The organism is Alteromonas sp. CH_MED4-4, assembly GCF_037029575.1.
GTDB lineage: Bacteria > Pseudomonadota > Gammaproteobacteria > Enterobacterales > Alteromonadaceae > Alteromonas > Alteromonas macleodii.
The window spans coordinates 1-57,671 of the sequence record NZ_JAYMEU010000017.1 but is presented as its reverse complement, the minus strand read 5'-3'; the positions used below and the strand labels follow the sequence as shown (position 1 = coordinate 57,671).

The window sequence follows — 57,671 nt, the reverse complement described above, 5'->3', positions numbered from 1 at the left end:
CTCAGAGAAAGCGATTTTGTTAATTGGCTCACAGGCATACCCTTGAAGGACGAACCCGTCTTTCGATTGCTCTAACCACACCGCTTTTATTTGACGCGTGCCTATATCTAAGCCCACAATGGGCGGCAGCTTTTTCTTAAACAGCGATTTCATGTGCAAGTGTCCAGTTTCAAAGGTAGTTGCTCTAAAGTACAATGTTACTCTAATAGTCTTATGCGTATGGTTCTAGAGATAACACATACGTATAAAATATACGTCATTTCAACAAAATGTCTTGGTATCCGTTACAGTGAAGTACATCAAACCACTTATTTTATTTAGTTTTCTATCAGGCCTTCTTGGTTTTGCAGCACTGGTAGGTATTTACTTTTATATCAAACCTGACCTACCAAGTGTTACTGTACTTAAGGATGTACGCCTGCAAACACCCATGCAGATATACACCAAAGACGGAAAACTTATTTCACAGTATGGAGTTAAACGGCGGATCCCCGTAAAACTTGAGGAAGTCCCGCAAGAATTAATTAACGCCATACTCGCTACCGAAGACAGTCGCTTCTACGAACACCACGGTATTGACCCCATTGGTATAATGCGTGCTGCAGTAAGTTTAGTCCTTACTGGCGAAAAGCGTCAGGGAGCAAGTACGTTAACCATGCAGCTAGCACGAGGGTTTTTCCTTAGTCGGGAGAAAACCTATATCAGAAAGATCAAAGAGATCTTTATAGCACTGCACATGGAGCAAGAGCTTTCTAAGCAGGAAATTCTTGAGCTGTACCTCAACAAAATCGAATTGGGCCATAGAGCGTTTGGTTTTGGGGCGGCCGCCCAAGTGTACTATGGCAAACCGCTTAACGAACTCTCTTTAGCTCAAATTGCTACTATTGCAGGTCTTCCCAAGGCGCCATCAGTGCTTAACCCTATCAGCGGGCCGCAACGTTCTGTCGAACGCAGACGCGTGGTCTTACTTCGTATGCTTGACGAAGAGTACATCACTAAAGCGCAGTTCGATGAAGCTGCGAATGCGCCAGTTTCAGCGAAGAAGCACGGTGCTGAAATTGAAGTGGATGCGCCTTATTTGGCCGACACCATTTATAACGAAATGGTAGAGATTTATGGAAAAGAAGAGGCAGAAACCGGCGGATACCAAGTTTTTGCGACTGCAACGTCAGATCTTCAATTAGCTGCTCAGCGTGCGGTGGTTCGAAATCTTCATGACTATGATGAGCGTCATGGCTATAAAGGCGCCCTTGGCTACTTATGGAATATTCCTAAGCCAGAAGGAAAGGATGACGCGATTCCACAACTTTCATTGAGCTATGACATAAGTGATAAGACAACACGAGAAGAGTGGGATAACGAATCAATCATGCGCGTGCTTGAAGAGATTCCTCACATTAAACCTCTTTTGCCATCGGTTGTTACGAAAGTAAATGAGCAGTCGATAGAAGTGTTGTCTGTAGATGGCAAAGCAATAACGGTAGAGTGGGATGGACTAGATTGGGCCCGACGCTACATTACAGACTTTAGGCAGGGTAGTGACCCCAAAAGCGCTTCAGATGTGACTCAAGAAGGGGCGGTCATTTATATCAGACAGCAAGAAGGGCAGTGGCGCATTTCGCAAATCCCTGAGGTGAGCGGAGCGTTTATCGCACTTAATCCGAAAAACGGTGCGGTTGAAGCGGTTGTTGGTGGCTACAGCTTTTATCAAAGCCAGTTTAACCGAGCGACACAGGCCAAGCGCCAAGTGGGCTCGAACATCAAGCCTTTCGTTTATTCTGCTGCATTAGACAGTGGCTATACCCTTGCATCCATCATCAATGACGCTCCCATTAACCAATGGAATGCGGCGACGGGTGTAGCTTGGCGACCGCAAAACTCGCCAGCTGAGTACGACGGCCCAATTAGAATGCGTAAAGCCCTTGGTAAATCGAAAAACGTGGTATCGGTTCGACTATTGCGTGGTGTTGGTCTTAGAGAAACGGCCGATTACTTAACACGCTTTGGTTTTAATAAAGACGATATCCCACTTGATGAAACCGTATCCCTTGGGTCGAGTTCACATACGCCGCTTGAAGTAGTAAGAGGTATGTCGGTCATTGCGAACGGTGGCTACTTAGTAAACCCTCATTTTATCAGCAAAGTGCTTGATGAAAACGGCGATGAGCTTTGGAAAGCAAACCCAGTTTGGGCGTGCAATCGTTGTGAAAATCAAAGCGATCCAGAAATACTACCTGAAGACGAAGAAGCCGATATTGAAGCCTTACTTGCCGCTGAACTAAATCAAGATATTTTACTTGGCGACGTCGATGATGACGAAGCTGCAGAAAAAGTGATTGCGCCTCAGGTTATTACTGCTCAAAACGCTTTCTTAGTGGCAGAAATGATGCGAACGGCTGTGAGAGCAAACGGAAATTGGAGCAAGAAAACCTATTGGTTAGGCACCGGCTGGCGTGCTCGTAATATTCTTCAGCGTACTGACATAGCTGGGAAAACGGGTACAACGAATGACTCGCGAGACACGTGGTTCAGTGGTTTCCACAAAGATTTGGTGGCCACCACATGGGTAGGCTTCGACAACATGGGGCGTCAGTTAGGGCGAGCTACGCGAAACCAAAACCTTATTAATAAGAATGCTGAGAAATTCAACTGGATAGGCAACGCCATGATCGGCATTGAAGATGGAGCTAAAGCTGCTGAGCCAGCGTGGATCAGATTTATGCAACATGCTCTAGAAAATAAACCACATACGCCAATGCCCGTACCAGAAAATATAGTGCGCGTTCGCATTGATCGTACCAGTGGAAAGTTGACCAGACGAACAGACCATACGACACTATTCGAATATTTCCTGCAGGGAACCGAGCCAACGACTTATGTTCGCGATGACGAAGTGTTGGATCCGGCCACGCAGGATACGACTACTGCGCCTGAGCCAGAAGAAATATTCTAATTACTAAGAGGCACGTTGCACGCGTGCCGCTTCAGGCTTAGGTGATGTATTTGCCTGAACACATTATCGGAAAACCAATGTCAGAAGATTCACAGCGATATCTTTATATTCCTCATGCCGGCCCTTCATTGCTGGAAACCCCCCTACTGAATAAAGGCAGTGCCTTCACTGCACGGGAACGTGCGGCGTTTAACCTGACGGGTCTAGTGCCACCAAGGTATGAAACCATCGAAGAGCAGGTTGAACGTGCTTACATGCAATACAGCAGCTTTGACGAAGCACTAAACAAGCATATTTATCTGCGCGCAATTCAAGACAATAACGAAACCTTGTTTTACCGCCTAATTCAAAAGCACATCGATGAGATGATGCCCATCATCTACACCCCTACTGTAGGTGATGCATGTGAGCAGTTTTCAGATATCTATCGCAGTTCGCGTGGCTTGTTTGTGTCGTATGAAGAACGTCACCAGCTTGATGATATTGTTCGCAATGCAACGAAGCGCAAAGTGAAAGTGATTGTAGTGACTGACGGTGAACGCATCTTAGGCTTGGGAGACCAGGGTATTGGTGGAATGGGCATTCCTATCGGTAAACTATCGCTTTACACAGCGTGTGGTGGAATTAGCCCAGCATACACATTGCCCGTAATGTTAGATGTAGGTACTAACAACGAAAAGCTGCTAAACGACCCAATGTATATGGGGGCGCGCCATCCGCGTATTGGACAGGAAGAATACGACGAATTCGTTGATATGTTCATTAATGCTGTGAAGCGACGCTGGCCTGATGTAATGATTCAGTTTGAAGATTTTGCGCAGCCAAATGCTATGCCGTTATTAAACCGCTATCGCAACGACGTGTGTTGTTTTAACGACGATATACAAGGCACTGCTGCCGTTACCCTTGGTACTATTTTGGCGGCATGTAAAACCAAGCAGCAAAAGCTACGCGACATGAAGGTGGTGTTCGTGGGCGCGGGTTCGGCAGGCTGTGGTATTGCTGAAATGCTCATTCAACAAATGGTATTTGAAGGCCTGACTGATGAACAAGCACGTAAGCAAGTGTTCATGATTGACCGTTTTGGTTTGGTAACCGAAGGCATGGAAGGTCTACGCGACTTCCAACAAAAGCTTCAGCAGAAAAATGCTGACTTGGCTGATTGGACGTTCAGTGGAGATTATGCGTCACTACTTGATGTTATGCACTGCGCGCAGCCAGACGTACTTATTGGTGTTTCAGGCCAGCCTGGCTTGTTCACTGAACAAGTTATCCGTGCCATGAAGCAAGGTTGTGAACTGCCAATCATCTTCCCGTTAAGTAACCCCTCACGACAAGTTGAAGCGCGTCCTGAGCAAGTGATTGAATGGACAGAAGGTGACGTGATTATTGCTACAGGTAGTCCGTTCAAGCCTGTAGAGTACGATGGCAAAATATTCCCTATCGCTCAATGCAACAACTCTTACATCTTCCCGGGCATTGGCCTTGGTGTTGTTGCATCTAAAGCGAAGCTTATTAGTGACGAAATGCTGATGGCTGCAAGTAACGCACTTGCTTCAGCGTCGCCATTAGTCAACACGGGTCAGGGTTCACTATTGCCACCCCTTGCTGCCATTGCAGAAATTAGCAGAGAGATTGCTTTTGAGGTGGGTAGAGTAGCGATGGAGCAGGGGCTTGCTCTTGAAATGTCTGATGACGCATTGCGCGCCAGCATTGAGCGTAACTTCTGGAAAGCAGAGTACCGCCCTTACAAGCGGGTAAGCATCTAGTATCCTATAATGTTATATAAAAGCAGGCTTAGCCTGCTTTTTTTGTACTTGTGAACAACGCTTTCACCATGACTTACAACTCAAAAGCTGAAGTAAGCCACCGTCTCACTGCTCGAACTTCATCCATTTCGCGGCCGAACTCCAACCAAATGTAATATGGTGTTGCCTATGCGCAACATTTCCTATGTGTTGCTCATATGTATTCTCGTTAATAAGCTCCTAACCTACTGTTATTAATAGTTTATTTTTTGTTGGCACAATGATTGATACACCTCTTTATAGTTACAACAAGGAGCAAGGGGTGTTATTGATGACCACGTTAAAAAACAAGGTAAGTCCTTTCTACGCGCGAATTATTAGGCGCTCATTCTCTACGTCATTAGTTATGGCCGCTCTTGCAACACTCTCAGCTTGCGACGCACCTAATGTTGATGTTGCAGCACAAGATGAAAAGGCTGCTAAAACGGCTGCTAGTACAGTTTCAGAAAGCCCAGTAGATGAGCAAAGTGAAATGTTTGCTTATCTGGATGAGTCCGACTTAATTGATGCCTACTACGAGGTTAAGTAATTCGCGGCTAATCCTTCTTACACACTATCGATTCTGCCACGGTTATCGCTGGCAAAAGCTTATGGCAACTATCGATAGTACCAGTTTGCGGGCAACGGACTGCTCGCCTTTTATTTATAAAGCCGCGCTCTGGATAAAGCTAAAGCGCGGCTTTTTTATGTCAATAAACGTATATCGCCGTTTATTAGTCGACACCGTTGAGCTATAAGTCTTTAAAAGCTGTTCTTAGTAGCTATGTATTGCACTAACCTTAACGATAAAGTCATTTAAAGGAATTGCTATGTCGACAGAAAGTAACTACACACCACCAGAAGTTTGGACTCAGGCTGAGGATGATGGCAACAAGTGGGCCAGCATCAATCGTCCTGTGTCCGGCGCTACCCATGAGAAGGCTCGTCCTAATGGTGAACATGGTTTGCAGCTATACTCGTTAGCTACGCCTAATGGCCAGAAAGTTACCATCATGCTTGAAGAGTTGTTGGCAGCTGGCGTGAGCGAAGCAGAATACGACGCTTGGCTGATTAACATTGGTGAGGGCGATCAGTTTTCTTCTGGGTTTGTTGACGTCAATCCGAATAGTAAAATTCCTGCTATGGTCGACACGACAACGTCACCAGAAACCAAGCTATTCGAGTCTGGGTCAATCTTAGTTTACTTGGCGGAAAAATTCGGTAAGTTCATTCCGCAAGACGCCCATGCAAAGGCGGAATGTTTCAACTGGCTGTTCTGGCAGGTGGGGTCAGCGCCTTACTTAGGCGGTGGTTTCGGGCACTTCTACAGCTATGCGCCATATCCAATGGAATATCCTATCAACCGCTTTACCATGGAAACTAAGCGTCAGTTAGATGTGCTAGACAAGCACTTAGCAAACAATGAGTTCATGGCAGGTAGCGAGTACAGTATCGCTGACATGGCTATATGGCCGTGGTACGGTAATTTAGTGCTCGGAAATCTGTACGATGCAGCCACTTTCCTTCAAGTGCACGAGTACACCAATTTAGTCCGCTGGGCTAAGCAACTAGAGCAGCGAGAAGGCGTTAAACGTGGCCGTATTGTCAATAAGACCTGGGGTGACGATGGTCAGTTAGAAAACCGCCACAGCGCAAAAGATATCGACGACGCACTCACCAAAGCCTAAATAATGGGGTCAGAGTACATTTAATTTGGGGTCAGAGTACATTACTTTGGTTAATCGCCTTTTTAGCATCAGAATGGCTAACGAAAGGCATCAACATAAAACGGGGTCAGAACCTACTCTGGCCCGGTAGCTTAAAAAAGTACTCTGACCCCAATTTTCAGATGAGCTCTGCAACACTCTTTAGATAGGCTTTTTGAAGTGGTGTGAAATCCCACTCATTCAAAGCTTCATTAAATTCAAAATTGCCCACACGACCTCGCCAGCGTTCAGTGGGTACTGCCGGCCAATTTTTTATGTACACCAGCTTTCCATGAAGGCAGTGCAACACTTCAATTTGTGGTGATTTGGTATCGGCGTAAGTTACTTTCTCATAGACAATAGCGCCTTCTTCACAATCTTGGCCGAAAAACACAAAGCCGCGATAGCTGCCGCTTTCTGTAATAGTAATGAGCGAAGCATATTCTTTGCTCTTAGATACTTTTCTCAGCGCAGGCAAATAGCCATCGACTCGTTTTATTTGAAGCCCCTGTGATTTGTTGTGCCACTGCCATCCTGAGCTGCCCATAAAAGAAAGCTCGTTATTTTTATCGTTGAAATGGCTTAATGCTTCAAAGGTTTTCCAAGACGCAAAAGTGATAATGCACAGCATTAAAAAACCAGTAATGAATATGAGTGGCTTTGCCATGTCTCAAGCCCTTAGCATTAGACAAACGTTTGTCTCTTTAGTTACGGACAAAGGTCAAAGCTAGACTTTCATTGCAAAAAAGTAATACGCAGAGAGACAAATGTGCTGTGGCCTTAAAGCGTTCTGGTGCTGGCTTAATAACAGGAGAGACGCCGCTTAACGCTTACCTGACATTAAATACAGCGACATAAAAAGCCTCGCGTATTCGTTGTCTCGATAACACCACATCAATGCATCCTAAGAATGAAACTAATTTCGGACAATGATTCAGTAATTACGATTACAACTATCTATTTTGTTCGTTTTAATTGTTTTATTAAATCAGTGATTATTTGTTTAAACGAAAAGCGTGATTAACACCATTTCTTTAATCACACACTGACACCCAATTTTAGTAAGACTAAAAAATCGGTGAGAAATAAACAGAAGGAATTCGCAATGAGTAAGTGTCCATTTTCAGGTGCAGCTATAAAACCTACTACGCTAACGTCTAGCAATGGTGCGCCCGTTGCCAATGATAATCAGAGCCGAACAGCGGGGCCACGCGGGCCGGTTACGTTCGACAACCATTATTTGTTTGAGAAGCTTGCGCACTTCAACCGCGAGCGAATTCCAGAGCGTGTAGTTCACGCAAGGGGCAGTGCTGCATATGGCACCTTTACGCTAACTAAGAGCTTATCTGACTACACTATTGCAGACTTTCTGCAAAAAGAGGGGCAAAAAACCGACGTGTTTTTGCGCTTTTCTACCGTAGGTGGTGGTCAGGATTCAAGTGACTATGCCCGTGATCCTCGTGGTTTCTCAGTGAAGTTTTATACCGAACAGGGAAACCGGGACATGGTAGGAAATAATACTCCGGTATTCTTCTTACGAGATGGCATCAAGTTTCCTGACTTCATTCACAGTCAAAAGAAAAACCCGCGTACGAATTTGCCGGATCCGCAGGCCGTGTATGAGTTTTGGGCGAACAACCCTCAGTCATTACACCAATCGACAATCTTGATGTCTGATCGCGGTATTCCACTTTCATATCGCCATGTGAATGGCTATAGCTCTCATACGTTGAGTTTCTGGAATAACGCAGGCCAACGCTATTGGGTGAAATGGCACTTTAAAACTAACCAAGGTATTAAAACGCTAACTAGCGAAGAAGCGGCAAAGATGCCTGCTTATGGCGCTCAGCAAGACTTGGTCGAAAGCATTGATAACGGAGAATTTCCATCGTGGACCGTGAATGTGCAGATTATGACTGAAGAGGAAGCGCGTAATTACCACATTAACCCGTTTGATCTAACGAAGGTGTGGCCTCACAGCGACTTTCCATTAATTGAAGTAGGGCAGTTGGAGTTAAACCGTAATGTTGATAACTACTTTGCAGAAACTGAGCAAGCAGCGTTCGCGCCGAACAATTTGGTACCGGGTATTGGTGCGTCGCCAGACAGGATGCTTCAAGCGCGACTAATTGGATATCAAGATGCGCACAGATACCGCATTGGTGCAAACTACAACCAAATACCGGTAAACGCGCCGCGTTGCCCAGTGCACAATTATCAACGAGATGGAGCCTTTGCGGGAATTAACCCAGCACTTGCAGGAAGTGGAGCCAACTTCTATCCAAACAATCGCGCGCGAGTTGGTGAGCCGGCTGAAGCACCAGAGGTTCAAGAGCCGCCTATGCCGCTTGAGCAAGACGCATGGTTAGATATTTACGATAACCGTGACGAAGATAACTACTCACAGGCCGGTGACCTTTTCCGCATTATGAGTGAAGATCAAAAACAGCAGCTGGTTAACAACATTGCTGACGGCTTAAGCCAGGCAACGAAGGACGTTCAAGAAGCCATGTTTGTGCAATACGATTTAGCCGACAGCGATTATGGTACTCGCGTGAGAAAGGCGGTAGCCAGCAAATAGAGTAAATGGGGTCAGAGTACTTTATTAAAATGTACTCTGACCCCTTTTTTACTGGGTAGCGACTAGGGCGTAAACGTGCAAGCGAATGGCCTGAAGTGCGCGTTCTTTCCAATTGTTCCAAGTAATACGGTTGCTAATTTCGTGCTGATTCAACGTAATATAACCATGATTTAGTGCCCATACTTGCATAGCTACATCTTGCTTTTCTTCAACAGACAGATCTTTTTTAATTAACGCAGCGGTAAGCTTAGTTAGCGTGATAAAGGCTTTTTCACCTGCCTCGATAGCTTCATCTGATGGCGTATAGTCTTTCAAATTAGAAGCAAAAATTAGTCGATAATGGGCCGCATGAGTTTCTGAAAACGTTAAAATACGCTCGCAGCCATTAATCACTTTTTCTGCCGCAGTATTGCCATCGGCTGCCAACATTTCACGCTCAACTAATTCGAAACCTTCGATGTAGAGCGCATCTAAAATACCCTGCTTACCTTTGAAATGGCTATAGATGCCAATCGTTGACATACCCGCACCGTCAGCAATGGCACGCACGCTAAGTGCATTCGTTCCGCCTTTCAAAAACAGTGCTGAGGCAGCGTCTAAGATCGTTTGTCGCGTATCTTTTTTCATTTACACATCATTTACATGTTGCGCAATATAACACCGTTATGTAAAGTGGTTTTATAACGCCGTTATATCTCTTGGTTTAACACTTAACCTGCCTGCCCGCAGGTTGTTCATAAGGACACTATATATGAAAACTGAGCAATTAACCTGCGATTATTTAATTGTTGGTGCTGGCGCGGTAGGGATGGCTTTTGCTGACGTACTACTTCACGAAACTAACGCTAACATTTTGATTATAGATAAAAATGCGAAGCCCGGAGGGCATTGGAACTATGCTTATCCCTTTGTCACTCTTCACCAGCCTTCTGCTTTTTACGGCGTGTGTTCAAAAGAGTTAAATCGTGGCGTTATTGATAAAACAGGATTGAATGAAGGCCTAATGGGATTAGCTTCAGGCCAAGAAGTGAGTGCGTATTTCGATGCGGTAATGAACGAAACCTTTTTGCCTTCAAACCGAGTGCAGTATTACCCGCTTTGCGAATACAAGGGCAATAACCAGTTTGTTTCTATGTTAAATAGCAAGCACTATAACGTTACGGTTAACAAGAAAATTGTTGATGCCACTTATCTAAACACTAATATTCCGCTTACTCATACACCTAGCTTTACCCGCGACGACGACGTTGCATTTACGCCGGTTAATACCGTGGTTCAAATGATTGAAGGCTTTAACAACTATGTGGTTGTTGGTGGGGGTAAAACGGGTATTGATACCTGCCTATGGCTGCTTGAAAATCACGTCGCCCCGCATAATATCCACTGGGTAGTATCGCGAGATGCATGGTTACTGAACCGGAAAAATACCCAGCCCTTAGATGACTTCTTCTTTCATTCTATTGGGGCACAAGCAAACCAAATGGAAGCTATCGCTGCGTCAAGTTCCATCGAGGATATGTTCGACAAACTAGAAGAGCGGGGCGTTTTACTGCGTATTGATAAGAAAGTAAGACCCAGTATGTTTCACGGCGCAACGGTGAGCGAATTAGAGCTTAAAGCCTTACAAACTCTACCATCTGTCGTTAGACAAGGTCGGGTTAAACATATCAGCCGCGATAAGCTCAGATTTGAAGATACAACGTGGAGTATGCCAGATAACGCGTTGGTTATTGACTGCTCAGCTTCTGCACTTACTAATTTAGAAATGAAAGCGGTGTTTGATGGCGACACCATCACCCCTCAAACAGTGCGTGCCTATCAACCTGTTTTTAGTGCGGCGCTTATTGCTCACGTTGAGGCGGCCTACAGCGATGAACAACAAAAGCAGATGCTGACACAAGTGGTTCCGCTGCCTAATCGCGACATCGATTGGTTACCAATGACTGCAGCAATGTTACGAAACATGCAAATTTGGGGTGAAGACCCAGCGCTTAAAGCGTGGATCTACCATTGTCGACTAGATGGCTTTTCAAAAATAGTACACGGCGTGGCAAAAGACGATATGCAAAAAATGCAGGTGTTAGGGCGATTGAAGCAAGCAGCGGCACCGGCCATGCAAAAGCTGATGACTTACATACACAGCTTAAAAGCGAGCGGACAGCTTTAAAAGGTTATAAATATCGATGAAACAGTTTCAAATAGACAAAACGAACCCAAATCGCTTTCGGATAATGCAAACAGTTGATAGCCCTGATAACGCGCAGACAGAGGGTGCTGGAAAGGCAAAAAACGTAGTAATCAAAATTGAAAGGTTCGCGTTTACTGCCAATAACTTGACCTATTATATGGTGGGTGACAAGCTTGGTTATTGGCAGTTTTTTCCACCCATTAATACAAGTAGTAACGAAAACTGGGGTGTTATTCCGGTATGGGGCGTGGGTCAAGTAATTAGCTCTAACAACGATGCGGTAGAAGTAGGAAGTCGTTTCCTTGGTTATTTCCCGCCCGCTGAATATTTGGTTATGGCTAACACTACGGTGACAAACAACAATTTAATAGACTGTAGCCCTCATCGTTTGAAGTTGCCCCAAGGGTATAATGTCTACCGACCACTTCCTTCACTAACGGCCCACGCTAACGCTGAAATAAGCACTAAGCAGCACGAGCAAGAAAACTTTCAGATGTTGCTGTGGCCGCTTTACGCAACGTCCTTTTGTTTATCAGAAGTGGTCGATGCTATACCTGGGGCACAAAGAGAGCAGTTATTAGTATTAAGTGCTTCAAGCAAAACCAGTTTAGGGCTTGCTTTTGCGTTTAAAGAAGCCGGTATTAACGCAATAGGTGTAACCTCTGAAAAGCGTGTTGCATCACTAGAAGCATTGGGTGTATACAGCGCCGTTATTGGTTATGAACAGTTGGACATGTTGCAACTGAAAAGCACTGTTGTGGTCGACATGTCAGGTAGTGCTCAGGTCAAAGCATCCATCAAACATAAACTTGGTGAACACCTAACAAGATACATCAGCGTAGGGCTTACTCACTGGCAGGACATTAAGCCGTCAAGCGATGAGGAGTTCTTCTTTGCTCCAGCTCATATACAGCAGCGTATGTCTGAGATTGGGGTTGCTGAGTACCAGAAGTTAAGTAGCGGGTTTGTATCAAAAGCCATTGTGTGGAGCGCCGGTTGGTTAAACGTTAAAAAGCGTGAAGGGTTGAGCGCGCTACAAGATGACTTTAGCGAACATCAGCAAGGCCTCATTCCTTCAAATGAAGGAAGAATATACACACTTGCTTAGCGCGTAACCAGAGCGCCCATATTGAGTTCGAGCGCTTTGATAAAAAGCGCTCGCTCGAGGGTAATATCACACGTACTGATTAAAATAATTGGTAACCTTAGGCCATAAATGCTGACACTTCCGCGAGAAAAACTTCATGTGACCTATTTCCTTTACGTTGTAGGCCTGAGGGTCTAGCTCCTCCACTTCTGCTTCCATATTGGGGAAAATGCTAATCATATCGTGAACATTGTGAATATTAGCAATGTCGTCGTCGTTGGCGAGTAACCACTTAGAAGGTATTTGAATGGTGTCGTAATGATGCTGGTTAATATCACTGCCAAAGCCTGTTTTTACGTAGCCTTTACCGTTACACCATTTTTGCCACTGGCGCGCCACCTTTTTAGGTAGTGGTTCTCCCATGCCTACCCATTGAGATTTGGTATGACCGAACAGCAAATTACTTACGGGAATATAGAAATTCATAAAGAAATGGGCTTTTAGCAAATAGCTTTTACGCATGTTTCTTAGACTGCCCGAAGAGCTACCAAAATTACAAAAGGCAGTAAGGTCGTGCACATTGTGCATCAACCCCAGCAGCTGACCACCAGCACTATGACCAACAAGAAAATAGGGCACATTAGGGAATTGAACTTTCAATGTCTCTAATACCGCGGGCATATCTTGTTCGCCCCATGTCACTAGCGACGCATCACTTTGTTTAACGCTGCCTTTTACCGAACCGCCAATGCCTCTGTTATCGAAGGTAATAACGCCATACCCTTGTTCACATAAATAAGTGGCAAAAGCGCTGTAGAATTGCCGTTTTATACCCGTTGCAGGGCCAATCATGACAGCTGCTTTGGCTGGTGATGGAGGCGTGTAGAGTAAAGCGGTCAGATGCATACCATCTTCACAGGTCACTTGAATGTCCTTTATCATCGTCTTGCTCACAGGGAGTACCTTAGTGTTTATCAGGCTTCTGGTCATACCAGTAAAGCGCCGGTGGTTAAGATTTGCAATAGTATGACTATTTCAATTTCTGATGATTACGTATGCAGAACGCTTAGAGCGATTGGGATGTGTTTATGCGCGAGCTTTTGAGGTCTTAACCCAATGCTCAACAGGAGCCGGCTTACCAAACAAATAGCCTTGGAAAATATTGAAACCCATGTCTTTAAGTACACGCAGCTGAGCCTGTGTTTCCACCCCTTCGGCAATGGTCTGCATATCTAGACTCTTAGCAAGGTCCAGGGTCATCTTAACAATTTTGCGATGTCGTTCAGACGTTTCCACTCTTTCTACAAACTCTCTATCTACCTTTATGATGCTGGCAGACATATCTATAAGCTGCGAAAGCGATGCGTGGCCGGTTCCGAAGTCGTCAATAATAATGGTTGCTCCCACATTGGCTAATGACGTCAAGCGGCGCTTAGTCTCATTATGGCTGGCTAATACAGATGTTTCTGTCAACTCTAACTTGAGGCGCTCACCCAGTTCTGGGGTCTCTGAGAAGCGACGCAGCAGCTTTTCATAAAAGAGGTCGCTGAGTAACTCTGGGCCTGATAAGTTAATCGCCAACGGGACCTTTGGTAAGTTGCTAGGCCAATTGTCTAACAGTGCCAAGGTGCCATCGATAATTTTTTGCGTAAATAGCACTTCCCATTTGTTTTCCTCAACCAGTGGGAGAAACTGAAATGGTTGAAGAATTGTCCCGGATTTTGGCTCTTTCAATCTAGCCAGCACTTCGTAGCCTACAGTAGTGCCGTGAATCGATACCTGTGGCTGCAGGTACAAGGCAAGGCATCCGTTATCAAGAAGGGCTTTTACTTTGTCTTTTTGTTGTGTGTTTTCTCGAATAGTTTTCACTGTATTGATGCTAAACGAGATAAAAGGAGCGAAATCCTCGCTTTGGCTAAGGGCTATTGCGCAGCATTCAGCGGCAGCATCTAAACTAATTTCACGACTGGCATGATAATGCCCCGCACGCCATTTCAGCGGATGTTCTACACTACCTCGCGCTGAATTGATAACCATGCTGGTGGGCAATCGACGTTCTAGGTAATGTTCTATAGTTTGTGTTGAAAGGTGTTTGCCGTGCACGGTAAATAAAAATTTAGCGCCAGGGAATTGATAAACCGCGACATCATTAGCGAATTCGCTTTGTAATAGCGACGCTACGCTTAAAAGCAACTGGTCACCCTGACTGTAACCGTATTGCAAATTCACTTCTCTGAGGTTAGCTAGTTTCAACAAAACAATATGTCGATTTAAAATGCTCTCGCTCGATTCCGCTTTTTTCCAAAAGTGATGGTTTTTAAGCCCTGTTAGTTCATTAAAATAGTGCTTCTCATACTGCTGCTTCTTAAACGCATCGAACTCCATTAGGCTTTTCTTATTGGCTGATATGTCGTGGCAATGGATAAGTTGCTTCTTGTGATGTTCAAGGCTAGCAGGTTGAAGTCTAAATTCTCGTTCGGGAGCGTCAAAAATGGAAGCGTGCTGGTTTACACCCTTTGTGATGGGATGAGACAAAGAGAAAAGATCTTGAATATATTCACTCTCTGGCCGGTACTTTTTGACTAGCGCTCTCGCAGCTTTGTTTGCCTGAATTATGCGTCCTTGTTCATCACAAAAGAAAGACGGAGTGCCACCGTTGTTGAATATTTCCTGATATCGGCTAACGAGCTTATTAAGCTTTTTGCTCTGTAATAAATTGTGCTCAGACTGCCTTTCTAAAGACGACATTACTCGTAACACCGCCATTGGAATACAAAAATTGAAAAACAGGAAAATTAATGACGACAGATAGGTATGGGTGTCGGGCAGTGTAATGTCAATGCCAAATAAAGGGGCTACTTGCGTATTATTAAGCAAGAAATAATACGGAATGAGGTTGAGCAGCATAGTCGCAATAGATGCTTTCACGCCGTATAGAACACGGACAATAATCGGCAACGTGAACAACAAAAGTAGGCCATAACGCGTTGAATCTAAATCAACAGTGAAAAACAATATGCACAGTGAGGCTCCAACAACAGCCAGTACAAGGCATGCAGAAGCAACCTTTATATGTTTCATGCCTATTGAAAGTGTGGCAAAGAGAAAGGCAGTGAAGCCTAGCGTTAGGTACATAACATAATAAAGTTCCTGTACATACGCAGTATATGAAGAGTGCGCCACAATGGCCGAGGTAAGGACAACACCAATTAGTAGAATGGTGCGCAGCACACTTAGACGCCACACGTCAGCATCGGTGGTTCTTAGGTTATCTTCATTAAGTAAAAGATAGTTTTTTATTATTTTGATTGTTCGAGAAATCACTAGTAAACCGCTGACGTTCAAATAAGTTCAATACTAGAGTGTTGTAAATAGCTCACCGAGGTGAGTGATTTAATATAACCCTTTACTAATGTTAGTGATAGTAATAAACGCAGCAATAACACTAATATTTTCAATATGATATAAAAATAAGAGAGAAGTTTCCTTATTAATTAACGATAAAGAAACTTCTTAATTGATTAACGTTGGCTAGAGAGCCTTTACACCGTTAAGGTAAAAACTTTAGAGTTACGCTGGAAGTTATACAGCTCTTTCTTCACGGCAGGTAGCGCACTTATGTCAGCAGGTTCAAACCCTTGCTCTAAAAACCAGTGTGCGGTAACTGTGGTCAGTACAAAAATGCTGTTAATACCGGCTTCTTTAGCACGGGCGCGCACTTCATCTAGAATCCGTTCGCCACGGTTTTTGCCTCGATAGTCTTGATGGGTTGCCACGCAGGCTAACTCGGCACAGCCGTCTTCAGGGTATAAATACAAGGCTGCACAGGCGATGATCATGCCGTCGCGCACTATCACTATAAACTGGTTAATTTCGTTCTCTAGACGCTCACGAGAACGCTTTACTAATACGCCGCTTTCTTCTAGTGGTTTTATCAGCTTTAAGATACCGCCCACATCTTCGATGGTCGCTGCACGCAGTTGTTCATAATGATGTTCCATTACTAACGAGCCCGTACCGTCGCGAGTGAACAGCTCTTGAAGCAAGGCACCGTCCTTTTCAAAGCTGATGCAGTGAGCGCGAGGCACGCCGGCAGCAACGCTGGTGGTCAGGGCACTTAACACCGTATCTTCGGTGGTAATGTCGCCTGCCATGATTAGCTGTTCTAATTGAGGGCGTTCAATGGTGCGAAGTAAACGACCTTCGCGGTTGTATACACCATCAAAATTCGAAAATACGATCAGCTTGTCAGCTTTAAGGGCTATAGCCGCCTGCGTAGCTACATCTTCGTGAGATAAGTTAAACACTTCTCCTGTTGATGAATAGCCCATAGGCGATAGCAGCACAATTGAGCCATCGTTTAAATGATCGTTAATGCCGGTGGTATCAATACGGCGCACTAAACCAGTGTTTTCAAAATCAACGCCGCCTCGTACGCCCATTGGCTTGGCAACGACTAAGTTGCCCGAGCACACGCGTATTTGCGAGCCATGCATAGGCGAGTTTGGAAGCCCCATAGTCAATAAGGCTTCTACCTGAGAGCGTACCGAGCCGGCGGCATCTTTAACGCACTCAAGGGTTTGTTTGTCCGTAATGCGTACACCGCTTTCAAAGCGACCTTCGATGTTGCGAAGGGCTACTCGCTGATCAATCTGTGGGCGGGCACCGTGCACTACGACCACGCGCACGCCTAAGCTGTTAAGTAGGGCAATATCGTGAATAATATTAGGGAAATTAGGATGTTCGATGGCTTCGCCACCGAACATCAAAACGAAGGTCTTTCCCTGGTGAGCATTAATATAGGGCAGTGAACTGCGAAACAGTTTTATGCCGTCATGATGCGCTAATACCATCTAAGCAGTTCCTTGTCGCTACCCTTGCTTATCCAAGTCTTCCAGCTCTTGATACAGTGCTTTCGTCACGGTTTCTTTGCTGGTGCCGCCCAAAATATTGCGTTGATTCACGCCGTACTCTAGCTGTAGTACCGGGTATACGTCGTCTTCAATTTTGTCGCAAATATCCTGCATGTCGCTTAGTGGTAAATCTTCAATGGCGCACCCTTTGTCGATGGCCTGAAGCACAACGCGTCCTGCAATATCGTGGCCTGTTCTAAACGGCACACCTTTACCTACCAGATAATCGGCTAGCTCAGTGGCGTTAGAGAACCCTTGGGTCGCTGCAACGCGACAGCGCTCTTCGTTTAGCTGTAGTGAGTCAAGCACTTCGCTGGCAATGCATAAACAAATATGCCACTGATTAACCGTATCGATAGCGCCTTCTTTGTCTTCTTGCATATCTTTATTGTAGGCAAGAGGAAGGCCTTTCATGGTAACTAGCAGGGCCTGCAATGAGCCAAACACACGGCCACATTTGCCGCGCATTAGTTCTAGCGCGTCTGGGTTTTTCTTCTGCGGCATAAGCGATGAACCTGACGTTACGCTATCGCCTAACTGTAAGAAACCGGCTTCGCCAGAGTTATAGAAAATCATGTCTTCGGCAAGACGTGACAAGTGCATCATGCTGGTGCTGGCCACAAATAAAAGCTCTAGAACAAAGTCTCTGTCCGACACAGCGTCTAGGCTGTTTAGGCATGGAGAGTCAAAGCCCAGTTCTTCAGCAATGGCATGACGGTCTACAGGGAAAGTAGTGCCTGCCAATGCGCCAGAGCCTAAGGGGCACTGATTCATGCGTACTTTCAAGTCGTCTAAACGGCTTAAGTCACGCTTTAGCATTTCAACGTAAGCCAAGCACCAGTGTGCAAAGTGAATAGGCTGTGCACGCTGTAAGTGGGTGTAACCTGGGATGATCGCTTCTTGATGACGGCTAGCGGCATTAAGAAGCGACTTTATTACACCTAAAACATCAGCGCGAAGTGAGGCAATATGTTTTCGTACCCACAAGCGAAAGTCAGTAGCCACTTGGTCGTTTCGGCTACGACCTGTGTGTAGTTTACGACCAATATCGCCAAGCTTTTCAATAAGCGCAGCTTCTACAAAACTGTGAATGTCTTCTTCGCTAGATGCGTTAAAGTCTAATTCACCTGCATCAGCTTTCGCTTTTAACTCGCTCAATGCAGACTCAAGTTGGGCTTGTTCATCAACGGTCAATACGCCTGCTTTTTGCAGTGCACGCGACCAACTGATAGAGCCTTGAATATCTTGGCTTGCCATAACTTGGTCAAACGGCAGCGAGTCGTTAACCTGTTTAAACATACTACTTGCACCGGATTCAAACCGGCCACCCCACAACGCCATGTGATGCTCCTTAAATGCTGTTTGTTGCCTTTGCTACCTGCGCGTAGCTGCTAAAAGCTACGCGCGGTACACAATTAACCTTGATTTTTTAGTGCTTCAATTCGACTTGAAAGACTGAATAGGCGGATAAAGCCCTCAGCGTGCTTCTGGTCGTAAACATCGTCTGCACCAAAGGTAGCAAAGTCTTCAGAGTAAAGGCTGTTTGGCGATTTACGCTGGGTAACCGTAGCTTGGCCTTTATAAAGCTTAACAACGATATCGCCTGTTACTTTCTTCGCAAAAGAAGCAGCACCAGCTAATAGCGCATCGTTAAGTGCGGTGAACCAACGGCCGTCGTACATCACGTGTGAGAACTCAAGACCAATCTGCTCACGGTATTTAAGCGCAGCTTTATCTAGCACCATAGTTTCTAGGGCTTTATACGCTTTAAGCAGTACGGTGCCTCCTGGCGTTTCATAACAGCCACGAGACTTCATACCTACAAGGCGGTTTTCTACAATGTCGATACGCCCAACACCGTGTGCCGCAGCTACAGTATTAAGTTTAACTAGCGCTTGATAAGGCGAGAGTGCCTCACCATCAACATGAGTCAGTTTACCTTCGTCAAAAGACAGGGTTACGCGCTCAGGCGTATCAGGGGCATCTTCAGGATCAACTGTCATGGTCCACACTTGCTTGGTAGGCTCTTGCCATGGATCTTCAAGCTCGCCGCCCTCGTGTGAGATGTGCCATGCGTTTGCATCACGGCTGTAAATTTTGGTTGCTGACGCTGTGGTTGGAATATTGCGCTCTGCTAGATAAGCCAATAGGTCTTCACGGCTTACCATATCCCACTCACGCCATGGCGCAATAACCGTAAGATCAGGGGCTAGAGCAGCAAAGGTGCTTTCAAAGCGCACCTGGTCGTTGCCTTTACCGGTACAGCCGTGGCATAGCGCGTCGGCACCTACTTTACGTGCAATCTCAACTTGCGCTTTGGCGATAACCGGGCGTGCCATTGACGTACCCAACAGGTATTCACCTTCGTAAACCGCACCTGTAGTGATAGTAGGGAAGATATATTCGCTTACGAACTCTTCTTTCAAATCAACAATGTGGCATTCGCTTGCGCCAGATGCGATAGCTTTTTCATGAAGACCTTCTAGTTCTTCATCACCTTGACCCACATCAGCTGCAAACGCGACAACTTCACAGCCATAGTTTTCTTTAAGCCATGGAATGATGGCTGATGTATCAAGCCCGCCTGAATAGGCCAGCACGATTTTTTTAACGTTTTGCATCTAAATAATCCTTCTAAGCGTCTTTTAGGCGTCTTTTTAAGCGTTAAGTAATTGAGTAAGGATGGCGTTTTGGCCATGCATTCTATTTTCGGCTTGCTGCATTAATAGCGATTTATCGCTATCAATCAACGAGCCTGTAATTTCTAAATCGCGATGGGCAGGTTGGCAGTGCATAACGTAGCTAGCACCGGTTGCTTCCATCAACGCTTCGTTCACCTGATAAGGCATGAACTTTTCTTTGATCACTTCAAGTGGCGTCTCGTCACCCATTGAAAGCCATGTATCTGCATAGATAACGTCTGCACCGTTAGCGGCACTAAGGTCGGTGCTTTCAACAATCGATACACCCGTTTTCTCGGCAATCGCTTTGGCTTGCGCCACAATTTCAGGTGCGGCTTCGTGGCCCTCTGGCGTGACTACAACTTGGTTGCATCCTAAAAGCGCACCAACAATTAATAGTGAGTGAGTTACATTGTTGCCGTCGCCTACATAAGCCATGGTAAGACCTTCGGTTTTGCCGAAGCGTTCAAACATTGTGAGGTAGTCGGCAAGGCCTTGGCATGGGTGGTACTTATCGCACAGCGCATTGATAACCGGCACGTTTGCAGCCTTAGAGAAGGTTTCCAGCGTGCTGTGAGAAAATACGCGAGCGACAATGGCGTCAGCCCAGCACGCAAGGTTAGCGGCGGTGTCTACTGCGTCTTCACGGCCGGCTAATTTGCCCGACTGCACATCTAAATACACCATGTGGCCGCCAAGCTTGTTAATACCAATATCGAAGCTAACGCGGGTTCGCAAAGACGGCTTTTCAAACAGGGCAACAATTGATTTCCCCGCTAGCACGTTGCTGTAACTTGCTGGGGCTTGTTTAATTTCTACAGCCAATTGCAGCAAGTTTTTCATTGCGTCGGGTGTCCAGTCTGCAAAGGTTAGTAGGTCCTGTTTCATTGTACTTCTCCGGCATTGCCTTTTGTAAAGTCGGTGTGGGGTAAATCAGCGTTTTTTGACGGTGTATTTGTCAGGGCTGAGGGCAGTATTTGCGTGCCCGTTTTTTTATTTAAAATGTCGTTGATGTCGGCGGCCCAACTCGCGATGTAAACCGCGCGGCCTAAATTCTCTGCAGACGCGAGTGCCGCATCCACTTTTACCTTCATCCCGTCGGTAATAACGCCTTCATCTGCGTACTTCGATATGCTTGCAGCGCTAAGTTCGCTAATTAGCAATTTGTCACCGTCTAACACACCGTCAACATTGGAAAGAAGTAAAAGCTCAGCGTTAAGAAGCTCGGCAATAACCGTTGCGGCTTGATCGGCATTTACATTTAGCAATCTACCTTGTGGGCTTGAACCAATAGAACTGATTACCGGTAGTGTTGACTGGGCTAATACGCTTTTTAGAAATGATGCGTCTGCTGTCGACGGCACGCCCACGGCACCATACTGGTCAGCTAGAGGCTCACACACCACCATATTACCGTCTAACAACGACAAACCAACAGGGGTTAAGCCTGAAGCCAAAGCCGCTGCGCACAGTTGCTTATTGGCAGAGCCTGCAAGCGCTCCGCAGATATAAGGCATATGTTCATCGGGCGTAACCCGAAGGCCATCAATTTTTGTGCTTTGAAGACCAAGACTCGCCATAAGCGTCTCCACTAATGGTCCGCCTCCGTGAACCACTACAACGGGGCGTGTGGCCTGCACGTCTTTTACGCTTAGAAATAAACGCGTCATTGCGGCGGTATCGTCAAGTAATGCACCGCCAACTTTAATTACAATTGGTGAAACACTCATAGTACTAACCCTGTCTCTACTGGTTGTTTCGTCATTATGTTAAGGCACTGTATTGCCTGAGAGGCAGCACCTTTCATTACGTTGTCGATTGCAGCGGTAATCACTGCGTATCCAGATGCTTCATCTAACTTCCAATGAAGATCAACAAATGGGGTATGAGCAACGTCGTCAATTTTTGGAAAACTCTTGCGCAAACGCACAATGGGTTCATCAGCATAGGCGTCAGTGTACGCTTGTTCAAGTTGTGCGCTGGTGGTACCAGCTTTAACCTTAACGGTCACGGTCGCCAAGATCCCCCGTTTAAAATTACCCAAGTGCGGCGTAAAGATAACAGGGGTACCCAAGTAAGCTTCAATTTCTGGGGTGTGACGATGGCCTAGCACGCCGTATGCCTGCAGGCTCACTTCAAAAAAGCTGGTGGTTAGGCTGGCTTTCCTTCCTGCACCCGATACGCCTGAAACAGCGTTAATTACAGGGCGTACGCTTTCATCCAGTAAATTATTATGTGCAAGAGGTTTAAGCGCACTAAGACTCGCAGTGGGGTAGCACCCCGGCACAGCGATAACGTCGGCAGAGGCAATTTGCGCTTCATTCCACTCGGCAAGGCCGTAAACAGCTTGAGCCAAGCTTTGCTCTTGCGTATGTGGAAAGCCGTAGAACTGTTCGAAGACATTGGTGTCTTTTAGCCTGAATGCACCCGACAAATCGAGCACTTTGGCTTTGCCTGAAGATAAGACAGGCATCCAGTCGTGGCTCGCCTCGTGCGGTGTGGCAAGAAAGATAAAATCGACACCGTCAGCCATTTCTTTTAATGCCGCATCCGAAATAGGCGTCAGTGTGGCATTAACGTGAGCCAAGTTGCCGTGAAGCTCTGCAATATTTTTACTCGCATCGCTACTATTCTCAGATACGTAAGTGCCCGCCAATACTAGTTTTGGGTGTTGAATAACCAACTGAACGAGTTGTGCCCCTGTGTAACCACTGGCACCAATAATTGAAACGTTGTACATAATCAAAAATTCAATAAAAGGAGAAAAAAATCACTTTTTACCTTTGTAAACTGGTTGGGCGTTATTCGTTGCCTAACCGCGACCACATCACAAAGGTAAAAAGTGTGCTACCGCAAAAGCATAGAAAGGCGCACGCATCGTCGTACGCTATGCATCGTGTAGCCAGCCAGGGGAGAGGTAAACTCTTTATCGTTGCCAGTGGTTGAACCAACAACGCGAGTTGGTTGTGTCATCATCAATTCCTATCAAGTCGCAACTCAAAATTGTGAGTTGGATGCTTTAACCGTCGACTAGTGTATCTAATTTGAATGTTTATGCAATAAAAATGTATAAATATTTTACGTCGGTGGTGTGGCGTCTACGCAATAAAAAATATAGCTAATAATATATTTATTGTTGTTACAGTAAGTTGACAAGCTGCCCGTTAGAACTGAATATTTATACTCACTTCGACATACGGTGCATTAACAGTCTTCGTTATCGATGAACATTGCTTTTAATAATGCGCGGGGAAAGCGCTGGCAGTAGCTTTTAACAGAACTCAGATGGGACGTTAATGGCTGTCGTCAGTGGGCTTAAGCATTGGTTGTTGGGATTAACTCGGAAAATAAAATGGGCAAACTTACCTTGGCGCTTGTTGCGCACGATCATAAAAAGCCTGAGCTACTAGCTTGGGTTAAGCAGCACATAGAGGTGCTTAAACAATGTAATTTAGTGGGCACAGGCACCACAGGCGGCTTGGTTGCCAAAGAAACTGGACTGGAAGTTACACGCTATAAAAGCGGTCCTCTAGGGGGAGATCAGCAAATAGGGGCGCTCATCGCCGAAAATAAGCTAGATGCACTTTTCTTTTTCTGGGACCCGCTGAATCCAGCGCCCCACGATCCTGACGTTAAAGCGCTGTTACGTCTATGTTCGGTATGGAATGTACCAGTCGCCTGCACACCCGCCACAGCTGACCTAGTAATAACGTCGCCGCTTTTTTTGTCACCCGACTACAAGCCAGTTAAACCGAATTTTTAAGATTGGTTAAGTCAACGGCCTTGTAGTTTGGTGGGCAGAAGCTGGTCTTTAGGTTAATTGAAACCTCGTTGAACGAACTGGTAGGCAGCATCTGCTGCCTTGTTGGTTATTCCGGCGGTTATATCATCAGTCTGAATAGATGCGGTGGCACCACTCGCCTGCGTTTGTGGCGCACCTGAAATATTAGCACTTACCTTACTGTCGATGATTGGATTGCTAAAAACTGACGCGAGTAAAGACTGCCCCATCGACCACATATTGTTTGAGATGCTTTGTCCTGTCACATTCTCTACGGTCAAATCGATAGCGTTATACATTAATCCGCCAATTCCGCCATATAAAAAGCTTCCCGCTAAGCTTGCTGCCGCGGCCGTGTGATTTGACGTGGTTGCTTCATAAATATCTGAAACTATGGGTAGGTGATTTGCAATGTTTAACACATCAAACCCGTCTTTAAGATCAAGCCCATCGTCACCGAAAGCGCCGGAATACAAATTATCGAAGAGTGTTGGAGTAGTATCACTTTGATTATTGGCAGCCGTGTTGCTATCACCATTTCCCAGAACGCTAGTAGTAGCATTTACGGACGTATCATTGTTGGTAACTAGCGATTGAAAAACATTGTTTTGCAATGCATTTAACAGCGTACCTTGCATGGTGGCAATTGCATCATCCGATAAAACCCCATTGACGCTACTCGTACCAGAAAGCAAAGATAATGCGCCTTGAACATCGCTGGCTGTGCCGGCAAGTATATTAGATTGTGTTGAGAGATTAGCTTCGCCTGATATTTTGCTGTCGATTGCATCAGCTTCATTCGGTTGATTCTCTATTGCGAGTAACGATGCGAACAAAGACGGCAAAGACTGGCCGCTGGTTGCCGCTTCATTGGCTACTTCTGTTGAATTTGCCGATTTATTTTCAATGTCAGCAGTATGTAAACCAAATTTTGAAAGTAGTGCGCTGAGGCCATTTTCAGCAGTGTTAGTTGTTGTGTTTTCTAAGGCCATAACATCCCCTTACCCGCAGGCATATATTTGATTTGTAAAGGTTTTGCAAATAAGTCAAGTGAACGAGATTTCTTTTAATTTGTTCGTTTACACTTGCTCTTGTTAGGTCATGGATGGCACTTAATTTACACACTGCATAAAAACTAATACTGAGCAATGTCATGAAAGTTCGATGCCATATACACACACTAATCGCAATCTTTACACTTGGTGGTTGTGCCCAAACACTCACTGACGAAGAACAGGTTGTTCAAAGTAGCCCTACCAACCCAAATGTGTCGCAACGAGCTGTAAAGCCTGTTGAGGAAGAGCCGTCTCCCGGTGATCCACGCTACTCACCACCTAGGATGGAACCAACGTCGACCTTGCATGTACCCACGGGGTCGCTATTTAATCCTGAGCACTCTGTAGGGCTTTATGAACGCCACGCAAGCTTCAAAGTGGGGGATATGATTCTAGTTAAGCTTGAAGAACAGACGCAGTCGGAGAAGTCGCTCGATTTTAATACAGACAAAAACACATCTTTTGATTTGTCTCCCGTCACACTAAAAGTGGGGGGAATTCGAATTGACGAAGATGACGTTGAGGTGGAGCACGAACAGGACAGTGAGTTCGCCAGCTCTGCTAAAACTAAGCAGTCAAATTCGATGAGTGGCAGCATTACCGTGTATGTTACGGGAATAACGCCGGCAGGGAATTTACTGGTAACGGGTGAAAAGTGGATAACGATGAACAGAGGAAAAGAGTACATTCGCTTTTCAGGAGAGGTCAGAAAAAAAGATGTGGATGAAAGTAATACCGTATTGTCTTCAAAAGTCGGCAACGCGTTAATTGAGTATAGCGGTACGGGTGAGCTGCAAGATAATCAGCAGAGAACAGTGATTGGCAAGCTGTTTTCAATATTTGGATAAGCGCGATGAAAGGCACTATTTTGCCAAGCTTACGCATCAGCCTTTCTGCTTTGCTGGTACTACTTCCTTCTCTGGTTACTCAGCACGCATGGGCTCAATGGGTACAGGGTGAAGCTACGATGGCACTCGCTGGCGCAGAACTTAGCGACGTGAGAACCAGCGCCATACAAAATGCTATTGCTGACGCGGCTTTTCGCAGTGGCAGTACCATTTCCGCGCAGGATATCACGGTAGACGGGCTACTCCTTTCCAGCAAGGCCGAAATTCGTTCTCAGGGCAGAGTTCAAAGAGTAGAGATCATAAGCGAAACACTCAAAGACGACGCGCTTACAGTGGTGGTGAATGTAAACATTACGCCTCTGTTCAATTGCACTAACAACGGACTTGCCCATCGCATTTTAGTGACCGAATTTCCTTTAACATCACCCCAACAGGCCGCGACTGGCATGCTCTATTCATTTGGCAGCCACGTGTCTCAACGAATTGCTCAGCAACTCAACGGTCTTTATCAAAGTGGAGATGTAAGCCAGATTCCTGTTTCTCTTATTAACGCTAACACCTGGTTAACCTCCAGTTTGTCAGACATTGATTTAACGGCTATGTCGACCTTTCTGCGAAGTGAATATGGGCAGCAATTTGTGGTATTCGGGTTTGTAAAGGACATTTCTCTTTTCGAACAGGTGTCGCAGGCTACCTCGGTATTTGAAACTGATGGTGTCGCGCTTCGCCGGAATTTTACCGTTCAGGTTTACGTGCTCGACACTTTCAAAGCCAAGGTGATTTTTAATGATAGCTATCATAGCGAGGCCGATTGGCCCTTTTCTCAACATTATTCAGTGGATATGAGCAACAGCTTGTTGTGGCGCAGTGATTTTGGCCGCATGGTCCTCAATACGGTACACGCTGCTATTACTGACATTCACGCGGCACTTCAGTGCGAAACGACTTATGCGCAGGTCATTGATATCTCGCCTGACTACATTGCTATAGATCTGGGTAAAAATAGTGGGTTAGCTGTGGGCGATGAGTTTTCATTGGTTAAGCAACGGGTGCTGCCTGCATTGGGCTTATCAAGAAAGCCGGGACTGTTTTCAACGAAGACTTTGACTTTGCAGGTGTACGAAGTTTCTGATGACGTCAGTTTACTCAAAGCGGAGTCAGGTAGTGATAGCGTACATATTGGTGATTTTGTCACGCCGTTAACTCTCACGGCGAAACGTAGTTTTAAAGAAAGTCAGCAGGTTGAAAGCCAGCCATAAAAAAGGCTGGCCAGGGCCAGCACTTTTTACGGTGGGTTAGGGTATTACTGAATACTAAGAACGCAGTAAGTCACGTAGCTTTCGACCTTCTTCGCGCTGCGCTTTTAACTCAGCTTGCTGTTCAGGCGTTAGTACTGCAAACATGGCCTGGCGCTGTTTGGCCTTTTCAACACCAGCACTGACAAGGTCGTCTTTGTACTGGGCAACAAGCGCGTTCCAAGAGTCTTGTGAGAAAGACGAGCTTCTAATCAGGTCGCGCTGGGCATCCTTGAAGCTTCGCAGTGTTTCTCTGTTCGCATTGGATGTGTCCTTGAATGATTCACGAAGCTCAGCAAGATTTGCCAGCTGATCATCGGTCAGGTCAATGCCTTTAAACGGCGTGCCATTACGCTGGTGATTTCTGTCGCCTCTTTCACCTTTACCGTGACCGCGGAATTTTTTGCCTTTGCCTTCATCATCCATACGTTTTGCAAATTGTGACTTTTGCTCGTCAGACGCGTTGCGTAGCTTATCGCCTCTCGCCGCTCTTTTTTGATCTCTACTTTCTTCGCGTGCCAAGACTTTCGCTTGCTGCTCTTCACTTAGCACGTTAAAAATATTATGGCGTAGTTGCGCAAGCGCAAAATGTTTCGACTCTCGCTCTTCAAACTGAGTTTCTATAAAAGCACTGATTTGTGCCTCAGAAGCAGTTTCAAAATCGAAACTTGGCTTTTCACTATCGTGATTTTCAGGCCGAGGGTTAGCGTCTTTAAATGCGCTTATGAGTGTTTTTATCTCTTCGCGTTTTGCGTCACTTAAGCTTAAACCGCGAAGCTCTTGAACAATTTCTTTAACCGGTTCGTGGTGACGCATACCAGAGCCTGCTGGCTGAGCCAACGCAAGTCCACCTAAGCTAATCGCCGCTACAGTTGTACTAGCAATTAATAACTTTTTCATTGTCGTCTCCTTTTTGTTCGGACACGTTAATCCTAGCGTGATAAATACAAAAAGCAGTCAACACACTGTAAAGCTTCTGTAAAGGTGATGCCGTTTTGTAATTGTAAAGGTCTGAAAAGATATAGTATGCGTTTGTCAGTGTTTTTCGTTTAATTGAGACAAGACTCACCACAAGCGTAGGTTGAAGTTTATAAAAATTACAGGCACTTTCATGAATCAAAGGTCAGCAGTTCCAACCGTTAAAGAGTTTAATACCATGAGTTCAGATTTTCATTTGCAGTCTATCCTTGTTATTGATGATGACCTTGAGCTAACTGAAATGCTCTTCACGTACCTGTCGAGTATGGGATATCAAGTGCAAGTGCGTAACGACGGCGAAGAAGGGTTATCTGAAGCTGTGTCTGGACGACATTACGATCTTATTTTATTGGATGTGATGATGCCAAAGATGGATGGCTTCGATGTGTTGAAAAAACTTCGTGTCAGCCATAGCACGCCTGTACTTATGTTGACAGCAAGAGGCGATGATTACGACCGCATTTTAGGTCTGGAAATGGGCGCCGATGATTATTTACCGAAACCGTTTAACCATCGTGAGCTAGTGGCGCGAATAAAAGCGATTGTGCGTCGTCATAATCTTTCCTCAACGGGAGGAGCGGTTGAACAAGATTTATTTGTGAATGGCATCTTTTTAAGCCCAAGTAGCCAGCTCGCTAAAGTAGACGATGTGGAATTAACGCTAACCACAACTGAGTTTTTTATTTTGCGCTTACTAATGCTAAATGCCGCTCAGCGGGTAACGAAAGAAGAAATAAGCTTAAAGATACTCGGCAAGCCACTGCAAGCTTTTGACAGAAGCATTGATATGCATGTTAGCAACCTGCGAAAGAAAATCAGTGCGGTAGCCGTAGATGAAAAAATCAAAACCATCCGCGGAGTAGGGTACATGTTAATTGTTGGAAGCCATTAATGGTAAAACTGTTACGCAGCATCAGCCCAACGCGGGCCATCATGGGCCGCTTGTTTCTGTGGTTTTGGGCAACGTTCATTGTTACATCGCTTTTGGCCATTTGGGGAAGTCGCCTCTTTTTTGAAGACCTTCAAGTTGTGCAAATAAAGCCTCGCGAAGTAGAAGATTTAAATCAAGCCATTGAGCGGATGCAGCGTGGCCGCTTTCAGGACCTACCGTTACATGAGACGCTAGATCGCAATTCACGTGGCGTGAGAGGTCGACTGGTTGCGGTAGATATTCGCGACAACCGCCTTATTTCAGGTGGAGGCCCTCCGCTTCGTGACAACGATAAAGAAGATTTACTGCGTTTGGTAAATCAAACCTCCCCGATTGCAGTAAAGCGCGGCGCATTCAAAATTCTCGGCCCGGTTTTCTTCGAGCGAGACAATTCACGCTTTGCGCTTTTTGCGGTAAAGCTTGATATGCCCGAAAAGCAAACTCCTCCGGTTCTACTGTTTTTGGCGATTGCACTTATTACTACCACGCTTTTGAGCTGGCTATTCGCCAAAACGCTGACCAACCCTATTTTGCACATTCAGGGTTCAGCAAAACGTTTAGCAAGCGGCGACTGGCAAACGCGGGTGGGCAAGGCTGCCAAGCGTCAGGATGAGTTAGGTCAGTTGGCGCGCGATTTCAACAAAATGGCTGAACAGCTCGAATCAATGTGGGGCGCACAAAAGCGATTATTGGCCGATGTCTCTCACGAACTTCGTTCACCCCTAGCGCGACTGCAAATGGCACTAGGTCTTGCACATCAGCAAAATGTAGACCCTGCCACGTTATCTCGTGTTGAGCGGGAGGCTGATCGTATGGAAGCGCTGGTAAGCCAATTACTTACTCTTAGTCGTGCTGAAGCTGGCGAAGCCAACATGCAAAAACACGCTTTGTCTTTAGTGCTCAACGATGTGCTTACTGACGCTAACTTTGAAGTGGCAAACAAAAACAAGCAGTTAAAAATTGACGATATACCTAAAAAGACGGTAGTCATTGACAGCATGATGTTTTGTCGCGCCGTCGAGAATGTTCTTCGCAATGCCATACGTCATAGCAAACTCGTCACGCATATTACGTTTAGCGAAGATGCGCAGCATTGGTGTATTCACATTACCGATGACGGCGACGGGTTAACCATTGAGGAATGTGAGCGTATATTTTCACCGTTTTACAGGGCAACTCTTGCCAGAGAGCGCGAGTCAGGAGGCGTAGGCTTGGGCTTATCCATTGCAAAAGCGGCAGTTGAGTTGCATCATGGACGCATAATCGCTGAACCTGCTGAGCGCGGTGGGCTACGAGTTACTATGTCATTTCCCAAGTTATGATTGGGAACGTTGATAGCACTCCGTAGCCTAACAAAGAGCGCAATTTGACTGTAATAGGGTATTTATGAACTGGACGTTCACGTCTGAAAATAACTTAGCCAGCACTTTTGCCACGTATATCAATCCCTTTTGGCAAAACAGTGTTACTCAGGGCCACTTCTCTGGGAAAGACAATATCAAGGTACGCTTTGCGCACTGTATCCCAGAATCGCCGCGAGCTACCATTGTAATATGCTCTGGTCGAATCGAATCTTATTTAAAGTACAAAGAGTTCATTTACGATCTCTATCAAAATGGTTTCGCCGTATTCATCTTAGATCACAGAGGCCAAGGCTTGTCAGACAGGATGACCCGTGACCCTCAGCATGGTTATGTTGCCGATTTTGACGACTACGTTGATGACTTCGTCATGTTCGTAGAAACTATTGTAAAGCCACTGCAGCAAGGCCCGTTACAGCTGGTATGCCATTCGATGGGGGGCGCCATTGGTGCACTCACGCTGCTGCGTCTTCCGAATTTGTTTTCAAAAGCCGTTTTAGCTTCACCCATGTTTGGCATTAAACCCGCTCTGCCCAATTGGTTGGCGAATGGCTTAATTCGCACAGGCCTTGCGGTAAACAGGATGAAAAAGAAAGATGCGGGGTACTTTTTTGGTCAAACCCCGTATATCGCGTTTCCTTTTTCACTTAATAAGCTCACCCACAGCAAAACCCGCTATGCTCTGTTTCGTGAACTGTATGACGAAGAGCAGGATATTCAGCTTGGTGGCGTGACTACAGAGTGGTTGGCCGCGGCACATCAGGCTATGAACAAAATTGAAAGTAGCGCACGCGCTATTACAACGCCCTCGCTTGTATTAAGTGCAGACGATGACGCGATTATTGATAATAACCGTCAGCGCCGCGTGGCGCAGCTTATGCCAAATGCAAAACTTGAAATAGTGCCCCGCGCTTACCATGAGCTATTCACCGAGTCTGACGACATTCGCGAGCGCTCTGTGGCGCGTATTCTCGACTTTTTGACAGAAGACCCGTCTACATAAGTGCAGCCAAAGCTAACATTTAGTTAGGTAATCATACTTAAGAGCAGCGCTTTCTATTTCACAGGTAATAAAAGTGTGTGCAAGGGTGATGAAGAATGGCGTTTCGGTATAAAATAAACGAGTTGTTAACTGTGAAGGTAATTTAAAAAAGCATGCTCGATATCGTACTCTATCAGCCAGAGATCCCGCCAAATACGGGAAACATCATCCGCTTATGCGCAAACAGTGGCTTTACGTTGCACTTAATCGAGCCCTTGGGTTTTGAATGGGACGATAAACGCGTTCGACGCGCAGGTTTAGATTATCACGAGTTTGCTCACGTAAAGCGCCACGCCAATTTAGACGCTTACCTGAATGATGCTAAGCCAAAACGGGTATTCGCTTGCACAACGAAAGGCAAAGCGTTTCACAGCGATGTGTCTTATGAAAAAGGCGATGCGTTAATTTTCGGACCGGAAACCCGAGGTTTACCAGACGACTATATTCAATCGCTTCCCCCAGAGCAGCGTGTTCGCATCCCTATGTTGCCAGACAGTCGTAGTATGAACTTGTCTAATGCTGTATCGGTATTTGTGTATGAAAGCTGGCGTCAGTTTGGTTACGACGGTGCTCGTTAGCTTCTTTTTCTTTCAGAGTGCTATAAACACTTTTGCTTAGGCGCGATACTTCGTATTGTTAAAGCAGTGGAAGGATAACAGAAGCTTTTAGGCCACCTGTGCTAGCATGGGAAAATTCAAGCGCTCCTTGCTGAATGCGCACCGCGCTATTTGCTATAGCAAGCCCTATTCCACTGCCACCTGTATCTCTTTCACGAGAGGTCGCAACGCGATAAAAGGGCTTAGCAAGTTCCTGAAGGGCATCGTCGTCTACCCCCTCTCCATCGTCTTCTATATCAATGATTATGAGTGTGTTTGTTACCCGAACATTCACGCAAACGTTTAACGCAGCGTAGCGAACTGCGTTTGATAACAGGTTTTCCAAGGCTCGCGTGGTGAGTCGCTTATCCGTCACCATGTTTATAGGTTCAATCTGACTGATGACTAGCGTTTTTTCTCGAGAATGCGCGTCAAATTCCGCCTGGCTAATTATCGGGGAAAGCAGCGAGAATAGGTCCGTTTTTTCTTGTTTTACCGGCTCTTGTTGCGCCTGCAATCTAGAATAAATAAGAAGCTCTTCTATAATGCCCTCAAGCTTCAACGACTCGGTTTCTATTCGGTTTAAATAAGGACGCAGTTCACTGCTTGCCATATTCGCTGCAATTTCATTGGCGGTAGACAGCCGCATGAGAGGCGAGCGCAATTCGTGTGAAATATCTCTGAAAAGGCGCTTTTGGTTATTTACAGCGCGTTCAAGTTTGTCTGCCATATCGTTGAACTCTGCACATAGTTGAGCGATTTCATCTTTCCGATTCATATTTGTCTTCACGCGACTGGACAGTTTTCCCTTAGAAATTTCGACTGCGCTATCTCTAAGTGCAAGAATGGGGCGAACAAAACTTTGAGTGAAGAAGAAAACGAGTACGGTAGATACGAAAATCACAACGGCAACCTTAACCCATAAAGGCGCCAACGTTATCTGTGACCCCAAAGTAGCTCCTTTATCGGGGAACAGCTCAAACATAGCGTAATTCAAACTATCTAGCTCAATGTCGACTGGGCCTATAGCAGTAAACTGCTCGCTGATTAGTCGCATTGGGCTCTCTGTATTTATTTCATTAAGTAAACTCACATCGATATTTATAGGCAGTGGTTTATTTTGAATCGTCAATCCATCAGACGCATTGTAAAAATACAAATAGCGTTTTCGAGTGAGCTTAGGGGGAGAGTTGCTAAGCAGTGGTTGTGAGCGATTGCTCAATACTCGTGATAGCACCTCAGAAAATCGAGCAAAATTATCCAGTTCATTTTGTCGTAAGGGTTCTGTGTGAATTGCGGCATAGTTAAGTGGATTTACAAGTAACAGTACGCAAACTATGCTAACGGTAATAATCCAAAACCAAAAATACACTTTCACGAACAAAGAGCGTGTTGCTAACTTCATTCTATTTTGTCCCCAACCAGCACATAGCCTACACCACGAACATTTTTTATTCTGTCCACTCCTGTTTGTTTCGTTATTTTTTTCCGTATATTACTGACATGGACATCAATAGAGCGGTCGCCTTTTTCGAGCGGCCGGGCGAAGGCCAAGCGGCTAATAATCGATTTGTCGCAAGTGTTTGTACCGTGCCGTAAAAGAACTTCTAAAATTGATATTTCAGCGCTAGTAAGCTGTAACTGCAGACCGTCAGCCGTCGCCTGTCGACTTGCAGTGTCTAATTTTATGTCTGCAAATGTAAGTAAGTGTTGAGACTTTGCAGATGAATACGACGTAATACGACGAGTGAGAGCATTAATTCGGGCTAACAACTCCTTGTGAACAAATGGCTTCACTAAGTAATCATCTGCGCCTAGCTCAAGGCCTTGTATGCGCTCGTGAGTCTCGTCCACAGCAGTAAGCATAATAATAGGAACATCACTTTGAAGACGTATTTTCTTAAGCGCCGCAAAGCCGTCGAGCTTAGGCATCATTACATCAAGTACCACTATGTCAGTATTGGATGATAGCGCTAGCGATACGCCATATAAACTATCTGTACAATATGAAGCCTCATAGCGATTACGTTTTAGATAGTCAGCAAGCAAAGTACAAAGATCTTCATCGTCATCAATTATCAGTACTTTTTTGGGGGAATTAGCGTTCTTCATCATAATAGTTTACTCGAAATAGCACGTTAACGATCCAGCCTTACACTTCTTTACAGTTAGCAAAAACAACTGTTGATAAAAATAAAAAACAATAAATTCAATATTTTGTGTCGTTTTCTGCGCTTTCACCATTCAAGAGAGAACGGTAGAGAATACATTAGGCATTGAAATGCAATTGATAATAATTATCATTAAAAAGGCTCCAATTAATCAAGTTTTAAAAATTTAAATGCTGGACTTACATTGAATTGTTAGCAGTGTTTAGCATCGCCGAGAAACTAAAATGCTTAGAAACAGAATTACGCTTTGTTTAGTTGCCGCTTCGTTAAATTTTGCAATGGGTGCTTCACCTTCTTTTGCACAAAGTACGCAGGAAAAAACACAAAAGAACAATAACACGTATAAAGAGGCAGATATTGAAAAGCTGACAGTCTACGGTTTAGGTTTTGAATCAGAGGGAATTTTAGCGTTAAGCGAAGGTGAAGTAGATACGCTTATGGCTACTACCGCTGATGAATTGTTTAGGAGCATTCCGAATGTAGAGGCGTTACAAGGACCCGGTCGTCAGTTTTTCGATTTTAACCTTCGCGGAAGCGAAGGTGCAGGAAGCGTTATTGTGACAGTAGATGGCGCTGAGAAAAACCTAGTAACTACCAAGCACGGAACAACCTTTAATCCAGTATTTCTTGTCCCCGAATTTATGAAATCGGTCAGTATTATTAGGGGGCCTGTATCAAATACGTTTGGTACAGGGTCGACAGGTGGTCGTGTTCAGCTTGAAACTGTAGATCCATTTGACTATGTAACCGCCGAAGACGCTTTTGGTGGTGAAGTTCGCGTAAATGGTGAATCAAACGGCGATGGACGATTGTTCACGGGAATTGTAGCGGGAAGCGTTTCGGACAATATGGGTATACTTGCTGCATTTTCAGACCGTAGCTTCGAAAGTTACGACGATGGTGATGGTAACGAAGTACTAAACAGTGGCAGTGACAGTGAAAACTATCTAACTAAAGTGCAATGGGATGTTTCTGAGAATTTGCAGGTAGAGGGTGGGGTATCAAAGTCGAACATAGAATATCTAGGTTCAAACATATTTGCCCGTAGTAATGAGAGGCAAGATGCAGACTTTTTCAATGAGGTTGAAGATACAGGCGCTAATATCTCTATTGATTACAAACCATCATCTGACACCCAGTATTTTGCCAATGCATTTATCTCTAAAACAGACCACGAAGAAACTTTATTAGAAGGGAGACGTGGTGCAAATGGAGAGCCTGGAGAATTAGATACTCGTGAAGTAGAAACGAAAGGCGGACAGGCGTATGCGTCAAAGCGCTTTATCATGAATGATATCATTTTTGACGTTACAGCTGGGGTCAGTGGTTCTACAGATGAACTCTCTTTTGTTGGCGGTAGTGATGTGGGTGGTAAGCGTTCGAACTATGGTGCGTTTGCTCACAGTCGAATTCAATTTACAGAAAACTTCAACCTTGTACCGGGAATACGTTTTGAAAGATATACTATAGATACAGATATAGGTACCAACAATGACGGTAGCGAGTGGTTACCAAAACTTACGGCTAATTATAGTGTTTTACCCGGAGTTTCCTTCTATGCGACATACGCAAAGGGCCTTCGGACTCCAACGTTAAATCAACTACTTCTAGGCAATACACAAGAAACTTCTCGCCGTGGTTCAACCACGATTACCACAACGCTACCGAATGAAGATCTCGGACCTCAATTTTCAGATACCTATGATGTAGGTATCCGATTTAATAAAAAGCTAGACACGAAGTCTCATCTTTATGGTTCGATAGGTGTATTCAAAAACGAATCTACTGAACGTATAGAGCAAGTCGTACTCGAAAGTGAAACAGTTGGCGATACCACAACGTTAGTAAGGCAAAACCAGAACGTGGGGGAAAGCCAAGTTCGCGGTGTCGAAGCTTCGCTTGAGTATACATATGCTTCAACGTTTATCGGCGCTACATATGCACGATCGATTGGCGAGCGTTTAGATACGGGTGAAGATCTTAATTCTGTGCGCCCAGATCGCGGAACACTTTATATCGGATGGGCAGGTTTTGATGACACTCTGACATTGCGTGCTGAATTAGAAGTGTTGGGTTCCAAAGACGAAGTCGGTGAAAATCAGAATGTCACTGGTGATGACTCAGAAGCTGCGCAAGTGATGAATCTTTTCGGTGCTTATCAAATAAATGAGAAGCTTGTTTTACGTGCTCGTATTAATAACATTACTGACGAAGCGTATCGCCGTTTTGACCAAATTGATAACTCAATTGGCAGAAACGCTAGGCTAGAGATGGCATTGGCTTTTTAACCAATGAAAAAAGTACTGACACTTTTACACCGATGGGTAGGTTTCCCCATCGGTGTTTTATTTATTGTTACGCTTGGCTCAGGCCTTCTCACGGGTATTGTTGACTACATCTCTATGGATAGAGACTTTGGGCAGCACTATCAAAGATTAAGTCATTCAGAGCTTTCTTCTCACTTACGTGTTTTAAACGAGCGCCACACCGGTTACAGGTCGATTAAAGTCCCTCAGCCCAGTAGCCCTGTTTTTGAAGTCGCACTTCGCGGCGAAAAATACATCTATTCAGCGGAAGCGTTAACCTTACTTAAACATGAAGTGTCTGCCCAGAACAGCTTTTCCAGCTTTGTGTTGGGTCTTCATAGAAATTACCTAATCGGTAGGCAGCAAATAGCAGGCTTGACAGGTAAAGAATGGGTAGCTTGGGTTGGGCTAATTTCTCTCGCCATCAGCTTATTGGGTATTTATTTGTGGTGGCCACATCGCAGAACATTCAAAGTGAAGCGACTTGTACCTACCGCAAATAAAAACTCTCAGTACTTTTTTGCACACCTTAGCAGCGGTATTGTTACTGTGGTTTTCGTACTTTTGTTTTCTCTTACTGGTGCAGCTATTACTTATCGTAGTGTGGCTCAAAGCGTATTAAAAGAAGACGTGTCTGCTATCCATGAAACACCAGAATACATGGTTACGCCGTGGGTAGACATGCTGAACCTTGCTGAAGCCCGCCTTGAAAACCCGCAATTAGTAAGTGTTGGAACGGTTCGTGCCAGAGGTAACAATACAACCTATGCAGGTGCGCTGCAGCTCAAATACCATACTGCTAACGACTGGCTAGGCTTCGCAGGCTCTTCGGTTTATGTAGATACAAGCTTAGGCGCTTTGTTGGGGCATGAGGACTTTGGGCAATTAGCCTTCGGTGAAAAGCTTTATCGCTTTATTGTGCCTTTACATACTGGGCGTAATTTACCCAGTCTGTACTTGCTTGTAATGATTGGAATAATGACTTTGGCGCTTATTATGGTGCTTTCTGGAGTGATTAGTTTTGTGATGAAAAAATCTCGCCGAGAGAAAAAGTTAGATAACGGGTTAAACAACCTAGTAAAAAGAAAAGCGAGTTTGAGGAAAAAACAATGAAGCAATTAATTCTCACGGCACTGGTTAGTGTTATCTGTAGTGTTATAGCAGTGAAATATTTGTCTAATAGCACTGCTAACGAAGTATCATCATCGAGCCCTCAAACCGCAGCAACCGGCTCAGAGCGGGAAACACAACGGAAGGGAATGAACCGCGAAGTAGTCGAAGGTCAGCAAAGGAATCAAAAAGGCAAAAGAGGGCAGGGTGAAGGACAGGGTAACAGGCATGGTCATGGGCAAGCTCGCGGGCAGGGCGGAAGCGAAGTCGCTCGAAACCAAGGTCAAAGACACGGAGAAAACCTTAAAAGTGCTAATCAAGGAGAGCGACGGAATGGCGCTAAAGCAAGCGTGGGTCGCGGCGGTAATAATCAGCATAGCCACGGGCCAACACTAGCTGGGTTCGCACTAAATAACGTGGAACAAAGTATCGCAAAAATGACGCGTAAGCTTGCTTTGACTAAAGAGCAGCAAACTATAGTGCGTGCTCTGCTTATAGAGTACAAGGGCAAACTGTCTGAAAAGAGAAAAGTGTTTACTGAAGCCAGGGAGGCAGTGTTGACGCTCAATATCCTAGATGCGGACTATGTTAACGCCAAGGAGAGGCAACAAAAAAGAGCCGTAATCAGTTTTGAAACATTAGTCGTGCTCAGCACAGGATATCGAGAGCAGTTATACCGTAATTTAGACTCTACACAATCGAGAATCCTATTAAGTGTTGAAAATCAACAGGGTGAAGAAATCTAGAAAGTGTAAAGATTGGTAAAGTCTCGTCAGTATTGTCGTTGATAGTGCTTACGTAAAGTATAGTGTAAGCATATTTTTGTAAGGACTTAACACGTTGAAGATTTCACTTTTTATTAAGTGCATTTTGGTCATTATCTTCCTAGGTGCATCTAGCTACGCTATTCACTTTTTCTTTTTTAAATCGTCGTCACAGCCAGGCTTTCTTTTTCAACCTGCAGTAGTGCAGGACATAGAGCTAAGCTTGGTGTCTACAGGTCAGCTTGAGCCCAAGCGCTACGTAGAGGTAGGCGCGCAGGTTTCAGGTCAGGTAGACAATATTCACGTAGAAGAGGGGGATATTGTTAAAGAAGGCGATTTGCTGGTAGAGATCGATGCCCGTGTATTTGAAACACAAGTACAGAACTCTCAAGCGGCGCTGGACAGCAAAAAAGCACAGCTGGCTCAGCTGCGGGCAGAGCGAGAACTCGCCGAAGTGAGAGCGCAACGCAATCAAAATTTGTTTAAGCAAAATGCAGTCAGCCAAGATGTAGTCGTAAGCAGCGATACAAACCTTAAAGTTATCGATACCAAGATCACGGCGAGCATCGCACAGATTAAAGCCGACGAAGCCTCGCTGGAAGGGGATATTACTAAGCTCGGGTTCGCAAAGATATTTGCGCCAATATCCGGAACTGTTGCGACCTTACCGGTGCGTGAGGGGCAAACCCTGAATGCCAATCAAAACGCCCCCGTGTTGCTTCAAATTTCCGATTTATCAGTAATGACCCTACGCGCAGAAGTGTCCGAAGCCGATGTGCAGAAAATAAAGCGCGGCATGCCAGTCTATTTCTCTACCTTGGGCGATAACAAAACCTTCTACCATTCTACCGTTCGTCAAGTGCTACCTACACCCACTGTACTTAATGACGTAGTGCTATACCAAGTGCTAATCGATGTTGAGAATCCTGATCGCACTTTAATGGACGCCATGACTACCCAAGTGTTCTTTGTGCAGGAGCAGGTGAAAGGCGCGCTTTCTGTGCCGTTAGCGGCAGTAAAAGGACGAGCTCGCAATCAATTCGTGATGCTTAAACAGGGCGATGAGGTGGTTCGCACGCCAGTAAAAGTAGGCATAAAAAATAGAACCCATATTCAAATTATAGAAGGCCTATCAGAAGGTGATGAAGTGGTTGTGGGTCTAGCAGACGGCACCGCAATGCCGGCCGCGGGCATGCGCAGAGTGCCGGGTGGGCAGCCGCCATCAGGCCCACCGCGCCGCCGTGACGGATTCTAATATGTCGTTAATACAGCTTAATGGCGTATCACGTCGCTACAAAACAGAAGGGTTTGAAGTCACCGCATTGGATAACGTTTCGTTATCAATCGATAAGGGTGAATTTGTCGCCATTATGGGGCAATCCGGGTCAGGAAAGTCGACCTTGATGAATATCCTAGGATGTTTAGACACCCCTTCAGAAGGGGAGTACCGTATTCACGGGCAGTCAGTGTCTTCGTTAAACCCAGACCAGCTTTCAGCTCTTCGCTTGAAAACGTTTGGGTTTGTTTTCCAGCGCTATCAACTACTGTCGTCGCTAAATGCCACTGAAAATGTGGCACTGCCAGCAATATACAGCGGTACGTCTAGCGAAGATCGCACTCAAAAAGCGCAACAGCTGCTCGATAAACTTGGCCTTTCAAGCAGAAAAGAGCACAAACCCGGAGAGCTTTCAGGTGGCCAACAACAGCGTGTCTCGGTAGCGCGAGCCTTAATTAATGGTGCAGAAGTAATATTAGCCGACGAGCCCACGGGGGCGCTTGACTCGGCCAGCGGAGAGCAGTTACTGGCATTGCTTCGCGAGCTACACGCAGAAGGGGTGACTATTATTCTTATCACCCACGATAGTGCAGTTGCTGAACATGCCGACAGGCAAATACACTTACTTGATGGGAAAATTGTAACAGATACCAAAACCGCTGCGCCTAGCACAAGTGAATCAGTTGAAAAGAATGCGGCTTCAGTGCAGCACGCACATTCTCAAGAGCCCAAATCAGTACCGGCAATTAAACCTTTTCCAAGTATCTCACTTTTTTCAGCCCTATCTATGGCGTTCACTGCCCTTAGAATGAATTGGTTTAGAACCTTGCTCACACTCTTGGGGATTATTATTGGAGTAGCGGCAGTGGTGACCATGATGGCCATCGGTGAGGGAGGTAAACAGCAGGTACTAGAGCGTATTGAAACCATTGGCACGAACCTGATTTCGATTAGGCCGGGTGGACGAAACATGCGCTCATCCGGTGATATTGCATCGCTGACGTTAGCCGATGCCACTGCATTGAAAAGTGTTCCGGGTGTGGCTTATGTCGCGCCGGAAAGAAGTGCAAGGGCAACCATCCGATACAGCGAAAACGATTTTTCAGGACGTATTACAGGCACCACACCTGACTACTTTCATGCTAAAGACTGGGAAATGGCGCAGGGCGTGTTTTTCAGCGATGAAGACGTAACAAATTATGCGCCTGTGGTGGTAATTGGAGATACGGTAGCTGAGACCCTGTTTGAAGATAAATATCGGGCAGTAGGCGAGTACATCTTGATGCAAAATGCCTTTTATCAGGTCGTAGGTGTACTTCATTCTAAGGGCGCCAGTGCAGGTGGTAACGATATGGATGACGAAGTGCTCATTCCGGTTACAACTGGTCGTTTGAAGGTATTTGGTCGGGATTACTTAAGCAGCATTACCATAAAGGCAGAAAGTACCGAAGTAGCCACTCAGGTAAAAGATGATGTGCTGGCACTGTTGGTAGAACGTCACGGACAAGAAGACGTGATGGTGCGTACCACAGAGTCACTGGTAGAGGCGGTCACGGAAACGCAAGACACGTTAACTTGGCTCTTGGCGTCTGTTGCTGCCATATCTTTGTTTGTTGGCGGTATCGGTGTAATGAATATCATGCTGGTCAACGTATCTGAGCGTAAGAGGGAAATTGGACTACGCATCGCCACAGGCGCAAAGCCTCGCGATATATTGCGCCAGTTCAATATCGAGGCATGGGTAGTGTGTATCTTGGGTGGTATCTTCGGCATTCTTCTGGGCTATTTTGTTGTCCTTATCGTTGCTTCATTCAGTGTGCCTGTCGCCTACACGCTAATGCCGCCCGTTTTGGCTTTTGTCACATCTCTCGCTGTAGGGCTCATTTTTGGTTATGCCCCTGCTCAAAAAGCATCAAAGCTTAATCCCATTGACGCGTTGGCAGAGGAGTAACGCCATGCATTCTTTTCGTTTTTCTGTGCCTCTTGCCGCTCGTTCATTACTGTGCGCGTTCTCTTGTATCGTGCTGACCGCAAGCTGCGCTTATTCACCTTCTACAACGTTGCCCGAAACTGACACGCAGGCGCTACAAAAAGCGAAGTCTGTGGACGCGACTAGTCAAATAACAACATCATGGTGGAAGGTGTTCGAGGTGGCTGAACTTGCGCCCGTTATGAAGTCGCTTGAAAGCCAAAATTTAACCCTTAATCAAGCCGAGCAGAGGGTGAAACGAGCGCAATTTCTGTTAGCACAAGTTAACGCAGGTGACGTTCCGACTATAACGGCGAGGACATCTGGACGCAGTGGAAGAGACCTAGATAGTGGCCGTTCAAGCCACTCTACCTCAGGTGGACTGGGGTTGAGTTATGACGCGGACATATGGGGTACACGAGAAGCTCAGCAGCGCAGTCGTCAGTTAGGTATCGATACTGCACAGTATCAGTTTACCGATGCGCTGTTAGACACCCAGGCGTTGTTTATAAATACCCTGCTTGAGCAGATTTCACTGCAGTCGCGGCTGTCTATTGCGATGCAAAACGTAGAGATTAGCGAAGCGCTGCTAAATCTAGTTCAAATTCGCTTTGAAGAGGGGGATACCTCAGGTATTGAGGTTTCCCAGCAGCGCAATACCTTGATCAGTGCTCAGTCGGAGGTGCTGCGACTGAGCAATAGTTTAACGCTTAATGAGCGGGCATTAGCGGTATTGTTAGGTAATGAATCTATGCAATTTAATACGCCTGAACAAAAAGCGCTGCTTTCCCTTTCGCTAACCGATTTTTCACTGCCCGAAGTGGCACCTATATTAAGCGCTGAGGTATTGAAGCAGCGTCCAGATGTTCAGTTAGCTATAGCGCAATTTAAGCAGGCTGATTTAGCGTTTTACGAAGCGTCAGTGGCAGGTCTTCCAGGCATGAGCTTAAGTGCAGATATTGGTGTGAGTGATCTTTTAGATTTAGCGCAAGGGTGGACCTTAGGCGCAGCAGTAAGCTCAGCAGCAACCCTGTTCGACGGGGGACGGTTAGAAGCTGCAGAGAAGGCGGCAAAAACGGATGTTGATTTGGCGATTTTACAGTATCAGCAGACGGTGCTTAGCGCGATAGAAGCGTTGTTAAATAGCCAAACTAACTTGGTATTCAATCAACAAAACTACCGCTACGCGTTAGCCTCGCTCGAGAACAATCAGCAGCTTTATCGTCTTGCGGATATTCGCTACAAAGCCGGTGACACTGACTTTCTGAATTTGCTTAATGCTCAACGTAGCTTTTTCTCGGCTAGGCAATCTGTGATCAGTAGCTATCAAGCCGTACTCTCTTCTGTCATTGCCACCTACAGAGAAAGCGCAGGCGCCGACATCACTTCGTCATAGCATTTAGATTTTCTCAAGCAGCAATACGAAAGCCCTGTGAACAGGGCTTTTTTGTGCGTTTTGTAAGGATCGGTATAAAGCCTGTCTGAGTCAGGTTTCGTTCAGCTTCACTCATTAATATAGCCTGTGAACATGCACGAATGATTTTGGAGAAGCATTATGAAACGTATCACACTGAGTATTATCACCGGCGTTTGCTTAATGATTGCAGGGCAAGCAAGCGCCCATTCAGGTCATCATTCTCACTCGAATAGAGGAACGAATGAAAGGGTCACTATTATTACGCAACCTGCTCGTCCGATCATTGACGTAGCCATAAGCGTTCCTGAAATTGGCCTGTACGTTAACGTCTTGCCAGGTGCGCATAGGGTAGAGGTTATCGACAATCATCGTTATTACGTTGCTAATAATCATTACTATCGCAAGCATGGGAATCGCTATGTGGTTGTCGATTCACCCTACAAAAAGGTGAAAAAAGTGAAGCACCACAAGCGCAGTCAGGCTGGATATCACGACAACACTAAAGTGATCGTGGTAAGAGAAGGCCGCTAAATTCAGGTTAACAAGCTGGAAAAGATAGGAATAGTGGGGCGTTAAGAGGCTGATGGTTTTTGCTACCAAGCAAAAACCATCAAGTATTCACTAGGCTTCTTTTTTGAGGTCTCGACCAAGCAGAGCTAAGGCCGCCTCTTTAGGGGATTTTCCGTGATAAAGCACAGCATAAATTTGTTCACAAATTGGCATTTCTACGCCTACTTTCTTAGATAAAATGTGCACTTCTTCAGTGTTGCGATATCCCTCAACCACTTGTCCGATTTCGTCAATAGCAACATCGACACTCTTGCCTTGACCCAAAGCCAGCCCAAAGCGACGATTGCGCGATTGATTGTCGGTGCAAGTCAAAACTAAATCGCCAAGGCCTGCCATGCCCATGAAGGTCTCTGGGTTGGCTCCTAACTTCACGCCCAAACGGGTAAGCTCTGCTAAACCTCGGGTGATTAGCGCCGTTCGCGCGTTTGCACCAAAGCCAAGGCCATCGGCTAAGCCCGCGCCTATAGCGATAACGTTTTTAACCGCACCACCAAGCTGAACGCCAGTAAAGTCTGAGTTTTTGTATACTCTGAACGATTTTGCGCAATGCAGCTTTGCTGCAAATTCGTCACTCAGCGTATCGTCAGTGGAAGACAGCGAAATTGCAGTAGGTAAGCCTGCTACCATTTCTTTAGCAAAAGTAGGGCCTGATAACACGGCTAGGGGATAGTCGGTACCCAGTATTTCCTCTGCCACATCGCGAAGCAGACGGCCCGTTTTTGGCTCAAGTCCTTTGGTCGCCCAAATAATGCGTTGATGCGGTTTAAGCAATGGCTTTAAGCTTTGAAGCATAGCCGCAAATGCATGGCTAGGTACAACCACTAAAATATCTTGGCTGGCGGCTACCACTTCTTCTAAGTTGGCATTTACCACTAGGGCATCTGGAAATGTTGCGCCTGGAAGATAACGAGCATTCTCACGGTTCGCTTTCATTTCGGCAATGTGCTTTTCATCACGGCCCCAAAGCAGTGTGGGGTTGCCATTTCTGGCAAGACAAAAAGCAAGGGCGGTGCCGTAAGACCCCGCCCCTAATACTGAAACAGACTCTGAAACCGAATGCGACTTCATGTCCACGCCTTTCATGTTCACCTAATTAGGCGTCCATTTTTGGCGCTTCGCCCTGCGCTTGCTGTGCACGTTTTTGCACGTAAGCGGCAAAGATAGCGTCGAAGTTTACAGGCGCTAGGTTAAGTGGAGGGAATGTTCCACGGTTAACCAAGTTAGAAATGGTTTCACGCGCATATGGGAAAAGCATGTTCGGGCAGAACGAGCCCAGCGTGTGCGCTTTGTTTTGATCTGGCATTTCGCCAATAGCAAAGATACCTGCTTGTTGCACTTCACAAAGGAATGCTGTTTCTTCACCAAGTGTTGCCGTAACGGTAACTGAAAGTACAACTTCAAATACATTTTCTTCTAGCTTGTTAGTGCTAGTGTCGATGTCTAGTTTAATTTCAGGCTTCCACTCTTTAGTGAAAATAGCTGGCGCGTTTGGAGACTCAAAAGAAATGTCTTTTGTGTAGATACGCTGAATATTGAACTGAGCACTCTGTTGCGCTTGTGCGCCCGCTGCTTCGCCGTTATTTGTCTGATTTTCGTCAGCCATGGTATTTCCTATTTAATTGTCGTTTTAATTTAATGTAGTGCGTTGCTGTATGCGCTGACGCTTTACGCCAAACCCAACATTGGATTTAGTTTGCTTTGTGCTTCCAAAGCCATCATATCGTCACAGCCACCAACGTGCTGATCGTCAATGAAAATTTGCGGAACAGTCCAGCCGCCGTTTGCGCGTTCAATCATCTCGTCGCGCAGTTCAGGCTTAACATCTATTGGGTATTCAATAAATTCTACACCTTTTTGCGTTAGCAATGCTTTTGCACGGTGGCAGTAAGGACAGTGGCCCTTGGTGTAAAGTTCTACTTTGCTCATAAAGGTTACCTGTTATTTAGAAACGGGAAGGCTGGCACTTTGCCACGCGTTCATTCCGCCTTTTAATACACTCACATTCGCGAAGCCATCTTTAAGCATCGCATTTGCTGTACCACGAGCCTGATTACCCATAGCGCATACTACGATAATGGGTTTGTCTTTACTGTTTTCAAGTTTCTTGAAGTTTTTCTCACGCAACTCTTCAGGTTTAATTTGTCTGGCACCCAAAATATGGCCAGCTTTAAACTCTTTCGCAGGGCGTGTATCTAGCACTATCGCATCGTCTTTATTCATCAAAACCGTTGCTTCGTGCGTGCTTAATTCTTTTACTGAAGATGTCCATGCACTGATATAGCTAAATATCAACATGGCAATCAGCGCAACCCAAATACCAGCAAGAATAAAGTTGTTGCTAGCAAATTCAATTAGTTGATCCATTACCTCTAACCCTGTCTACAGACCATGAAAAGAGTGCAAAGTATATAGAAAAATGGGCGAGAAACCAGCTTACCTTTCAGTATGATTGATGTCAGTCATAGCGGGTTTGCGCCAAATACTTTAGATGATTGATATTACGAACAAATTGCACTGGGCATATGGAGGAGCGTCAGATACACTGGAAAACGTTGTTAACAGCAACGATGAAACACATTAAGTCATCAATGAAAAAGTTAAGGTTCTAGGCGCACGTATGTCAGTACGATTATTTCTTTCAATCATTGGGTGCATAGTTGCCCTTGCAATTATGCCGATTGGAAGTAGTGCTATTGCACAAGAAGGCGGTGCGAATAGTCAAAAAGAAAAATTAGCTGAGTTACAGGCCGAACTGCGCGCTCGACAGCAAGTATTAGAGAACAATAGAGCCAGTGCACAGGAATTAGAAAATGTGCTGAAGGCCTCTGAACTCGAAATCGCTAAAGTGGCGAAAGCACTATCCAGCACCCGACAGTCACTTAAAAATATTGAGCAAGAACAAGCGAAGCTCGAAGAAGAACAAGAAGGGCTTAAAACGGCTATCCGTAAACAGCAGTCACTTTTATCGAGCCAGCTTAAAAGTGCATTTATGGCGGGGCATTACGACTACGCAAAAATGCTGTTTTACCAAGATGACGCGCGAACCTTCGAGCGTGTCATTACCTATTATCAATACGTGGCTAAAGCGCGCCAAAAAGAGATTGAGAGCTTTAGGGGAAATGTTGCTAGGCTTGAAGAAGTTAACGCAGAGCTTAGCGAAAAAGCCTTGTCACTTGCCGCTTTGAAAGATGAGCAAGAAGGTCAGCGAGCAGTACTTATAACCCGTCAGGACGATAGAAAAGCAACGCTTAAGAAAATAAACAAAACCATAGCCTCTGAAAACCAGCGTATTGCGTCGCTACAAGCTGATGAAAAAGCGCTGAAAGACGCTATTGAAGCGGCCCGGATTGCCGCAGAACGGGCTGCCCGTGAAGCCGAAGTGAGTATGGATGGACTTGCCAAATTAAAAGGTAAGCTGGCAGCGCCTGTAAAAGGCAGAATACGAAACTTATTTGGTAGTCGCCGCCAAGGGCAAGTGTCTTGGAAAGGCATTGTGATAGATGGTGCCGAGGGCGACCCTGTAAACAGCATTGCGCCTGGAAAAGTGTTGTACGCCGATTGGCTGCGCGGATTTGGTCTGGTCGCTATTGTCGATCATGGCGAAGGGTATATGAGTGTTTACGGTCACAACCAAGCGTTACTCAAGCAAGCTGGCGATGATGTCAGGCAAGGTGAACGCATAGCCCTTGTGGGCCGAAGTGGTGGTCAGGAATATCCTAACCTTTACTTTGAAATTCGTCATAAAGGCAAGGCGCTAAATCCAAGCTCTTGGCTAGACTAGGCAGGTTAATTTTAGATTTTCAGAAACTAAGTTGAAACTGAATCAGTTGTTGGTATTCTAGAAAAAACACAGCATTGTGTAGTGTGCGCTTAATAATAATGATGAAAAACGGATGTGACTTAGATGCTTTTGCGTCTGCTAATGCCTTGTATAATCTTTGTTTTATGCGGGCTAACTAGCCTTCAAGTAAAAGCAAAGTCAGACATAATTATAATATTAGATGACCTGGGATACAGGCCGTCCGATGTCGCTGCTTTTTCTCTCCCTAAAGAAATTACCTTTTCTATACTTCCGCAAACGCCGCTGGCTTCTGAAATTGCGCTCCGCGCTGAGCAAGAAGGCAGGGCTGTTATGCTGCATATGCCTATGCAGGCGCAAAGTGGAAAGGACATGGGGCCCCTTGGGTTAACCACTGACATGTTCGCAGGTGCCATTACTTACAATTTGCGAAAGGCAATGAAGAGCGTGCCGAACGCGGTTGGTGTGAATAATCATATGGGAAGTGCGTTCACGGGGCAGCAAAAAGGAATGGAAGCGCTCTTAAAAGAGGTGAAGCGGCAAGGCTTATTTTTTGTGGATAGCCGAACCACGGTACTCACAAAAGGTGAAGAAATTGCGCAACGGTTAGGTGTGCCTAGCGCAAGCAGACAGGTGTTTCTGGACCATAAGCTTGAGCCTGCATTCTTACTTAAGCAGTTCAACCACATGAAACGTATTGCTAAAAAGAATGGTCACGTAGTGGTGATTGGTCATCCCCACCCAGAAACCGTCGATTTCTTGAAAACTCATATACCCTCACTTGAAAAAGAAGGTTTAACCCTTACCTCAGTAACCGACTATTTTTCACATGCGCCGAAAGTGGCCAAGCAGTTTGGTAAAGAGCGCGATCAAACGGCTTCACTTAATAACGCCGATATGAAGGATAGCAAAGTAAGCATGACTGAAGAAAATGCCTTACACAGCAGTGGGCTAATGCACAGCTCCGCAGAAAAAGGCATTGCTGAGCGTTTGGACACAGCGCCAAACGAATAGCTTTTTTGCCCCATTTTATACGTAGTTAGTTCATTTTCATCTCGTTAAGATCAAAATTTAATGTGGGAACGTTTCTCATTTCTGAGAGTCTGTTATAATATAACGTCTCTGGCGAATAGTTCGCGAACTCATTTTTTCACGGTGGTAATTAGGGTAATGACTCCAATTGACGAGAATCCAACAAAACTAGACAAACTTGGCATCTGGGTGTCGAGCTTGTGTGCGTTGCATTGCCTCGCGCTACCTGTTTTGGTGCCTCTGCTGCCGCTGATCGGTTCTAGCTTTTTTGCACAAGTGTGGTTTGAGAGAACAATATTAACCTTTTCGTTAATTGTAGGTGCAGTCGCCTTGGTTAGCGGTGCAATTCGCTATCATGGCAAATACTACCCGCTTGCATTGCTGTTTACGGGTGGCGCTATTTATTGGCACAAAGATATTTTTGGGCATCACTACGAACCCTTTACCATCGCGATAGGTGCAGCGCTAATTGTAGCCGGCCACTGGGTGAATATGCGATTGTGTAGACAATGTAAGTGCTGCAAGAATACGGTGTTTTCAGACCACCTTTCAACTGAATTTAAGTAGTCGACCAAGCTGCATTTCAAGAAAAGTATTCCAAAAAAACGAGCCTATGGCTCGTTTTTTTATAGTGTGAGTATGTATCAGATACGTGTTCTACAGACTTTTCGCATTGAAAAAGTAGGGTTTAATGCGACAACACACTAAGCGCTACATCGGGCACGTTAGTGAATATTCCCGTCACTCCCCACTCTTTAAGCATAAGCATGTCTCTCGGCTCATCTACGGTATAAACGAATACGTCAAATCCGTCTTGCTGCGCCGTTTGCACAAACTGCTTATCAACGGCGTCTAAAGCAATGTTTACGGAATAAGCGTTCAGAGCCCGGGCGCTTGCCGTACAGTCAAGCTCGTAGCTTGCAGATAAGGCGCCGATCTTCACTTCGCGCCACTTAAGCGCAATAGCTTGAAGCCAGTGATGGTTAAATGAAGAGATAAGTAGCTTGTCAGCATTAATACCGCTTTGCAGTACCGCCGCTTTAACGTCTTTAACCCAGCTGTCTACGTCGCGTAAGTGTTTTATCTCAATATTGCACCACTTGTCTTTTGGAACACAATTCAGTGTTTCGGTCAGGGTCGGTATGCGCTCTCCATCCCCAATGTCCATTTCTGTAAGGGATTGCCACGGTACGTCAAGTAAATAGCCGGATTCCCGTGCTCTGCGCGTAAGTGTTCTATCGTGAAAAACAATAATGCCGCTTTCGTGCTGATAGGTATCAAACTCAATGCCATCGGCACGTTGTTCGAAAGCCAGTTTAAATGCCTTTACTGTGTTTTCTGGGGCGGCTTTACTGGCACCTCGGTGAGCAAAAATGAGCATAGACATTTCTTCCTTAAAGATCACAACACGGCTTAATCATCTTTTGCATTATGCAATTTATGCGTGTTGAGCGTTTCATAAACTGATGCTGACGTAATAAGAATTCCACCTAACAACGCACTTAAACCAGGTTTTTCGTTAAGCAGAATAATAGCAAGGAAAACGCCATAAAGAGGCTGCATGCAGGCTATGAGCGAAAACGTTTTTGCCCTAAGGTGACGTAGGCTCGCAGCAATAAGTGCATGAGGAAGCGCAGTAAATACGGTACCTAAAAGCAATAGCATTAGCCAAGAACTAGTAGACGCTGAGGTTATTGCTGCACTGCCTACCGGCAGCATTAAAATACTGATAACCAAGGTTTGCCACGCCATGGCCTGCGCACCGCTGTAGTGCTTAAAGTGCTTACGATGAATAAGGTTTCTAAACGAATACAAGATGGCGGAGGCAATACCAATAAGAACACCAAGGGTAATGTCATTTTCCAGTGACGTTTCGGGCACTATTAAATAAACGCCAACGACCACCGTAACGGTAGATACGATATCCTGCCAGACCAGCCTTACCCGCTCAAAAAAAGGCTCGATAAGCACCGTAATCACAGGGAAGGTAAAAAGCGCAATCATACCTACAGACACCCCGGCATACTGCATGGCGGCGAAGTAGGTAACCCAATGCAGCGCCATCAGCACGCCTAAGCCCAGGGCAACGCCGTAGTCTTTTTTGGAGTTCAGCTTGATTTTGTTTTTCGCCAATTTCAAAAAGGCAAATAGTGCTATACAGGCAAATACCGAACGAACAAGGGTGATATCACTGGCACTAAGTGGTACTAGCCGAGAGAAAAGGGCTGTACCACCAAGTAAAATTACCGTGAAATGAAGTGAGATCAGGCTTTTTTTAACAGCATCCATAAATTAGCTGTCAGCGCCCTCTGACGAAGCCTCGTTCTTTTCGTCACTGGCTGTTTCATCGCTAACGTGCGTATCTTTAGCTGTAGCTTGTGCGGTTGATTTAAGCGCCATAGGCTCACCAAGGCGTGTAACCATACCAGGGGCGAGGTCTTCAAAATCAATCATGTCTTTTTCGAAACACACCACAATGGTCGAACCTAGCTTGAAGCGGCCTAGCTCGGCACCTTTTTCAAGGAAAACTGCTGCTTCACTGTCTTTTTCATATGACCAGTGCTGAACATTTTTACCCGCAGGTGGCGTAACCGTGCCAGCCCAAACTGTCTCAATACTTGCCACTATGGTAGCGCCCACAAGCACCATCGCCATTTTGCCTACAGGCGTGTCGAACAGCGCGACAACGCGTTCATTTCGTGCAAACAGACCTGGAATATTTTGTGCTGTAAGAGGATTTACCGAAAAAAGTTCGCCCGGCACATACAGCATATCGATAAGTGTGCCCTCAACAGGCATGTGAATTCTGTGATAATCACGAGGGGCAAGGTAAATGGTAGCAAACTTACCATTTTTAAATGGCGCAGCTACGTCAGGCTTGCCACCTAATAATGTAGTTAGGCTAAAGTCATGGCCTTTCGCCTGAAAAATACTGTCGCGATGGATATCGCCAAACTGACTTACCGTACCGTCAACAGCATGGATAAGTACGTCATCGTTTTCATCAATGGTGCGCGCTTCAGGTTTAAGCGGGCGTGTGAAGAACTTATTAAAGCTTCTATAATGCTCTGGTTCCTCATGCAGCGCTTCTGACATATCAACATTGTATTGCTTAATAAACGCCTTGATGAAAAATGTCGTAACACTACCCATTTCTGCTTCTGCAAGTTTGCCTACAAGGCGTGAAAGCAGGTGCTTTGGTGTAACGTATTGTAAATTAACTTTAAGCCAATCTAACACAAAATATCTCCGTTTCTTTTATGCAAGCAATAACGCATTGCATAGATAGCGTTATTGTATCGTAAGTCGTGGTATTAAGAGCAACTTTAGGGTTATGAGTGCTTACACAAAAGCATAAGCACGTGGTTCACACCAAAAGAATAAATCGCCGACTAAGAGACAGCTATTACACGTAAGCAGTGCGTGTACTTCTTCGGTCGCTCCAACGAGTTTAGCGCTCCAGTGAGGTTGAAACCTAGTGGCAGTTGTTATGCCCCGGGAGGCTGGCTGTGACTAGGGCGCTGCTCTTCCATGGTGGTTAATATTCTATGGTAGCTGTCGAAGCGTTCTGCGCTAATTTTTCCTTCTTCTACAGCTTCTCTTAGTAAGCACCCCGGATCATTTAAGTGCTTGCAGTCTCTGAATTTGCAGCCGCCCAAATAATCTCTGAACTCAATAAAGCCCCATGTAATACGTTCGGTAGGAATGTGCCACAAGCCAAATTCACGTACTCCTGGGGAATCAATTAAATCACCGCCGGCTGGCAAGTGAAGCAATTTGGCCGCCGTCGTTGTATGTTGACCTAGTCCCGAGTTATCTGAAATATCGCCGGTTAATTCATCGGCGTCTGGCAGAACTTGGTTTATAAGGCTCGATTTACCTACGCCGGACTGCCCTACGAAAACGCTGATGTTATCGTTAAGGTATTCATTGAGTTTGCTAATGCCTTCACCGGTTTTGCAACTGGTGAAAAGCACTTCGTAGCCTAAGTTTTCGTACGTCTTAAGCTGCTCTGTGACGGTTGCGCGTTCCTCTTCACTGAGCAATTCTACTTTATTAAGGACAATCAGCGGCGTGATGCCTATGTCTTCACAGGCAACGAGATAACGGTCGATAATATTCAGTGAAAGGGTGGGTAAAATAGCGCTAACCACTATAATACGGTCGATATTCGCGGCGATGGGTTTAATACCGTCGTAATAATCTGGGCGAGTCAGGACAGAGTGCCTGTCTTTTACAATTTCAATAACCCCACTTACACCTGACTCAGCGTCATCCCCTTTACTGAAAAACACCTTGTCACCACACACTACAGAGTCTACCGTGCGGCGAATGTGGCAGCGAGATACTGCGCCGTTTGCGTCTTCAACGTCGGCGTGTTTACCAAAGCGACCAATTACCGTACCGCTTTCTAGCGTGCTTTCATCAAGGTTCGCCGCGCCCTTTGATGCGTGCTTTTCACGCAAGCGCTTGCTTCTATTTGCTGCAACTTGTCGTTTCTGTCGTTGTGTAAGTTTTGGTTTTTTCGCCACGATTCTTTTCTAGTTTCACGTATACTATGTCAATAATACCGTTTGTAGGGCATGGTTGCCATGTCTGTAGCGCAAAGAGGAAAGTAATGAGTAAACACGACAGTAACCTTGTTTGGATAGACATGGAAATGACAGGGTTAGATCCTGAAACCTGTGTAGTAATGGAAATCGCAACCATTGTTACCGACGCACAGCTGAATATTTTGGCTGAAGGGCCTGTAATAGCGGTACATCAAAGTGATGACGTGTTAAATAATATGGACGAGTGGTGTACACGAGTTCACGGTGAAAGTGGATTAACTGCACGTTGCCGAGAAAGTAAAATAAGTGTTGAAGAAGCATCAGCGCAAACTATTGCCTTTTTAGAGCAATGGGTAGATGCAGGCAAGTCACCGCTATGTGGAAACACCATAGGGCAAGACAGACGCTTCATGGTTAAGTACATGCCCGAGCTTGAAGCTTACTTCCACTATAGAAATATTGATGTAAGTACAATAAAAGAACTAACGCGCCGCTGGAAGCCTGAAATTTTAGACGGTTTCGAAAAGAAAGGCGTACACCTAGCGCTTGATGATATTCGCGAGTCTATTGAAGAAATGCGCTATTATCGTGAGAAAGTGTTTACGATTTAGGCATTCAAACATTGAGGTGCAAAAAAAGTAGAATTAAAGGTTGCGTTACCCCAAAATTTTTGTAAAATGCGCACCACTTCAAACGAAGTACCTCTTTTGTTGCGGGAATAGCTCAGTTGGTAGAGCACGACCTTGCCAAGGTCGGGGTCGCGAGTTCGAATCTCGTTTCCCGCTCCAAACTTAAATCTGAATCTAATCAGATACTAAAAGATGCACAGCATCGACTCTATGCGGGAATAGCTCAGTTGGTAGAGCACGACCTTGCCAAGGTCGGGGTCGCGAGTTCGAATCTCGTTTCCCGCTCCAAATTTTTCAGACACCTCAAAAAACTAAAACTTATCTAGTTTTTAAGTACGACCCCTTGATGGGCCCGCGACCGAATGTCGGCCAGTTGGCAAATCTTGTTTCCCGCTCCAAATTTTTCAGACACCTCAAAAAACTAAAACTTATCTAGTTTTTAAGTGCGACCCCTTGATGGGCCCGCGACCGAGTGTCGGCCATTGCTTCACAAAGCATTCAAATTAGTTTTTGCTACAAACCATAACCTCTTATTTCACTGAAAAGCACCGTGCATACTTGCTCAAGAATCGGCAAGTCGTCAGCTCTGAAAAACGGTTTAAGACCTACTTATTTAAATATACAACGTGACCTAATTAACTGCGTAATCTTAAATTTATACGAAAGTATAAATTTGCTTGCGCTTATTGCTTCAGCGCCGATTCTGTCTGTCTTTACGCACAGTTGTGAATCCTTATTCATGACTCTTTGCACCTTCCTAGTGCGGTGCCGCCTTGATTTCAACCTAGTTCTCAATAAATCTACATTTTACGAGCTCTTTTGCACATTAAATGTGCATTCGAAAGCCGTTAGTTAAGTCTTTTTGAATATTAAATAGATTTTAGTGGGTAAATATGCATAATGCGCCGTTTTTTAGCGGTAGTTTCACTGTTTACTTGCTTTTTGATAGGCACACCATTTGCAAAATGCAATATGTAAAACGCAAATTGAAAACATATAAAAATAACCATCGCTTTTAGACTCCTCAAAAGTGCCGTAAAGAGCACTCTGGAACGAAAAAGTAATACTTGGAGAAACACACATGGCTTTTGGTTCATCAAAGCAAAACAATATTTCTGCACTAGCAATTGCAGTAGCATCTGCACTTACTGTTAGTGCATCTGCGGTTCAGGCTCAGGAAGAAGCCGCTGTTGAAGAGAAGGATGTCGAAAAAGTAGTTGTAACTGGTTCTCGCGTTGCTCAAGACTCCTCCCTGGAAGCAGCGAGCCCTGTTCTTGCCATTAATGCTGGTGATATCAAAACATCTGGTCAAATAGATTTAGGTGCCATGTTGCGTGAGTCGCCTCAACTACAGGCGTCACTGCCTGGGTCTTTTTCTGCATTTAATGGAACCCCACTAGGAGCAAGCTTACTGGACTTACGTAATCTAGGTAGTGAGCGAACCTTGGTTATGGAAAACGGTCGACGACATGTTTCAGGTATTGAGGGTACGGGCTCTGTTGATGTAAATACCATCTCTACTGCTTTACTTAGAAACGTGGAAGTCCTCACTGGTGGTGCCTCAGCTGTTTACGGCGCTGATGCGGTAACCGGTGTTGTCAACTTTAATATGAGAAACGGAGCCTCGTTCGACGGGCTAGAGCTTCGCACTCAAACAGGTGTGACTGACGATGGTGACGCAAATGAATTCTTTTTATCATTGGCCAACGGCTTTTCTACAGATAAAGGTGATTTAGTATTCGCGGTTGAATACCAAGAAACCAGCCCAGTGTATGCTAAAGATAGAGACTTTGCAGGCTCTGGTCTATATACACAAGTAGCCAATACAGAGGCTACTCAGAGTGCATTTGGTATTGATTCACGCTTCAAGAATACTTGGGTGCCAGATTACCGACTTCCAATTTCAAGTGACAGAGGTGTAATTTCATTAACTGGCAGTGCGTTTGGAGATGTCGCTGGATCTGGCGGCGTGCTAGGTTGCGGCACTATCGGAACGTCCATGTTTCCAACGTGTCAGGTAGTGGGTGAAGACGGCACCTTACGTGCCTACAATCCCGGCGATGTTTATGCTGGACCTTTCGATGCGAGTGGTGGTGATGGTGTACCGGGTAGTCCCGACGCTGAACTTATCCTTCCAGAGTCTAAAAGAGTCTTAGTACAGGCAGTGTCAAATTACGAACTAAATGAATTCGTAAATTTCTTTGTAGATGCCAAATTCGTATTTAGCTCGACTAAAGAAACTAATCAGGTGAATGGTTTCAATGACGATATTCCAATCTCCCTAGACAATCCGTATATTCCTGCGGCTCTACTATCTCAAATTAATGAATTACAAGCAGAAGGTGAATCACTAAGCTTGGTAATGTCTCGCGATGTTCTTGATATAAACGCTAATTCAAACCCAGAAGCAGAACGTAAAACGTATCGTATTGTTACAGGCTTCGACGGTTATATCCCTAACACCGCTCTAGAGTACGAGGTTTTCTATAACTACGGTCGAACTGATGCCGACATTACTTCGAACTTGCGCATAGAAGACAGATACTTCGCTGCTATTGACGCTGTAACAGATCCAGCAACTGGCAATGTTGTTTGTCGCTCTGACCTAGACAGTTCTGCGCTTCCTCCTACGTCGCCGTTTCCATCTGCGAATGCGAATTTTGGGTTCTTAACTTTCCAGCCTGGTGATGGTTCTTGTGTACCAGTGAATTTGTTTGGAAAGGATTCAATCAGCGCAGAAGCGGCTAACTTTATATTCCAACCTGGCACTGAGCAGAACGATATAACGCAAGAGAATTTCTTAGCAGTAGTATCGGGCGACTCTTCTGATTTATTCGAGCTTCCGGCAGGCCCTGTTATGTTTGCTCTTGGTTACGAATGGAGAAAAGAGTCAAGTACCTATACGCCAGATCCATATTCTGCAGCAGGCTTAACCTTTGGAACATTAGACTCTCGCAACGGCCCAACCAATCCTTCTGACGGTGAGTACGATGTTTCAGAATACTTTGTAGAAGCAACTATACCTTTACTAGAAGGTGTCGATTTCGCTGAGCGATTAGAGCTGCGCACTGCATACAGAAGCTCAGACTACGACCCATATGGTACGCATGACGCTTGGACGATAGGAACAGTGTGGTCACCTGTTGATACATTTAGTATTCGAACGACCTTCTCTGAAGCGGTGCGGGTTCCCAACATTAATGAAGCCTTCGCACCTACATTTGCGGCTTCACTTGGTGCAGGAGATGACCCTTGTAACCAAAACTTAATTAGTGCGGGCTCTGAGTTCAGGGAGGCGAACTGTATTGCACTGATTGGCGACGCGGTAGCTGATGGCACTTATGATTCTACTAACTTCCTGTCAGCGTTTGTTTCTGGTTCAACGGGCGGTAACCCAGACCTTGATCCTGAAGAAGCAGAAACCATCACGATTGGTACAGTGTGGAGACCAGATACAGAACTCGACGGTATGCTGGAAGGTTTAGTAGTGACACTAGACTACTATAATATTGAAATTGATGGCCTGATTGATAGCCTTACTGGTTTTGACATTGCATCTAACTGCGTAGACGCGCCAACAATCAACAACCAATTTTGTGACGCAATTGACCGTGATGCTACAAATGGATTTATCACAGATTTTCGTTCAGGGTTTATCAACCTTGCAGCGGTAGAGACATCTGGTATTGATTTCCGCGTAGATTATGGCTTTGAGTTAGCTAAATTAGTCGACACAGACGGAAGAATTGAATTCACTATCAACGGAACAAACTTCCTCAAAAATGATGAAGTAAGGGATGTGAGTGCACCTGACGAAGTCACTGATGTTCTTGGAACGTTTGGGCGACCAGAGTGGATCGTAAACATGAGTGCAGACTATATAATTGGTGAACTCGTTGTTGGGTGGAGAGGACGCTACGAAGGAAGCCAGCTACTTCCTGGGCTAGAAAACCAGGATATCGAGAGTGATCCTGATTTTATCAGTCAAACCCACACTGGCTCTGCATTGGTGCATGATTTTTCTGTTTCATACACTTTTGAAGATAGTCTAGAAGTATATGGTGGTATCAATAACGCGTTTGAGGAAGATCCTTACCTTGGCACATTGTCGAGACCGGCAGGGCCTAGAGGACGCTTCTTCTACCTAGGCGTAAATTACACAATGTAACGTCTACACAGATATCAAAAAGCAGCTTTTTAGCTGCTTTTTTTATATCGTGCGCCGGGCATGGCGCGTAGTGCGAAAGCACTGTCCGACTCATTGTGGTGGTGAGTCGATGACTTGGAGGTGA

The 57,671-nt window shown here is 45.4% G+C and carries 49 protein-coding genes and 2 tRNA genes (1 of these 51 running past the window's edge); 28 read left to right on the top strand and 23 right to left on the bottom strand.

Features of this window, described 5'->3' with window-relative positions; translation table 11 throughout:
* Positions 1–153: the 5' end (the start) of a type IV pilus assembly protein PilM gene (gene pilM / locus WA381_RS12995; protein ID WP_039225089.1), read on the bottom strand. It extends 915 nt beyond the left edge of the window; 153 of the gene's 1,068 nt are visible here — the first part of the coding sequence; its start codon is at positions 151–153; the stop codon falls past the left edge of the window.
* Positions 154–289: 136 nt separating this feature from the next.
* Between pilM and WA381_RS12990 the strand changes: the two genes are divergently transcribed.
* From WA381_RS12990 to yghU, 4 genes are all read left to right on the top strand, one after another.
* On the top strand, positions 290–2,953 hold the full coding sequence (locus tag WA381_RS12990; RefSeq protein ID WP_069943617.1) for a penicillin-binding protein 1A: 2,664 nt from the start codon (positions 290–292) through the stop codon (positions 2,951–2,953).
* Positions 2,954–3,030: 77 nt separating this feature from the next.
* Positions 3,031–4,722 carry an NAD-dependent malic enzyme gene (locus WA381_RS12985; RefSeq protein WP_014948039.1) on the top strand — a complete coding sequence of 564 codons (1,692 nt, stop codon included), beginning with the start codon at positions 3,031–3,033 and terminating at the stop codon, positions 4,720–4,722.
* Between the two features lie 310 nt (positions 4,723–5,032).
* Positions 5,033–5,290: a hypothetical protein gene (locus WA381_RS12980; RefSeq protein WP_014975481.1), complete on the top strand. Its 258-nt coding sequence runs from the start codon at positions 5,033–5,035 to the stop codon at positions 5,288–5,290.
* A 280-nt stretch (positions 5,291–5,570) separates the two neighbouring features.
* On the top strand, positions 5,571–6,428 hold the full coding sequence (yghU, locus tag WA381_RS12975) for a glutathione-dependent disulfide-bond oxidoreductase (RefSeq protein WP_014975482.1): 858 nt from the start codon (positions 5,571–5,573) through the stop codon (positions 6,426–6,428).
* A 157-nt stretch (positions 6,429–6,585) separates the two neighbouring features.
* Here yghU and WA381_RS12970 read toward each other — a convergent pair whose 3' ends face one another.
* The gene (locus tag WA381_RS12970; protein ID WP_156085837.1) at positions 6,586–7,113 is read right to left on the bottom strand and encodes a hypothetical protein; all 528 of its coding nucleotides are present in this window, start codon (positions 7,111–7,113) and stop codon (positions 6,586–6,588) included.
* 438 nt (positions 7,114–7,551) lie between these two features.
* Here WA381_RS12970 and WA381_RS12965 point away from each other — a divergent pair, with 438 nt between their 5' ends.
* Positions 7,552–9,027, top strand: a complete 1,476-nt coding sequence (locus WA381_RS12965) for a catalase (protein WP_156085838.1) — start codon at positions 7,552–7,554, stop codon at positions 9,025–9,027.
* A gap of 48 nt (positions 9,028–9,075) precedes the next feature.
* Here the strand turns inward: WA381_RS12965 and WA381_RS12960 are convergent, their stop codons facing one another.
* Positions 9,076–9,654: a TetR/AcrR family transcriptional regulator gene (locus tag WA381_RS12960; protein ID WP_156085839.1), complete on the bottom strand. Its 579-nt coding sequence runs from the start codon at positions 9,652–9,654 to the stop codon at positions 9,076–9,078.
* A 124-nt stretch (positions 9,655–9,778) separates the two neighbouring features.
* Here WA381_RS12960 and WA381_RS12955 point away from each other — a divergent pair, with 124 nt between their 5' ends.
* Positions 9,779–11,194 (top strand): NAD(P)-binding protein, encoded by a 1,416-nt coding sequence (locus tag WA381_RS12955; RefSeq protein ID WP_156085840.1) that lies wholly within the window; start codon positions 9,779–9,781, stop codon positions 11,192–11,194.
* A gap of 16 nt (positions 11,195–11,210) precedes the next feature.
* Entirely contained in the window at positions 11,211–12,323 is a 1,113-nt protein-coding gene (locus WA381_RS12950; protein WP_156085841.1) for a DUF2855 family protein, read from the top strand.
* 66 nt (positions 12,324–12,389) lie between these two features.
* Here the strand turns inward: WA381_RS12950 and WA381_RS12945 are convergent, their stop codons facing one another.
* From WA381_RS12945 to argC, 8 genes are all read right to left on the bottom strand, one after another.
* Positions 12,390–13,244, bottom strand: coding sequence for an alpha/beta hydrolase family protein (locus tag WA381_RS12945; protein WP_156087309.1), 855 nt, complete (start codon positions 13,242–13,244; stop codon positions 12,390–12,392).
* Positions 13,245–13,388: 144 nt separating this feature from the next.
* Positions 13,389–15,626: a bifunctional diguanylate cyclase/phosphodiesterase gene (locus tag WA381_RS12940; RefSeq protein ID WP_014997126.1), complete on the bottom strand. Its 2,238-nt coding sequence runs from the start codon at positions 15,624–15,626 to the stop codon at positions 13,389–13,391.
* A 218-nt stretch (positions 15,627–15,844) separates the two neighbouring features.
* Positions 15,845–17,155 carry an amino-acid N-acetyltransferase gene (gene argA, locus WA381_RS12935; protein WP_156085842.1) on the bottom strand — a complete coding sequence of 437 codons (1,311 nt, stop codon included), beginning with the start codon at positions 17,153–17,155 and terminating at the stop codon, positions 15,845–15,847.
* Positions 17,156–17,173: 18 nt separating this feature from the next.
* Positions 17,174–18,556 carry an argininosuccinate lyase gene (gene argH, locus WA381_RS12930; RefSeq protein WP_156085843.1) on the bottom strand — a complete coding sequence of 461 codons (1,383 nt, stop codon included), beginning with the start codon at positions 18,554–18,556 and terminating at the stop codon, positions 17,174–17,176.
* Positions 18,557–18,630: 74 nt separating this feature from the next.
* Positions 18,631–19,836 carry an argininosuccinate synthase gene (locus tag WA381_RS12925; protein ID WP_156085844.1) on the bottom strand — a complete coding sequence of 402 codons (1,206 nt, stop codon included), beginning with the start codon at positions 19,834–19,836 and terminating at the stop codon, positions 18,631–18,633.
* 36 nt (positions 19,837–19,872) lie between these two features.
* On the bottom strand, positions 19,873–20,784 hold the full coding sequence (locus tag WA381_RS12920; RefSeq protein WP_014997130.1) for an ornithine carbamoyltransferase: 912 nt from the start codon (positions 20,782–20,784) through the stop codon (positions 19,873–19,875).
* Positions 20,781–21,626 carry an acetylglutamate kinase gene (gene argB / locus WA381_RS12915; RefSeq protein ID WP_014997131.1) on the bottom strand — a complete coding sequence of 282 codons (846 nt, stop codon included), beginning with the start codon at positions 21,624–21,626 and terminating at the stop codon, positions 20,781–20,783. Before argB ends, WA381_RS12920 begins: the two co-directional genes overlap by 4 nt.
* Entirely contained in the window at positions 21,623–22,636 is a 1,014-nt protein-coding gene (gene argC / locus WA381_RS12910; RefSeq protein WP_156085845.1) for an N-acetyl-gamma-glutamyl-phosphate reductase, read from the bottom strand. The genes argB and argC overlap by 4 nt, the downstream gene beginning before the upstream one ends.
* A gap of 612 nt (positions 22,637–23,248) precedes the next feature.
* Between argC and WA381_RS12905 the strand changes: the two genes are divergently transcribed.
* Complete coding sequence (locus WA381_RS12905; protein ID WP_014978142.1) at positions 23,249–23,659, top strand: methylglyoxal synthase; 411 nt, start codon at positions 23,249–23,251, stop codon at positions 23,657–23,659.
* Between the two features lie 53 nt (positions 23,660–23,712).
* Here the strand turns inward: WA381_RS12905 and WA381_RS12900 are convergent, their stop codons facing one another.
* Complete coding sequence (locus tag WA381_RS12900) at positions 23,713–24,669, bottom strand: hypothetical protein (RefSeq protein ID WP_156085846.1); 957 nt, start codon at positions 24,667–24,669, stop codon at positions 23,713–23,715.
* A gap of 161 nt (positions 24,670–24,830) precedes the next feature.
* Here WA381_RS12900 and WA381_RS12895 point away from each other — a divergent pair, with 161 nt between their 5' ends.
* Together WA381_RS12895 and WA381_RS12890 are read left to right on the top strand one after the other, a co-directional pair.
* The gene (locus WA381_RS12895) at positions 24,831–25,580 is read left to right on the top strand and encodes a flagellar basal body L-ring protein FlgH (RefSeq protein WP_014948056.1); all 750 of its coding nucleotides are present in this window, start codon (positions 24,831–24,833) and stop codon (positions 25,578–25,580) included.
* A gap of 5 nt (positions 25,581–25,585) precedes the next feature.
* Positions 25,586–26,839, top strand: coding sequence for a flagellar assembly protein T N-terminal domain-containing protein (locus WA381_RS12890; RefSeq protein WP_156085847.1), 1,254 nt, complete (start codon positions 25,586–25,588; stop codon positions 26,837–26,839).
* Between the two features lie 54 nt (positions 26,840–26,893).
* On the opposite strand, the gene WA381_RS12885 is transcribed toward WA381_RS12890, so the two are convergent.
* A complete protein-coding gene (locus WA381_RS12885; RefSeq protein WP_156085848.1) occupies positions 26,894–27,775 on the bottom strand; it encodes a Spy/CpxP family protein refolding chaperone in 882 nt (293 codons plus the stop codon).
* A 256-nt stretch (positions 27,776–28,031) separates the two neighbouring features.
* Between WA381_RS12885 and WA381_RS12880 the strand changes: the two genes are divergently transcribed.
* From WA381_RS12880 to trmL, 4 genes are all read left to right on the top strand, one after another.
* Complete coding sequence (locus tag WA381_RS12880) at positions 28,032–28,745, top strand: response regulator (RefSeq protein WP_156087310.1); 714 nt, start codon at positions 28,032–28,034, stop codon at positions 28,743–28,745.
* Positions 28,745–30,106, top strand: a complete 1,362-nt coding sequence (locus WA381_RS12875) for an ATP-binding protein (protein WP_156085849.1) — start codon at positions 28,745–28,747, stop codon at positions 30,104–30,106. Before WA381_RS12880 ends, WA381_RS12875 begins: the two co-directional genes overlap by 1 nt.
* A 64-nt stretch (positions 30,107–30,170) precedes the next feature.
* A complete protein-coding gene (locus WA381_RS12870) occupies positions 30,171–31,148 on the top strand; it encodes an alpha/beta fold hydrolase (protein ID WP_061439251.1) in 978 nt (325 codons plus the stop codon).
* Positions 31,149–31,300: 152 nt separating this feature from the next.
* Positions 31,301–31,765, top strand: a complete 465-nt coding sequence (gene trmL, locus WA381_RS12865) for a tRNA (uridine(34)/cytosine(34)/5-carboxymethylaminomethyluridine(34)-2'-O)-methyltransferase TrmL (protein ID WP_156085850.1) — start codon at positions 31,301–31,303, stop codon at positions 31,763–31,765.
* A gap of 58 nt (positions 31,766–31,823) precedes the next feature.
* On the opposite strand, the gene WA381_RS12860 is transcribed toward trmL, so the two are convergent.
* Entirely contained in the window at positions 31,824–33,188 is a 1,365-nt protein-coding gene (locus WA381_RS12860; protein WP_156085851.1) for an ATP-binding protein, read from the bottom strand.
* The gene (locus tag WA381_RS12855) at positions 33,185–33,898 is read right to left on the bottom strand and encodes a response regulator transcription factor (protein WP_156085852.1); all 714 of its coding nucleotides are present in this window, start codon (positions 33,896–33,898) and stop codon (positions 33,185–33,187) included. The genes WA381_RS12860 and WA381_RS12855 overlap by 4 nt, the downstream gene beginning before the upstream one ends.
* Positions 33,899–34,178: 280 nt before the next feature.
* Here WA381_RS12855 and WA381_RS12850 point away from each other — a divergent pair, with 280 nt between their 5' ends.
* From WA381_RS12850 to WA381_RS12820, 7 genes are all read left to right on the top strand, one after another.
* Positions 34,179–36,242: a TonB-dependent receptor domain-containing protein gene (locus WA381_RS12850; protein ID WP_156085853.1), complete on the top strand. Its 2,064-nt coding sequence runs from the start codon at positions 34,179–34,181 to the stop codon at positions 36,240–36,242.
* Between the two features lie 3 nt (positions 36,243–36,245).
* Complete coding sequence (locus tag WA381_RS12845) at positions 36,246–37,373, top strand: PepSY-associated TM helix domain-containing protein (protein ID WP_156085854.1); 1,128 nt, start codon at positions 36,246–36,248, stop codon at positions 37,371–37,373.
* Entirely contained in the window at positions 37,370–38,116 is a 747-nt protein-coding gene (locus tag WA381_RS12840) for a hypothetical protein (RefSeq protein WP_156085855.1), read from the top strand. Before WA381_RS12845 ends, WA381_RS12840 begins: the two co-directional genes overlap by 4 nt.
* A gap of 94 nt (positions 38,117–38,210) precedes the next feature.
* Entirely contained in the window at positions 38,211–39,389 is a 1,179-nt protein-coding gene (locus tag WA381_RS12835) for an efflux RND transporter periplasmic adaptor subunit (RefSeq protein ID WP_156085856.1), read from the top strand.
* A 1-nt stretch (position 39,390) separates the two neighbouring features.
* Complete coding sequence (locus WA381_RS12830; protein ID WP_156085857.1) at positions 39,391–41,361, top strand: MacB family efflux pump subunit; 1,971 nt, start codon at positions 39,391–39,393, stop codon at positions 41,359–41,361.
* Positions 41,362–41,365: 4 nt separating this feature from the next.
* Positions 41,366–42,775 (top strand): TolC family protein, encoded by a 1,410-nt coding sequence (locus WA381_RS12825; protein ID WP_156085858.1) that lies wholly within the window; start codon positions 41,366–41,368, stop codon positions 42,773–42,775.
* 159 nt (positions 42,776–42,934) lie between these two features.
* The gene (locus WA381_RS12820; RefSeq protein WP_156085859.1) at positions 42,935–43,327 is read left to right on the top strand and encodes an NAD(FAD)-dependent dehydrogenase; all 393 of its coding nucleotides are present in this window, start codon (positions 42,935–42,937) and stop codon (positions 43,325–43,327) included.
* A gap of 90 nt (positions 43,328–43,417) precedes the next feature.
* Here the strand turns inward: WA381_RS12820 and gpsA are convergent, their stop codons facing one another.
* The 4 genes from gpsA to WA381_RS12800 all read right to left on the bottom strand — a co-directional run bounded on the left by gpsA (position 43,418) and on the right by WA381_RS12800 (position 45,730).
* A complete protein-coding gene (gene gpsA, locus WA381_RS12815; RefSeq protein ID WP_049588317.1) occupies positions 43,418–44,449 on the bottom strand; it encodes an NAD(P)H-dependent glycerol-3-phosphate dehydrogenase in 1,032 nt (343 codons plus the stop codon).
* 10 nt (positions 44,450–44,459) lie between these two features.
* Positions 44,460–44,969 (bottom strand): protein-export chaperone SecB, encoded by a 510-nt coding sequence (gene secB, locus WA381_RS12810; protein WP_014948068.1) that lies wholly within the window; start codon positions 44,967–44,969, stop codon positions 44,460–44,462.
* A gap of 62 nt (positions 44,970–45,031) precedes the next feature.
* Positions 45,032–45,292 (bottom strand): glutaredoxin 3, encoded by a 261-nt coding sequence (grxC, locus tag WA381_RS12805; protein WP_014948069.1) that lies wholly within the window; start codon positions 45,290–45,292, stop codon positions 45,032–45,034.
* Between the two features lie 12 nt (positions 45,293–45,304).
* A complete protein-coding gene (locus WA381_RS12800; protein WP_014948070.1) occupies positions 45,305–45,730 on the bottom strand; it encodes a rhodanese-like domain-containing protein in 426 nt (141 codons plus the stop codon).
* 253 nt (positions 45,731–45,983) lie between these two features.
* On the opposite strand from WA381_RS12800, the gene WA381_RS12795 reads away from it, so the two are divergent.
* The 3 genes from WA381_RS12795 to WA381_RS12785 all read left to right on the top strand — a co-directional run bounded on the left by WA381_RS12795 (position 45,984) and on the right by WA381_RS12785 (position 48,764).
* Positions 45,984–47,147, top strand: a complete 1,164-nt coding sequence (locus WA381_RS12795; RefSeq protein ID WP_039225056.1) for a murein hydrolase activator EnvC family protein — start codon at positions 45,984–45,986, stop codon at positions 47,145–47,147.
* 123 nt (positions 47,148–47,270) lie between these two features.
* Complete coding sequence (locus WA381_RS12790; protein ID WP_156085860.1) at positions 47,271–48,179, top strand: divergent polysaccharide deacetylase family protein; 909 nt, start codon at positions 47,271–47,273, stop codon at positions 48,177–48,179.
* Between the two features lie 156 nt (positions 48,180–48,335).
* Positions 48,336–48,764 carry a MerC domain-containing protein gene (locus tag WA381_RS12785; protein ID WP_014948073.1) on the top strand — a complete coding sequence of 143 codons (429 nt, stop codon included), beginning with the start codon at positions 48,336–48,338 and terminating at the stop codon, positions 48,762–48,764.
* A gap of 121 nt (positions 48,765–48,885) precedes the next feature.
* On the opposite strand, the gene WA381_RS12780 is transcribed toward WA381_RS12785, so the two are convergent.
* From WA381_RS12780 to rsgA, 4 genes are all read right to left on the bottom strand, one after another.
* Complete coding sequence (locus WA381_RS12780) at positions 48,886–49,578, bottom strand: glycerophosphodiester phosphodiesterase (protein WP_156085861.1); 693 nt, start codon at positions 49,576–49,578, stop codon at positions 48,886–48,888.
* 32 nt (positions 49,579–49,610) lie between these two features.
* Positions 49,611–50,486: a DMT family transporter gene (locus WA381_RS12775; protein WP_014948075.1), complete on the bottom strand. Its 876-nt coding sequence runs from the start codon at positions 50,484–50,486 to the stop codon at positions 49,611–49,613.
* A gap of 3 nt (positions 50,487–50,489) precedes the next feature.
* A complete protein-coding gene (gene asd, locus WA381_RS12770) occupies positions 50,490–51,437 on the bottom strand; it encodes an archaetidylserine decarboxylase (RefSeq protein ID WP_156085862.1) in 948 nt (315 codons plus the stop codon).
* Positions 51,438–51,685: 248 nt separating this feature from the next.
* Complete coding sequence (gene rsgA / locus WA381_RS12765; RefSeq protein ID WP_039225052.1) at positions 51,686–52,729, bottom strand: small ribosomal subunit biogenesis GTPase RsgA; 1,044 nt, start codon at positions 52,727–52,729, stop codon at positions 51,686–51,688.
* Between the two features lie 86 nt (positions 52,730–52,815).
* Between rsgA and orn the strand changes: the two genes are divergently transcribed.
* The 4 genes from orn (at position 52,816) to WA381_RS12745 (ending at position 57,547) form a co-directional block, all read left to right on the top strand.
* Positions 52,816–53,361 carry an oligoribonuclease gene (gene orn, locus WA381_RS12760; RefSeq protein WP_014948078.1) on the top strand — a complete coding sequence of 182 codons (546 nt, stop codon included), beginning with the start codon at positions 52,816–52,818 and terminating at the stop codon, positions 53,359–53,361.
* 101 nt (positions 53,362–53,462) lie between these two features.
* Positions 53,463–53,538, top strand: a tRNA-Gly gene (locus WA381_RS12755).
* A gap of 53 nt (positions 53,539–53,591) precedes the next feature.
* A tRNA-Gly gene (locus tag WA381_RS12750) sits at positions 53,592–53,667 on the top strand.
* A 793-nt stretch (positions 53,668–54,460) separates the two neighbouring features.
* Positions 54,461–57,547, top strand: coding sequence for a TonB-dependent receptor domain-containing protein (locus WA381_RS12745; protein ID WP_156085863.1), 3,087 nt, complete (start codon positions 54,461–54,463; stop codon positions 57,545–57,547).
* Positions 57,548–57,671: the final 124 nt, after the last annotated feature.

What these genes read in the sequence shown, in the direction of transcription:
- WA381_RS12985 (WP_014948039.1), top strand. Translation starts at nt 3,031, where the DNA reads ATGTCAGAAGATTCACAGCGATATCTTTATATTCCTCATGCCGGCCCT.
- WA381_RS12980 (WP_014975481.1), top strand. Translation starts at nt 5,033, where the DNA reads ATGACCACGTTAAAAAACAAGGTAAGTCCTTTCTACGCGCGAATTATT.
- yghU (WP_014975482.1), top strand. Translation starts at nt 5,571, where the DNA reads ATGTCGACAGAAAGTAACTACACACCACCAGAAGTTTGGACTCAGGCT.
- WA381_RS12970 (WP_156085837.1), bottom strand. Translation starts at nt 7,113, where the DNA reads ATGGCAAAGCCACTCATATTCATTACTGGTTTTTTAATGCTGTGCATT.
- WA381_RS12965 (WP_156085838.1), top strand. Translation starts at nt 7,552, where the DNA reads ATGAGTAAGTGTCCATTTTCAGGTGCAGCTATAAAACCTACTACGCTA.
- WA381_RS12960 (WP_156085839.1), bottom strand. Translation starts at nt 9,654, where the DNA reads ATGAAAAAAGATACGCGACAAACGATCTTAGACGCTGCCTCAGCACTG.
- WA381_RS12955 (WP_156085840.1), top strand. Translation starts at nt 9,779, where the DNA reads ATGAAAACTGAGCAATTAACCTGCGATTATTTAATTGTTGGTGCTGGC.
- WA381_RS12950 (WP_156085841.1), top strand. Translation starts at nt 11,211, where the DNA reads ATGAAACAGTTTCAAATAGACAAAACGAACCCAAATCGCTTTCGGATA.
- WA381_RS12945 (WP_156087309.1), bottom strand. Translation starts at nt 13,244, where the DNA reads ATGATAAAGGACATTCAAGTGACCTGTGAAGATGGTATGCATCTGACC.
- argA (WP_156085842.1), bottom strand. Translation starts at nt 17,155, where the DNA reads ATGGTATTAGCGCATCATGACGGCATAAAACTGTTTCGCAGTTCACTG.
- argH (WP_156085843.1), bottom strand. Translation starts at nt 18,556, where the DNA reads ATGGCGTTGTGGGGTGGCCGGTTTGAATCCGGTGCAAGTAGTATGTTT.
- WA381_RS12925 (WP_156085844.1), bottom strand. Translation starts at nt 19,836, where the DNA reads ATGCAAAACGTTAAAAAAATCGTGCTGGCCTATTCAGGCGGGCTTGAT.
- WA381_RS12920 (WP_014997130.1), bottom strand. Translation starts at nt 20,784, where the DNA reads ATGAAACAGGACCTACTAACCTTTGCAGACTGGACACCCGACGCAATG.
- argB (WP_014997131.1), bottom strand. Translation starts at nt 21,626, where the DNA reads ATGAGTGTTTCACCAATTGTAATTAAAGTTGGCGGTGCATTACTTGAC.
- argC (WP_156085845.1), bottom strand. Translation starts at nt 22,636, where the DNA reads ATGTACAACGTTTCAATTATTGGTGCCAGTGGTTACACAGGGGCACAA.
- WA381_RS12905 (WP_014978142.1), top strand. Translation starts at nt 23,249, where the DNA reads ATGGGCAAACTTACCTTGGCGCTTGTTGCGCACGATCATAAAAAGCCT.
- WA381_RS12900 (WP_156085846.1), bottom strand. Translation starts at nt 24,669, where the DNA reads ATGGCCTTAGAAAACACAACAACTAACACTGCTGAAAATGGCCTCAGC.
- WA381_RS12895 (WP_014948056.1), top strand. Translation starts at nt 24,831, where the DNA reads ATGAAAGTTCGATGCCATATACACACACTAATCGCAATCTTTACACTT.
- WA381_RS12890 (WP_156085847.1), top strand. Translation starts at nt 25,586, where the DNA reads ATGAAAGGCACTATTTTGCCAAGCTTACGCATCAGCCTTTCTGCTTTG.
- WA381_RS12885 (WP_156085848.1), bottom strand. Translation starts at nt 27,775, where the DNA reads ATGAAAAAGTTATTAATTGCTAGTACAACTGTAGCGGCGATTAGCTTA.
- WA381_RS12880 (WP_156087310.1), top strand. Translation starts at nt 28,032, where the DNA reads ATGAGTTCAGATTTTCATTTGCAGTCTATCCTTGTTATTGATGATGAC.
- WA381_RS12875 (WP_156085849.1), top strand. Translation starts at nt 28,745, where the DNA reads ATGGTAAAACTGTTACGCAGCATCAGCCCAACGCGGGCCATCATGGGC.
- WA381_RS12870 (WP_061439251.1), top strand. Translation starts at nt 30,171, where the DNA reads ATGAACTGGACGTTCACGTCTGAAAATAACTTAGCCAGCACTTTTGCC.
- trmL (WP_156085850.1), top strand. Translation starts at nt 31,301, where the DNA reads ATGCTCGATATCGTACTCTATCAGCCAGAGATCCCGCCAAATACGGGA.
- WA381_RS12860 (WP_156085851.1), bottom strand. Translation starts at nt 33,188, where the DNA reads ATGAAGTTAGCAACACGCTCTTTGTTCGTGAAAGTGTATTTTTGGTTT.
- WA381_RS12855 (WP_156085852.1), bottom strand. Translation starts at nt 33,898, where the DNA reads ATGATGAAGAACGCTAATTCCCCCAAAAAAGTACTGATAATTGATGAC.
- WA381_RS12850 (WP_156085853.1), top strand. Translation starts at nt 34,179, where the DNA reads ATGCTTAGAAACAGAATTACGCTTTGTTTAGTTGCCGCTTCGTTAAAT.
- WA381_RS12845 (WP_156085854.1), top strand. Translation starts at nt 36,246, where the DNA reads ATGAAAAAAGTACTGACACTTTTACACCGATGGGTAGGTTTCCCCATC.
- WA381_RS12840 (WP_156085855.1), top strand. Translation starts at nt 37,370, where the DNA reads ATGAAGCAATTAATTCTCACGGCACTGGTTAGTGTTATCTGTAGTGTT.
- WA381_RS12830 (WP_156085857.1), top strand. Translation starts at nt 39,391, where the DNA reads ATGTCGTTAATACAGCTTAATGGCGTATCACGTCGCTACAAAACAGAA.
- WA381_RS12825 (WP_156085858.1), top strand. Translation starts at nt 41,366, where the DNA reads ATGCATTCTTTTCGTTTTTCTGTGCCTCTTGCCGCTCGTTCATTACTG.
- WA381_RS12820 (WP_156085859.1), top strand. Translation starts at nt 42,935, where the DNA reads ATGAAACGTATCACACTGAGTATTATCACCGGCGTTTGCTTAATGATT.
- gpsA (WP_049588317.1), bottom strand. Translation starts at nt 44,449, where the DNA reads ATGAAAGGCGTGGACATGAAGTCGCATTCGGTTTCAGAGTCTGTTTCA.
- secB (WP_014948068.1), bottom strand. Translation starts at nt 44,969, where the DNA reads ATGGCTGACGAAAATCAGACAAATAACGGCGAAGCAGCGGGCGCACAA.
- grxC (WP_014948069.1), bottom strand. Translation starts at nt 45,292, where the DNA reads ATGAGCAAAGTAGAACTTTACACCAAGGGCCACTGTCCTTACTGCCAC.
- WA381_RS12800 (WP_014948070.1), bottom strand. Translation starts at nt 45,730, where the DNA reads ATGGATCAACTAATTGAATTTGCTAGCAACAACTTTATTCTTGCTGGT.
- WA381_RS12795 (WP_039225056.1), top strand. Translation starts at nt 45,984, where the DNA reads ATGTCAGTACGATTATTTCTTTCAATCATTGGGTGCATAGTTGCCCTT.
- WA381_RS12790 (WP_156085860.1), top strand. Translation starts at nt 47,271, where the DNA reads ATGCTTTTGCGTCTGCTAATGCCTTGTATAATCTTTGTTTTATGCGGG.
- WA381_RS12785 (WP_014948073.1), top strand. Translation starts at nt 48,336, where the DNA reads ATGACTCCAATTGACGAGAATCCAACAAAACTAGACAAACTTGGCATC.
- WA381_RS12780 (WP_156085861.1), bottom strand. Translation starts at nt 49,578, where the DNA reads ATGCTCATTTTTGCTCACCGAGGTGCCAGTAAAGCCGCCCCAGAAAAC.
- WA381_RS12775 (WP_014948075.1), bottom strand. Translation starts at nt 50,486, where the DNA reads ATGGATGCTGTTAAAAAAAGCCTGATCTCACTTCATTTCACGGTAATT.
- orn (WP_014948078.1), top strand. Translation starts at nt 52,816, where the DNA reads ATGAGTAAACACGACAGTAACCTTGTTTGGATAGACATGGAAATGACA.
- WA381_RS12745 (WP_156085863.1), top strand. Translation starts at nt 54,461, where the DNA reads ATGGCTTTTGGTTCATCAAAGCAAAACAATATTTCTGCACTAGCAATT.